The sequence below is a fragment of the uncultured Parasphingorhabdus sp. genome (assembly GCF_963677535.2).
Lineage (GTDB): Bacteria > Pseudomonadota > Alphaproteobacteria > Sphingomonadales > Sphingomonadaceae > Parasphingorhabdus.
On record NZ_CAXXUT010000001.1, the window covers coordinates 341,427 to 399,097 of the forward strand.

General features: G+C 58.5%; 47 protein-coding genes and 1 tRNA gene (2 of these 48 cut by a window edge). 26 read left to right on the top strand and 22 right to left on the bottom strand.

Going from position 1 to position 57,671, the window contains the following annotated elements:
• A protein-coding gene (locus ACHZCJ_RS01660) for a DUF3297 family protein (protein WP_321323343.1) crosses the window boundary here: on the bottom strand, position 1 shows a 1-nt sliver of it. Its footprint begins 317 nt before the window's first position; only 1 of the gene's 318 nt is visible here; its start codon straddles the left edge of the window (only 1 of its three bases is visible, at position 1); its stop codon lies beyond the left edge, outside the window.
• 158 nt (positions 2 to 159) lie between these two features.
• Positions 160 to 1,980, bottom strand: coding sequence for a translational GTPase TypA (gene typA / locus ACHZCJ_RS01665; RefSeq protein WP_159643337.1), 1,821 nt, complete (start codon positions 1,978 to 1,980; stop codon positions 160 to 162).
• Between the two features lie 140 nt (positions 1,981 to 2,120).
• Here typA and ACHZCJ_RS01670 point away from each other — a divergent pair, with 140 nt between their 5' ends.
• Positions 2,121 to 3,086: a bile acid:sodium symporter family protein gene (locus ACHZCJ_RS01670; protein WP_321323346.1), complete on the top strand. Its 966-nt coding sequence runs from the start codon at positions 2,121 to 2,123 to the stop codon at positions 3,084 to 3,086.
• A gap of 88 nt (positions 3,087 to 3,174) precedes the next feature.
• Here the strand turns inward: ACHZCJ_RS01670 and ACHZCJ_RS01675 are convergent, their stop codons facing one another.
• Both ACHZCJ_RS01675 and ACHZCJ_RS01680 read right to left on the bottom strand, forming a co-directional pair.
• Entirely contained in the window at positions 3,175 to 5,682 is a 2,508-nt protein-coding gene (locus tag ACHZCJ_RS01675) for an FtsX-like permease family protein (RefSeq protein WP_321323349.1), read from the bottom strand.
• On the bottom strand, positions 5,679 to 6,404 hold the full coding sequence (locus ACHZCJ_RS01680) for an ATP-binding cassette domain-containing protein (protein WP_321323351.1): 726 nt from the start codon (positions 6,402 to 6,404) through the stop codon (positions 5,679 to 5,681). Before ACHZCJ_RS01680 ends, ACHZCJ_RS01675 begins: the two co-directional genes overlap by 4 nt.
• Before the next feature lie 17 nt (positions 6,405 to 6,421).
• On the opposite strand from ACHZCJ_RS01680, the gene ACHZCJ_RS01685 reads away from it, so the two are divergent.
• The 6 genes from ACHZCJ_RS01685 (at position 6,422) to ACHZCJ_RS01710 (ending at position 13,521) form a co-directional block, all read left to right on the top strand.
• Positions 6,422 to 7,138: an arylesterase gene (locus tag ACHZCJ_RS01685; RefSeq protein ID WP_159643329.1), complete on the top strand. Its 717-nt coding sequence runs from the start codon at positions 6,422 to 6,424 to the stop codon at positions 7,136 to 7,138.
• A gap of 160 nt (positions 7,139 to 7,298) precedes the next feature.
• Complete coding sequence (locus ACHZCJ_RS01690) at positions 7,299 to 8,504, top strand: toxic anion resistance protein (RefSeq protein WP_159643327.1); 1,206 nt, start codon at positions 7,299 to 7,301, stop codon at positions 8,502 to 8,504.
• Between the two features lie 6 nt (positions 8,505 to 8,510).
• Positions 8,511 to 9,224 (top strand): hypothetical protein, encoded by a 714-nt coding sequence (locus ACHZCJ_RS01695; protein WP_159643325.1) that lies wholly within the window; start codon positions 8,511 to 8,513, stop codon positions 9,222 to 9,224.
• A gap of 258 nt (positions 9,225 to 9,482) precedes the next feature.
• Positions 9,483 to 10,070, top strand: a complete 588-nt coding sequence (locus ACHZCJ_RS01700; RefSeq protein WP_321323356.1) for a carboxymuconolactone decarboxylase family protein — start codon at positions 9,483 to 9,485, stop codon at positions 10,068 to 10,070.
• Positions 10,071 to 10,081: 11 nt separating this feature from the next.
• Positions 10,082 to 11,353 carry a cytochrome P450 gene (locus tag ACHZCJ_RS01705; RefSeq protein ID WP_321323357.1) on the top strand — a complete coding sequence of 424 codons (1,272 nt, stop codon included), beginning with the start codon at positions 10,082 to 10,084 and terminating at the stop codon, positions 11,351 to 11,353.
• Between the two features lie 119 nt (positions 11,354 to 11,472).
• The gene (locus tag ACHZCJ_RS01710; protein WP_321323359.1) at positions 11,473 to 13,521 is read left to right on the top strand and encodes a catalase; all 2,049 of its coding nucleotides are present in this window, start codon (positions 11,473 to 11,475) and stop codon (positions 13,519 to 13,521) included.
• Positions 13,522 to 13,678: 157 nt separating this feature from the next.
• On the opposite strand, the gene ACHZCJ_RS01715 is transcribed toward ACHZCJ_RS01710, so the two are convergent.
• Positions 13,679 to 13,752, bottom strand: a tRNA-Gln gene (locus tag ACHZCJ_RS01715).
• A 38-nt stretch (positions 13,753 to 13,790) separates the two neighbouring features.
• Complete coding sequence (locus ACHZCJ_RS01720) at positions 13,791 to 14,471, bottom strand: SOS response-associated peptidase (protein ID WP_321323360.1); 681 nt, start codon at positions 14,469 to 14,471, stop codon at positions 13,791 to 13,793.
• Positions 14,472 to 14,584: 113 nt separating this feature from the next.
• On the opposite strand from ACHZCJ_RS01720, the gene ACHZCJ_RS01725 reads away from it, so the two are divergent.
• Positions 14,585 to 15,697 carry a Ppx/GppA phosphatase family protein gene (locus ACHZCJ_RS01725; RefSeq protein WP_159643315.1) on the top strand — a complete coding sequence of 371 codons (1,113 nt, stop codon included), beginning with the start codon at positions 14,585 to 14,587 and terminating at the stop codon, positions 15,695 to 15,697.
• Entirely contained in the window at positions 15,694 to 16,368 is a 675-nt protein-coding gene (locus tag ACHZCJ_RS01730) for an RlmE family RNA methyltransferase (RefSeq protein WP_321323363.1), read from the top strand. Before ACHZCJ_RS01725 ends, ACHZCJ_RS01730 begins: the two co-directional genes overlap by 4 nt.
• Here the strand turns inward: ACHZCJ_RS01730 and ACHZCJ_RS01735 are convergent.
• The 3 genes from ACHZCJ_RS01735 to ACHZCJ_RS01745 form a co-directional block, all read right to left on the bottom strand.
• Positions 16,365 to 17,150, bottom strand: a complete 786-nt coding sequence (locus ACHZCJ_RS01735) for a DsbA family protein (RefSeq protein WP_394700005.1) — start codon at positions 17,148 to 17,150, stop codon at positions 16,365 to 16,367. The two genes, ACHZCJ_RS01730 and ACHZCJ_RS01735, sit on opposite strands and share 4 nt — an antisense overlap.
• Positions 17,151 to 17,235: 85 nt before the next feature.
• Complete coding sequence (locus ACHZCJ_RS01740) at positions 17,236 to 18,636, bottom strand: M48 family metalloprotease (RefSeq protein ID WP_394700006.1); 1,401 nt, start codon at positions 18,634 to 18,636, stop codon at positions 17,236 to 17,238.
• Positions 18,637 to 18,755: 119 nt separating this feature from the next.
• On the bottom strand, positions 18,756 to 21,515 hold the full coding sequence (locus ACHZCJ_RS01745) for an Rne/Rng family ribonuclease (RefSeq protein WP_321323365.1): 2,760 nt from the start codon (positions 21,513 to 21,515) through the stop codon (positions 18,756 to 18,758).
• Positions 21,516 to 22,036: 521 nt separating this feature from the next.
• On the opposite strand from ACHZCJ_RS01745, the gene ACHZCJ_RS01750 reads away from it, so the two are divergent.
• From ACHZCJ_RS01750 to phoU, 5 genes are all read left to right on the top strand, one after another.
• On the top strand, positions 22,037 to 23,281 hold the full coding sequence (locus tag ACHZCJ_RS01750) for an N-acetylmuramoyl-L-alanine amidase (RefSeq protein ID WP_321323367.1): 1,245 nt from the start codon (positions 22,037 to 22,039) through the stop codon (positions 23,279 to 23,281).
• A 109-nt stretch (positions 23,282 to 23,390) separates the two neighbouring features.
• A complete protein-coding gene (locus ACHZCJ_RS01755; RefSeq protein ID WP_321323368.1) occupies positions 23,391 to 25,919 on the top strand; it encodes a PBP1A family penicillin-binding protein in 2,529 nt (842 codons plus the stop codon).
• Between the two features lie 21 nt (positions 25,920 to 25,940).
• Positions 25,941 to 26,564 (top strand): GNAT family N-acetyltransferase, encoded by a 624-nt coding sequence (locus ACHZCJ_RS01760; protein WP_321323370.1) that lies wholly within the window; start codon positions 25,941 to 25,943, stop codon positions 26,562 to 26,564.
• Between the two features lie 143 nt (positions 26,565 to 26,707).
• Positions 26,708 to 27,754, top strand: a complete 1,047-nt coding sequence (locus ACHZCJ_RS01765) for a substrate-binding domain-containing protein (protein ID WP_201295637.1) — start codon at positions 26,708 to 26,710, stop codon at positions 27,752 to 27,754.
• A gap of 241 nt (positions 27,755 to 27,995) precedes the next feature.
• The gene (gene phoU / locus ACHZCJ_RS01770) at positions 27,996 to 28,724 is read left to right on the top strand and encodes a phosphate signaling complex protein PhoU (RefSeq protein WP_321323373.1); all 729 of its coding nucleotides are present in this window, start codon (positions 27,996 to 27,998) and stop codon (positions 28,722 to 28,724) included.
• 33 nt (positions 28,725 to 28,757) lie between these two features.
• Here phoU and ACHZCJ_RS01775 read toward each other — a convergent pair whose 3' ends face one another.
• Together ACHZCJ_RS01775 and ACHZCJ_RS01780 are read right to left on the bottom strand one after the other, a co-directional pair.
• The gene (locus ACHZCJ_RS01775) at positions 28,758 to 30,152 is read right to left on the bottom strand and encodes a porin (protein ID WP_321323375.1); all 1,395 of its coding nucleotides are present in this window, start codon (positions 30,150 to 30,152) and stop codon (positions 28,758 to 28,760) included.
• Between the two features lie 163 nt (positions 30,153 to 30,315).
• On the bottom strand, positions 30,316 to 30,492 hold the full coding sequence (locus ACHZCJ_RS01780; RefSeq protein WP_321323377.1) for a hypothetical protein: 177 nt from the start codon (positions 30,490 to 30,492) through the stop codon (positions 30,316 to 30,318).
• Between the two features lie 455 nt (positions 30,493 to 30,947).
• Here ACHZCJ_RS01780 and lepA point away from each other — a divergent pair, with 455 nt between their 5' ends.
• Positions 30,948 to 32,753: a translation elongation factor 4 gene (gene lepA, locus ACHZCJ_RS01785; protein ID WP_159643297.1), complete on the top strand. Its 1,806-nt coding sequence runs from the start codon at positions 30,948 to 30,950 to the stop codon at positions 32,751 to 32,753.
• Between the two features lie 143 nt (positions 32,754 to 32,896).
• Entirely contained in the window at positions 32,897 to 33,112 is a 216-nt protein-coding gene (locus ACHZCJ_RS01790; protein ID WP_159643295.1) for a hypothetical protein, read from the top strand.
• A 2-nt stretch (positions 33,113 to 33,114) separates the two neighbouring features.
• Here ACHZCJ_RS01790 and ACHZCJ_RS01795 read toward each other — a convergent pair whose 3' ends face one another.
• The 5 genes from ACHZCJ_RS01795 to prfB form a co-directional block, all read right to left on the bottom strand.
• A complete protein-coding gene (locus ACHZCJ_RS01795) occupies positions 33,115 to 33,906 on the bottom strand; it encodes a class I SAM-dependent methyltransferase (protein WP_394700008.1) in 792 nt (263 codons plus the stop codon).
• Between the two features lie 101 nt (positions 33,907 to 34,007).
• Positions 34,008 to 36,221, bottom strand: a complete 2,214-nt coding sequence (locus tag ACHZCJ_RS01800) for a xanthine dehydrogenase family protein molybdopterin-binding subunit (protein WP_321323380.1) — start codon at positions 36,219 to 36,221, stop codon at positions 34,008 to 34,010.
• On the bottom strand, positions 36,218 to 37,207 hold the full coding sequence (locus tag ACHZCJ_RS01805; RefSeq protein WP_321323382.1) for a xanthine dehydrogenase family protein subunit M: 990 nt from the start codon (positions 37,205 to 37,207) through the stop codon (positions 36,218 to 36,220). Before ACHZCJ_RS01805 ends, ACHZCJ_RS01800 begins: the two co-directional genes overlap by 4 nt.
• Positions 37,204 to 37,713, bottom strand: a complete 510-nt coding sequence (locus ACHZCJ_RS01810) for a 2Fe-2S iron-sulfur cluster-binding protein (protein ID WP_159643289.1) — start codon at positions 37,711 to 37,713, stop codon at positions 37,204 to 37,206. Before ACHZCJ_RS01810 ends, ACHZCJ_RS01805 begins: the two co-directional genes overlap by 4 nt.
• A gap of 262 nt (positions 37,714 to 37,975) precedes the next feature.
• Positions 37,976 to 39,103, bottom strand: a complete 1,128-nt coding sequence (gene prfB, locus ACHZCJ_RS01815; protein WP_159643287.1) for a peptide chain release factor 2 — start codon at positions 39,101 to 39,103, stop codon at positions 37,976 to 37,978.
• Between the two features lie 281 nt (positions 39,104 to 39,384).
• Here prfB and ACHZCJ_RS01820 point away from each other — a divergent pair, with 281 nt between their 5' ends.
• From ACHZCJ_RS01820 to ACHZCJ_RS01835, 4 genes are read left to right on the top strand one after another with little or no spacing between them, the layout of a single operon-like run.
• On the top strand, positions 39,385 to 40,782 hold the full coding sequence (locus tag ACHZCJ_RS01820; RefSeq protein ID WP_159647920.1) for a circularly permuted type 2 ATP-grasp protein: 1,398 nt from the start codon (positions 39,385 to 39,387) through the stop codon (positions 40,780 to 40,782).
• A gap of 13 nt (positions 40,783 to 40,795) precedes the next feature.
• Entirely contained in the window at positions 40,796 to 41,746 is a 951-nt protein-coding gene (locus ACHZCJ_RS01825; RefSeq protein WP_321323386.1) for an alpha-E domain-containing protein, read from the top strand.
• A gap of 2 nt (positions 41,747 to 41,748) precedes the next feature.
• Positions 41,749 to 42,549, top strand: a complete 801-nt coding sequence (locus ACHZCJ_RS01830; protein WP_321323388.1) for a transglutaminase family protein — start codon at positions 41,749 to 41,751, stop codon at positions 42,547 to 42,549.
• 32 nt (positions 42,550 to 42,581) lie between these two features.
• Entirely contained in the window at positions 42,582 to 43,319 is a 738-nt protein-coding gene (locus ACHZCJ_RS01835) for a peptidase (RefSeq protein WP_321323390.1), read from the top strand.
• Here ACHZCJ_RS01835 and ACHZCJ_RS01840 read toward each other — a convergent pair.
• Both ACHZCJ_RS01840 and ACHZCJ_RS01845 read right to left on the bottom strand, forming a co-directional pair.
• Positions 43,316 to 45,337 carry a GMC family oxidoreductase N-terminal domain-containing protein gene (locus tag ACHZCJ_RS01840; protein ID WP_321323391.1) on the bottom strand — a complete coding sequence of 674 codons (2,022 nt, stop codon included), beginning with the start codon at positions 45,335 to 45,337 and terminating at the stop codon, positions 43,316 to 43,318. The two genes, ACHZCJ_RS01835 and ACHZCJ_RS01840, sit on opposite strands and share 4 nt — an antisense overlap.
• A gap of 203 nt (positions 45,338 to 45,540) precedes the next feature.
• A complete protein-coding gene (locus tag ACHZCJ_RS01845; protein WP_321323393.1) occupies positions 45,541 to 46,308 on the bottom strand; it encodes a CsgG/HfaB family protein in 768 nt (255 codons plus the stop codon).
• A 239-nt stretch (positions 46,309 to 46,547) separates the two neighbouring features.
• On the opposite strand from ACHZCJ_RS01845, the gene ACHZCJ_RS01850 reads away from it, so the two are divergent.
• Both ACHZCJ_RS01850 and ACHZCJ_RS01855 read left to right on the top strand, forming a co-directional pair.
• On the top strand, positions 46,548 to 47,261 hold the full coding sequence (locus tag ACHZCJ_RS01850) for a hypothetical protein (RefSeq protein ID WP_321323395.1): 714 nt from the start codon (positions 46,548 to 46,550) through the stop codon (positions 47,259 to 47,261).
• 117 nt (positions 47,262 to 47,378) lie between these two features.
• Positions 47,379 to 48,683 (top strand): FAD-dependent oxidoreductase, encoded by a 1,305-nt coding sequence (locus ACHZCJ_RS01855; RefSeq protein ID WP_321323397.1) that lies wholly within the window; start codon positions 47,379 to 47,381, stop codon positions 48,681 to 48,683.
• On the opposite strand, the gene ACHZCJ_RS01860 is transcribed toward ACHZCJ_RS01855, so the two are convergent.
• Positions 48,680 to 49,573 carry an alpha/beta hydrolase gene (locus tag ACHZCJ_RS01860; RefSeq protein WP_321323399.1) on the bottom strand — a complete coding sequence of 298 codons (894 nt, stop codon included), beginning with the start codon at positions 49,571 to 49,573 and terminating at the stop codon, positions 48,680 to 48,682. The two genes, ACHZCJ_RS01855 and ACHZCJ_RS01860, sit on opposite strands and share 4 nt — an antisense overlap.
• 79 nt (positions 49,574 to 49,652) lie before the next feature.
• Here ACHZCJ_RS01860 and ACHZCJ_RS01865 point away from each other — a divergent pair, with 79 nt between their 5' ends.
• The gene (locus ACHZCJ_RS01865) at positions 49,653 to 51,395 is read left to right on the top strand and encodes a D-aminoacylase (protein ID WP_321323401.1); all 1,743 of its coding nucleotides are present in this window, start codon (positions 49,653 to 49,655) and stop codon (positions 51,393 to 51,395) included.
• A 45-nt stretch (positions 51,396 to 51,440) separates the two neighbouring features.
• Here ACHZCJ_RS01865 and ACHZCJ_RS01870 read toward each other — a convergent pair whose 3' ends face one another.
• The 3 genes from ACHZCJ_RS01870 to dnaN all read right to left on the bottom strand — a co-directional run bounded on the left by ACHZCJ_RS01870 (position 51,441) and on the right by dnaN (position 55,392).
• Positions 51,441 to 53,525: a TonB-dependent receptor domain-containing protein gene (locus ACHZCJ_RS01870; protein WP_321323403.1), complete on the bottom strand. Its 2,085-nt coding sequence runs from the start codon at positions 53,523 to 53,525 to the stop codon at positions 51,441 to 51,443.
• Between the two features lie 97 nt (positions 53,526 to 53,622).
• Positions 53,623 to 54,012, bottom strand: a complete 390-nt coding sequence (locus tag ACHZCJ_RS01875) for a hypothetical protein (RefSeq protein ID WP_159643269.1) — start codon at positions 54,010 to 54,012, stop codon at positions 53,623 to 53,625.
• 264 nt (positions 54,013 to 54,276) lie between these two features.
• A complete protein-coding gene (gene dnaN / locus ACHZCJ_RS01880) occupies positions 54,277 to 55,392 on the bottom strand; it encodes a DNA polymerase III subunit beta (protein ID WP_321323406.1) in 1,116 nt (371 codons plus the stop codon).
• Positions 55,393 to 55,629: 237 nt separating this feature from the next.
• On the opposite strand from dnaN, the gene ACHZCJ_RS01885 reads away from it, so the two are divergent.
• The 3 genes in view from ACHZCJ_RS01885 to rlmN are tightly spaced (at most 33 nt apart) and all read left to right on the top strand, a layout consistent with a single transcriptional unit that may run on beyond the window.
• Entirely contained in the window at positions 55,630 to 56,265 is a 636-nt protein-coding gene (locus ACHZCJ_RS01885; protein ID WP_321323410.1) for a histidine phosphatase family protein, read from the top strand.
• On the top strand, positions 56,262 to 56,756 hold the full coding sequence (locus tag ACHZCJ_RS01890; RefSeq protein WP_236553866.1) for a hypothetical protein: 495 nt from the start codon (positions 56,262 to 56,264) through the stop codon (positions 56,754 to 56,756). Before ACHZCJ_RS01885 ends, ACHZCJ_RS01890 begins: the two co-directional genes overlap by 4 nt.
• Before the next feature lie 33 nt (positions 56,757 to 56,789).
• Positions 56,790 to 57,671 carry the 5' portion of a 23S rRNA (adenine(2503)-C(2))-methyltransferase RlmN gene (gene rlmN / locus ACHZCJ_RS01895; RefSeq protein ID WP_321323414.1) on the top strand. It continues 366 nt past the right edge of the window, so only the first 882 of its 1,248 coding nucleotides appear in the window; it begins with the start codon at positions 56,790 to 56,792; its stop codon lies beyond the right edge, outside the window.

Below are 57,671 nucleotides of genomic sequence, written 5' to 3' on the forward strand. Positions count from 1 at the left end.
TGATTAAATCTCGTAATTTTAAGTCGGGAGCGCTTTGCCATAACTGTCGCGAAAATCAAACAGATGTTGTCTGATGCGTGAAGCGAAGAAAAATGCCGGCCGAAGACATGACCGGCAATTGCGGTCATTCCCGACTGGATTTCCGATTGATGGGGACGTTTACGCCGCAGCCGCTGCCTGACGAGATGCTTTCTTGCGCTCGTTAGGGTCCAGATAGCGCTTCCGCAGCCGGATATTCTTCGGCGTCACCTCAACCAATTCGTCATTGTCGATATAGGCGATCGCCTGTTCCAGCGTCATCACCGTTGGCGGGGTGAGGCGGACAGCATCATCCTTGCCGGTCGAACGGAAGTTGGTCAGCTGTTTCGATTTCATCGGATTGACGTCGAGATCGCCCGGCTTCGCATTTTCGCCAATCACCATGCCCTCATAGACGGCGGTCTGGCCACCGATGAACAATATGCCGCGTTCTTCCAGCGCATTGAGCGCATAAGGCACTGCGTTTCCGGTGCCGTTGGAAACGAGTACGCCGACCGGACGGCCTTCGATGACGCCCTTGTAGGGGCCGTATTTTTCGAACAGGCGGTTCATGATACCGGTGCCGCGCGTGTCGGACAGAAATTCTCCGTGATAGCCGATCAGACCGCGCGATGGCGCCGAAAAGGTAAGGCGCGTCTTGCCGCCGCCGGACGGACGCTGCTCGGTCAGTTCCGCCTTGCGACGCTGCATTTTCGAGACGACCGTGCTGCTGTGCTCGTCATCAACATCGATGACAACTGTTTCATAAGGTTCCTGGCGTTCGCCATTCTCTTCACGATACAGCACGCGGGGACGGGAAATGCCCAGTTCAAAACCTTCGCGGCGCATGGTTTCGATCAGGACGCCGAGCTGCAATTCACCGCGGCCCGCGACTTCGAAGCTATCCTTGTCGGCGCTTTCGGTCACCTTGATTGCGACATTGGATTCCGCTTCGCGCAGAAGGCGATCGCGAATCACGCGGCTGGTGACCTTGTCACCTTCGCGACCGGCCATCGGGCTGTCATTGACCGAGAAATTCATCGACAGGGTCGGTGGATCGATCGGCTGCGCGGCGATCGGATCGGTAACCGACGGATCACAAATTGTGTTGGACACGGTTGCATCGGTCAGGCCGGCAAGCGAAATGATATCACCCGCCTTGGCGCTCTCCACCGGAACCCGCTCCAGCCCGTTAAAGGCCATGATCTTCGTGGCACGGCCGGTTTCGACTACCTTGCCGTTCATGTCGATTGCATGGATCGGCATGTTCAGATCGATCTTGCCGCTCTCGACCTTGCCGGTCAGGATACGGCCAACAAAATTGTCACGGTCGAGCAAGGTGACAAGAAATTTGAACTTGGCGTCGGGATCGACATCCGGCTCGGGAACATGTTCGATGATCTTGTCGAGCAATGGCGTGAGATTGCCTTCACGCACATCGGGCGTGTCACCGGCATAGCCGTTGCGGCCGCTGGCAAAAAGCGACGGGAAATCGAGCTGATCGTCATTGGCGTCGAGATTGACGAACAGGTCGAACACTTCGTCAAGGACTTCTTCCGGGCGACCGTCGGGACGGTCGATCTTGTTGACGACGACGATCGGTTTGAGACCGAGGGCAAGTGCCTTGCCGGTGACGAATTTGGTTTGCGGCATGGCGCCTTCGGCACTGTCCACAAGCAGAATCACGCCGTCGACCATCGACAATATGCGCTCCACTTCGCCGCCAAAGTCGGCGTGACCCGGGGTGTCGACAATATTGATACGCGTGCCTTTCCATTCGACACTGGTACATTTCGCGAGAATCGTGATGCCGCGTTCTTTTTCCAGATCGTTCGAATCCATCGCGCGTTCTTCGACACGCTCGTTTTCACGGAATGTGCCGGATTGGCGGAAAAGCTGGTCCACCAGCGTGGTTTTGCCGTGATCAACGTGCGCAATGATTGCAATATTGCGAAGAGACATATCTGATTCTACCGTAAGAGAGGATAGGGCGGCCATAGGCAAAGCCCCAATATTGCCGCGCCCTTAGCCTGTTTGGTGCTGCGCCGCAACATCAGAAAGCTTGCCAAATGCTGTTGAGCCATTCATTTGGCCCAATCACGATGCAAACCCTCCGCCTGATCCTGACCGATAAATTCATCTGGCTGCTCAGCGGAGCGGTGCTGCTGGCCACATTGATGCCCGTTCAGGGGCCGGCAAAGGAAATCGCCGGGATCGTGTTCAACGCCGGTATCTTTACGGTATTTCTGTTGCACGGAATCCGACTCGAACGTCACGAAGTAAGATCGGGTCTGCGCAATATCCGGTTGCAGGGTACGATTTTCATCTGGGTTTTTGGCGTGATGCTGGCCATTGGCCTGGCGCTTTCGAAACTGGTGGATCAGGTCCTGCCCGCCGATGTCGCGCTGGGCTTTCTGTTTCTGGGTGTCTTGCCGTCCACGGTGCAATCAGCGACAAGCTATTGCGCGATTGCAAAAGGCAATGTCGCCGCTTCGGTTGTGGCCAGTGCTTTCATAAATCTCGTCGGTGTTTTTCTGTCGCCGCTCCTGTTTGCCCTGCTGGCCAGTGCGGCAGGGGTCGAGATTACGTCAGATACGGTGATCAAGCTCGCTGCAATATTGGTGCTGCCATTCGGTCTGGGCCAGGCTTTTCAGAAATGGCTGCGCCCCTGGGTCATGCAGCACAAGGACCTGACGAGCTGGATCGACCGGGGCGCGATCGCGCTGGCGGTCTATGTCTCCTTTTCCGCCGCGATCATCGCGGGCATGTGGAGCCGCGTTAGCGGTGTTGAATTCGTCTGGCTGGCGGCGGCGCTGTTGCTATGGCTGGGACTGGCCTTTGGTGGTACATGGCTGCTGGGCGGAGTGATGGGATTTGCGCGGGGAGACCGGAAAACATTGCTATTTTCCGGCGCCCAGAAGAGCGTCGCCATTGGCGCTCCGCTGGCGGCGATCATCTTTGTTCCCGAGCGGGCCGGCCTCGTGATCCTCCCGCTGATTTTCTATCATCTCGCGCAATTGTTCCTGTCCGCGCCGGTTGCGGTGCGGCTGGCCGGGGACGAAGATTAACGAATCCTCGTCCGTTCGTCCTGAGCCCGTCGAAGGACCGCGCGTGGCGGTAGAGGCAGTTCGACGAGCTCAGTGTGAACGGGAAATTCTAAAGTTCTCTTAGGGCTCTGGCCGGTTTGGCCGACAATACCGGGATAGAACCCAGCAACCCAATCCCGAGAGTAGCCACCGCGCCGATGCCGAGCGTCAGCAGGACAATTGCCCAATCCGGCTGCCAGGTGAACTCGAAAATCTGGGTGATGACGAACCAGCCGGCAAACAGGCCGAGGACAAGCGCCACTGCAGATAATAGAAATGCCAGCAGCGCATATTCAATGGCCTGAACCGACAATATCTGCGCGCGGGTGGCACCGAGCAGTTTCAGGATCACGCTGTCATAGACCCGGGCCTGACGCGATGCGGCAATGGCACCGATCAGAACCGCTATACCGGAGAAGATCGCGATCGAGGCGGCAGCGGCAATCGCAGTCGCCATCTGGTCGAGTATATCGCCGATCTGGGAGGCGATTTCCTTGACCTTGACCATCGAAATAGAGGGAAATTCCTTGGGCAGGATGTTGAGCAGTCTATCTTCTTTGGCCGCGTCCATCTGAATGGTCGCCGCGACATTATGCGGGACATCGGCGAGCACGCTGGGCGGGAAGACCAGCACATAGTTGAAGCCGAAATTGCGCCAGTTGACCTTGCGGAACGAAGCAACCGTGGCCGGGATTTCCACGCCCAGAAGGCTGACCGTCAGGCTGTCGCCGATCTGCAGCCCCATTGCCGCACCTTGCTCTTCATCAACCGAGACCAGCGGCGGACCGTCATAGTCGGCAGGCCACCATTTTCCGTCGGCGATTTCGCTACCTTCGGGAATGGTGGCGCTATAGGTCAGGCCGCGATCACCACGAAGCACCCACGCACCTTCCGGCAAAGTTTTGAGTTCCGACACGCGCTGGCCACGAAATTCGGTAATCGATCCGCGCAAAGTCGGTACGATATTCACGTCGGCCGCTGTGGACGTCTCGGCGACCTTGGAACGGAACTCGTCCGCCCGTTCAACCGGGATGTCGAGCACGAAGAAGCTCGGCGCATCGCGCGGTACCGTCGACTGGATTTCGTTGGTCAGGCTGGTCTGGATAGCGGCCAATGTGGCGAACAGTGTCAGGCCCAGTCCCAAGGCCACAACCAGCTGGCCCGTCTGTGCCCCGGGACGATGAAGGCTGGTGAGCGCGAGCCGCATGAGCGGATGTTTCGGCCGCGGCGCCTTGCTCGCCAGCCAGCGGATCAGCGCCCCCAGTCCCGTCAACAGCAGCAAGATAGCGGCCGCCGCGCCGATGAAGGAGGCCGAGAACAGAGGCTCGTTGGCCGTGCCCAGGGCGAGCGCTATGATCGCTGCTATCGCAAGGCCAACACCGATCCAGCTTTGCCGGTCGATCTGGCGCCAGGATTTGCCTTCTCCCCGGATGATGCCCGCTGCGGGGATGGTCTTGGCCCGCGAAAGGGGCGGCAGGGCAAAGATGATCGCGATCAGCAGTCCGTAGAGCGCGCTGACCAGCAAGGGCAGCGGATAGACCGCAAATTCCGGCTTAATCGGCAGGACATCGCCGGCGATCTGGATGATGGCCAGCGGCGCCACGGCCCCGACCACGAGCCCCAGAGCAATGGCGCCCAGCGCCACCGCCATGATCTGGAACAGATAGATGCGGAAAATCATCGCGCTGTCGGCACCGAGTATCTTGAGAGTCGCAATCGCGCCCTGTTTGCCGCGCAGGTAGGAGGCGACACCATTGCCAACGCCTATTCCGGCTATGACCAGCGAAGCGAGACCAACCAGCGTCAGAAACTGACCCATGCGCTCGATAAAGCGCCGCGTGCTGGGTGCGCCATCGTCGCGCGTCTTGATCTCCCACGAAGCGTTGGGGAATTGGTCGGAAAGCCGGTCGCCGACTTCGCGCGGAACCGCTGTTTCAGGTAGCTTGAGCCGATATTTGCTTTCAAACAGGCTGCCGGGCTGGATCAATTGGGTGGCGCGCAGACCGTCCAGTGAAGTGATTGCAACCGGACCGAGGGAAAGACCCTCGCTGAGCCGGTCTGGCTCTTCGGCGATAATGCCCGAGACCGTGAATCGGGCCTCGCCAAAGTCTATCTGGTCTCCGCTTTTCAGTGCTAGCCGCTGCATCAGTGCAGGGGTGACATAGACGTCCTGAGGGCCGGGTGCTGAGACTCTCTGGCCAATCTCGAGCGTGAAATTGCCATAGAGCGGATAGGCGTCATCGACGCCCTTCAGTTCGACCAGTTGCGTGTCGCTGCCATCGGGCAGGCGGGCCATGGCCTGCATGCGCAGCGTTTCGGAGAGGGTTCCGGCCTGCTTGAGAGCAGCCAGTTCCTCGCTGGTCGCTTCGCGCTGGGCTACCGCAATCTCAAGATCGCCGCCCAAAATCGCCTGGCCGCGATTGGCCAGTTCTTCGGTGATCGCGTTGGTCAGGCTGCCGATGGCGGCCAGTGTGGCGACACCGAGGAACAGGCAGATGATCAGCAGCCGCAGCCCGACGAACCGCCCCCGCAGATCGCGGCGGGCAATGGTCCAGGCTTTGCCGAGTTCAGCGCTCACGCGGCGCTGTCCCGTTCGATCAGGCCGTCGCGCAATTCGATAATCCGGTCGCAGCGTTTGGCCAGTTCCGGATCGTGGGTGATGATCAGCAGCGTCGCCGCAGTGGCTTTCTGGCGATCAAAGAGCAAGGTGATGATTTTCTCGCCGGTCGCGCCGTCGAGATTGCCGGTGGGTTCGTCGGCGAAAATGATCGTCGGCCGCGACGCCATGGCGCGGGCGATCGCGACGCGCTGCTGTTCGCCGCCGGAAAGCTGGGTCGGATAATGGCCAAGCCGGTCACCGAGACCGACCGCCGTCAGTTCCTTGGCCGCAATGTCGAAAGGATCGGGTTGGCCGTCCAGTTCGAGTGGTACCGCGACATTTTCCAGTGCGGTCATCGTGGGAAGCAGGTGAAAGGCCTGCAATACGATGCCGACCCGGCCCCGCCGGGCAACCGCCAGTTGATCCTCGTTCATCGCGCCAAAATCAGCGCCCGCGATATTGACCTCGCCGCCGCTAGCCCGCTCTAGACCGGACAGGATAGCCATCAATGATGACTTTCCCGAACCGGAGGGGCCCAGCAAGGCCACCGTCTTTCCCTCTGTGATCGACAGATCGATGCCGCGCAAAATATCGACGCGGGCGTCGCCTTCCCCCAAAGACAGGGTGACATTCCGGGCGGCAATCGCGATATGGGGTTCAACGGTGGCGGCGTCGCTTGGTGCGGCGGTTTTCTGGATCATGGGGGTAAGGATATCCGATGTTGAAGAATTTTATTACATATGGGTTCACACTGGCGTTTCTGCAACTTCTGATCGCTTGTGGCCCTGCCGCGGACGAGCAGCAAGCTGTTCGAGAGGACGTAGCAGCGGTTCCGGCGGACATGGGCGGCGATCAATCCGCAGCGACAGAAGAGGCCGAATTTCTGGTCGTCGCCTTTGGCGACAGCCTCTACGCCGGCTATGGCCTGGACCCGAAAGAAGGCTTCGCTCCCGAGTTGCAGGCCGCTCTGAAGGCGGCGGGCAAGGACGTTCGGGTGCACAATGCCGGTGTTTCGGGTGACACCACGGCCGCCGGGTTGCGGCGGATGGATTTTGTCCTCGACAGCCTGGAGCGGAAGCCGGACCTGGTCATATTGGGACTGGGTGGCAACGACATGCTGCGCAGCCTGAAACCGTCGGAAACCCGCGCGAATATGGAGGCGATGGTTAGGAAGCTGCAGGATCGCGATATAGCCGTCATGTTAACCGGTATGTTGGCTCCGCCCAATCTGGGCGCAGAATTTACCGATGAATTCAATGTCATCTATCCGGCACTCGCCAAGAAATATGATGTCGCGCTCTACCCGTTTTTCATGGACGGGGTCTTCGGAAATCCAGAACTCTTCCTGCCTGATGGCCTGCATCCTACCGCCGAGGGCATCGATGTCATCGTCGGCAAGATCACACCGCAGGTGGCGGAATTGCTGGAAGGCTGAGCCTTGTAGGATAATGGAAGAATTGGAAGCATGTTGCGCGGGTCCGCAAAAACTGTATTATATTAATAATACAGCAGTTGAAACGCTTGAAACGCGGGGCATTTGCATCCATTTATAGAGAAAGCCCCGCACTGGTGCCGGGGCAGGGAGGCTGAACAGAATGGCGACCGAAACAATCACCGCGACCGACGAACTGAAATTGACTCCGCCTGATCCGGTGGTTCCCGTCGCACCCGAAAAGGCCGCTGGCCTGGTGCCGGTCGGTGACGAAATAAAATCGAAACTGGAAGAAAAAGTCGACAGTTTTATCGCAGATTTGATCGCTCAGGACGAAAATAGTCCCGAATTCGGCAAGAAAGTGGACCAGATTACCAATATGGGCCGCAAGGAAATCGCCGAAGCGGCGGGCCAGTCCAACCGCTTTCTCGATCGTCCGATCCGGTCGATGGACGAGGAAAGCGGTATTGGCTCCGATCTCGCCGAATTGCGCCGCACGGTCGAGGATCTCGATCCGGGCAAGCGGGGCAATCTGACAACCAAGAAGAAGCTGTTCGGCATCATTCCGTTCGGCAACAAGATGCGCAATTATTTCGATGGCTATAAAAGCGCGCAAGGCCATATCGGCTCGATCCTCGACCGGCTTCGTTCGGGGAAAGACGAATTGCTGATGGACAATGCGGCGATTGACGTCGAGCGCAAAAATCTCTGGGCGGCGATGGGCCGGCTGGAGCAGATGATCCACGTTTCCAAGGTCATGGACCAGAGGCTGGAAGACAAGGCTGCGGAACTGGACGCGATCGATCCGGCCAAGGCCAAGGCGATCCGCGAAAGCGCGCTTTTCTATGTCCGCCAGCGGACCCAGGACCTGCTCACCCAGATGGCGGTGACCGTGCAAGGCTATCTCGCTCTCGATCTCGTCAAGCGCAACAATGTCGAACTGGTCAAGGGCGTTGACCGGGCGAGCACCACCACCGTTGGCGCGCTGCGCACCGGCGTGACCGTGGCCCAGGCGCTGACCAACCAGAAGCTGGTTCTCGACCAGATCAGCGCGCTCAACACCACCACCGCTGGCGTGATCGACAGCACCAGCGAAATGCTGAAGAACCAGACCGGCCAGATCCACGAGCAGGCCGCGTCGTCGACAATCCCGCTCGAAACGCTGCAACGCGCCTTCCAGAATGTCTATGACACGATGGACAATATCGACACGTTCAAGCTGAAAGCATTGGAAAATATGAAAACGACAGTCAACTCCCTGTCCGGCGAGATCGAGAAGTCGAAAGGCTATATCGCGCGGTCGGAAGGGCAGGCGAAGGCGCAGCTTGAAGCGCCATCCGAAAACCCCCTGACAGCGCTGGAGGAATAGAGGCTGGTGCCAGAGACTAATCAGCAGATATTGGACAGCGCCAAACGGGCGTTGCAGGATTCGCAATTCCGGCGGTCGATCGGCAATCGCTCCCATCAACTGAAACGCGGCCATTTTTTCAAGAAACTGGGCCGCGCGGCGATATGGACCGCCGCTGTGCTGGTTGGAGCCAGCGTGATTGGCGGGATATTGAGCGGCATTGGTTTCTGGGGTGTGATGATTTCTGCCGGTTTGATCGCCGGCGGCATCTGGGCGTCGATGAAATTCCCGAAAATGAAAATCCCGACGCCGGAAACGATCGTAAAGTCCGACCTCAAGTCCTTGGCAGGCAAGACAGAAATCTGGCTGGAAAGCCAACGTCCGGCTCTGCCTGCGCCCGCGGTGCAGATCGTCAACGGTATTGGCGTGCAGCTGGATATGTTGTCGCCGCAACTCAACAAGCTGAACGAGGGCGACGCAGCCGCTTATGAGGTGCGCAAGCTGGTTGGTGAACATCTGCCCGAACTGATTAACGGTTATAAGGCGATACCGCCTTCCATGCGCGGAAAGGCCAATGACAGCGGCAAATCGCCCGACGAACAGCTGATCGGCGGTCTGTCGCTGATCGAAAAGGAGATTTCGGGTGTTACCCAGCAGATTGCCAAGGGTGACATCGACAATCTCTCGATCCGCGGCCGCTATCTAGAACTCAAATATGATAAGAGCGCCGAAGCGGAATAGCGCCAGTCCAGAGGCTCACAGCTGATCGCGGATCGTGCGGCATAGCGTGAGAGTCTAACCGTTTTGTCCTGCCTGAGACGCTTGGGCAGAGGCTAGCGGGCGGCAACCTGCAAATGGCCGGTTTAGCCCGCAGATATGATCCGAACGTTCCAGGCAATGCGTGCGCTCGCCCGATCCTTCTCCAAATCGACAGTATCGGGCCGCGCGAAAAGACCTAGCATAGGCAAAAAATATCATTGTCGGATTGGAGAGGATCGGATGAGCCGGATATCGAAACTGCCGCCGGAGGAATGGGATCCGCGGATCAGGGATGCTGTCAATCCCGATGCCGCCACCGATCTGGAGCAGGGGCTGGTCCGCTATTTCGCCCATTGCCCGGAACAGGCGATCGGTCTGATGCAATTTGGCGGCGCGCTCAAGGCAGGCCGCAGCCTGCCGGAGCGGCTGGTCGAACTGGTCCGGCTCCGTATCGCGTTCTTCAACCAGTGCCGCAGCTGCATGGCGATTCGCTACACCGATGCCGTCAATGACGGCGTCGACGAAGGCGCGGTCTGTTCGCTGGAAAAACCGCAGGAAGCCGACGATCTCAGCGATGCAGAGAAAGCGGCCATTCACTATGGCGAGCTGATGGCCACCGATCATCTGGTCATTGACGACGCGGTCCATGCGGGCTTGCGAGAGTATTTCAGCGAAGCGCAGATCGTCGAACTGGGCATGACCTGTGCCTTTTTCGTTGGCTTTGGCCGGCTGGCAGCGACCTGGCACATGGTCGATGAACTGCCCGAAGCGTTCCGGAAAGCCGAGCGTATTGCGCCGTGGGGCGAAGAGAAAATTCAGGTGCGTTAGGGAGAAACAACATGGCAACCAAGGCTGATCTTGATATCAATCTGTTCGATGCAGAAACGCAGAAATGCCCCTATGATGCCTACAAGACGCTGCGCGATGAAGCGCCGGTCTACAAACAGCCGGGCACGGATATTTACGTGATTACCCGCTATGAGGATGTCCGCCGCGTCCTGCTCGATCCGACAACCTTTCCGAGCAGCCCGAAAAAATTTGCCGCCTTCAACAAGACCGGTGCGACCGAGCGGCAACAGGTGGTGCAGCAGCGTTTCAAGGACAAGGGCTGGCTGCCGGAACCGACCCTCTCGAGCCGGGATGATCCCAATCACAAGCAGATGCGGGCGATGTTCAACGAGGCTTTCAAGCCGAGCAAGATCAAGACCATGGATCCGCTGGTCGAAAATCTTGCCTACGAACTGATCGACGGCTTTATTGACGATGGCCAGTGCAACTGGGTGAGCCAGTTCGCCGTGCCGTTGCCGCTCTATATCATCGGCGAGCAGATGGGTGCGCCGCGCGAGGATATGTGGAAGATCAAGAGCTGGACCGATGCCTTCTTCCACCGCATTTCGATGATGCTGGACGAGGAAGCCGAGCTGGAAATGGTCGACCGCGAGATCGAGGGGCAGCATTATTTCCATCCCATTTTTGAGCGGCTGCGCCAGCAGCCCGATGACAGCCTGCTCAGCGAGCTGGTCAACCGGGTGATCGAGGAATGGGGCCGGCCGCTCAACGATAATGAACTGCACGCCGAGATGATGGCGGACACATTTGTCGGCGGTAGCGAGACGACGACCAATGCGCTGGCTTCGGGCCTTCGCTTGCTGATCGAGAACAGGGACGTCTGGGAGCAGCTGAAAAGCGATCCCGACAAATATATGAAGACCTTTGTCGAGGAAGTGGTGCGGCTGGAGTCGCCGGTACAGAGCCTGATGCGATTTGCCGGCGAAGAGGTGGAGATGCACGGCGTTACCATCCCCAAGGGTGCGTTGCTTAATATCCGCTATGCCGCTGCCAATCGCGACGAGAGCGTGTTCGAATGTCCCGAGAAAATCGATCTCGAACGCAAGCGCGCCGGGGCTCATATGGGCTTTGGCTCCGGTGTGCACCACTGCCTCGGCGCGCCGCTCGCCCGGCGCGAGCTGATCTGGGGCTTCACCGCTGTGGTCGACCGGTTCGAGGATATGTGGTTCATCGAGGGCAAGAATGATTTTGCCATTCACCCGCACTTCCTGCTCCGCTCGCTCAAGGAACTGCATATCGGTTTCACACCGAAGGCGCGCTGAGCCCGACTGAATATCGGCACATAGGAGACGATCTTTTTATCGGCTGTTCCGGTGAACCATCTCGCTCAACCTGCGTAGGTCTGGGAGAAGAGATATGTTCCCCAACGAAGGAAAAGCCCATGAAAGACCTGAAACTTGGCGAAAACGGCGAGCCACGCCAGACCGCAACCGGTGACGATGATATCATGACCACGCAGCAGGGTGTGCCGGTGTCGGACGACCAGAACAGCCTGAAAGCCCATGCCCGCGGCGGCACGATGCTGGAAGACCAGGTCATGCGGGAAAAGATTTTCCACTTCGACCATGAACGCATCCCCGAGCGCGTCGTCCATGCGCGCGGCTATGGCGTGCACGGCCATTTCGTGCTGACCGAGGCGATCCCCGAATTGTCCAGCGCCGATATTTTTCAGCGGGTCGGAGAGAAGACGCCTTTATTCTGCCGCTTCTCGACGGTTGCCGGCAGTAAGGGCTCTCCCGATGTGGCGCGCGATGTGCGCGGCTTTGCCGTAAAATTCTACACCAAGGAAGGCAATTGGGATCTGGTCGGCAATAATATACCGGTCTTCTTCATCCAGGACGCGATCAAATTCCCGGATCTTATCCATTCGGTCAAGCCGGCGCCCGATCGCGGCTTTCCGCAGGCGCAGAGCGCGCATGACAATTTCTGGGACTTCATCTCGCTAAGCCCGGAATCCATGCATATGGTGATGTGGGTGATGTCCGACCGGGCCATCCCGCGCTCGCTGCGTTTCATGGAAGGTTTCGGCGTCCATACCTTCCGCCTGGTCAACGCAGACGGCAAATCCCATTTCGTCAAATTCCACTGGAAGCCGAAGCAGGGCATGCAGTCGGTGGTCTGGAACGAGGCGCTGAAAATCAATGGCATGGATCCCGATTTCCACCGCCGCGATATGTGGGATGCGGTCGATTCCGGCGATTATCCGGAATGGGAACTGGGCGTGCAGGTGTTCGACGACAAATTCGCCGACGAGTTTGAATTTGACGTGCTCGACCCGACCAAGCTGATCCCGGAAGAGCAAGTGCCTGTGAAGATCATCGGCAAGATGGTGCTCGACAATAATGTCGACAATTTTTTCGCCGAGACCGAGCAGGTGGCGTTCTGCACCCAGAATATCGTGCCGGGTATCGACTTTACCAACGATCCGCTGCTGCAGGGACGGAATTTCTCCTATCTCGACACGCAGCTGAAGCGGCTCGGCAGCCCCAATTTTACCCATATTCCGGTCAATGCGCCGAAATGTCCGGTGCGCCATTACCAGCAGGACGGCCATATGGCGATGACCAACCCCAAGGGGCGGGTCAATTACGAGCCGAACAGCTGGGACGAAGGCGAGGGGCCCCGCGAGGATCCGGCCAAGGGCTTCAAAAGCTATCCGGAAGAAATGGACGGCACCAAGCAGCGCGTCCGCTCCGAGACTTTTGCCGACCATTATAGCCAGGCCCGGCAATTTTATATCAGCCAGACGCCGATCGAGCAGGACCATATTGCCGCCGCGATCACCTTCGAACTTTCCAAGGTGGGCAAGGCGGCGATCCGCGAGCGGATGGTGGGTCATTTGCGCAATATCGACGATGATCTGGCGAAAAATGTCGCCGACGGCATCGGCATGGATAAGCTGCCCGAGAAGATCAAACCCGCGCGCAAGCCCGTGGATGATCTCCCGGCATCGGATGCGCTCAGCATGCTCAAAAATCCGCCGGAAAGCTTTTCGGGTCGCAAGCTCGGCATCTATATCGCCGAGGGCGGCGATGCCGACCTGGTCGAGGCGCTGAAAAAGGCGGTCGAGGATGAAGGCGGCACCACCGCGATCATCGCACCGCGTATCGCTGGCGCGAAGCTGTCGGACGGCAAGATGATGCCGGCGGACGAAAAGATAGACGGTGGCCCGTCTGTTGTGTTTGATGCCGTGGCGCTGGTCATGTCCGAGGATGCAGCCGAGAAACTGGCGAGCAACAAGCCGAGCCAGGATTTCGTCAGCGACGCCTTCGCCCATGTGAAGTTCATCGCTTATTCCGTAGGGGCCATGCCGCTGCTGAAAGCGGCAGGGATGGACGACGGTGTCGTGGAAATCGGCGCGACGAAGGACGCTGCGGATTTCCTCGCCCAGTGCCGGCAATTGCGCCACTGGGACCGGGTCTCGGGCTAATAGCGCGCTTTATCGGCGGCGCTGTGGCGCGACAAGAGAACCATCGAAGCGACAAGCGATCAAACGTTTGTCGCTTCGTTGCGTTTCGGCCCAACGGCATAGCCTGAAAGAGACCATTAAAGCGCTGCCAAGGCGAAACGCATGATGTGGGAAAAACTGGATCCCCCGTGAGGATTCGAACCTCAATTGACGGAGTCAGAGTCCGTAGTCTTACCATTAGACGACAGGGGAGTGCCGGTGCGCGGCAATAGGCAGGGATAAGTCTGCGGTCAAGCTTTTTGCTGGTCTTCTTCTGCGATTGGTTGCAGCAGTTCGGGGCCATTGTTGCGGATGCTGTTGACCAGACTGGAAATCCGCGTCGTTGCGAGTTCGCCCTGAAAGCTTTTTGCCAGCGTTTCCGCCTCTTTCCAGCCACCGTCCATCCAAGTGTCGATGTCGGCCTGCTCGAGAATGGCGGGCGCGCGGTCATGGATCGGCGCGAAGGCGGGCGGCGCGGCGGTGGTGATGACCGCATAGCTGTTGATGTCGAGCCGGTCATTGTGCGTCCACAGGCCGGCAAGCAGCATCGGCTGCTGATCGCTGCGCTCGACCTTATAGGGTATCTTCTCTGCTCCGGCGCGCTGCCATTCGTAAAATCCGGACACCATGATGATACAGCGACGTTCCGCCAGCAGCGGCTTGAAGGAAGGCTTCTCCGCCAGGGTCTCGGCGCGGGCGTTGATCATCTTGGCGGCAAATTTTCTGTCGCGCGCCCAGTGCGGAACAAGGCCCCAATGCATCAGTTCGAGCCTCCGGCTGCCGTCACCGGCGACGCACACCGGCACCCGCTGGGTCGGGCAGATATTATAATTGGGCTGGAAATTGCTTTCCGGAGGCGGCTGGACGATCGCCAATATGTCGCGATATTCCGCCCAGGTCAGTTCTTCGTGGCTGAATTTGCGGCCGCACATGCAATTTTCCGTTCGACTTGGTTACCGCCCCTTGCGTCTCAGCCGCTGCGGCGTTATCTTCCCCGGCAAGTACCGGCGGTATTATCCGATCCGGAGAACATAAGAGTACGGTTATGGCGGATCAAGCATCCCCATCGCCGCTAGATACAAAAGGCGGATCATCCGCAAGGAAATCCCGCCCGAATCATGCGGCGACACATAATGGACAGAGTCGAGTTGCGCCTCCTGTTCACGCAGGCAACGGCCGCTGGCCCAAGTTGCGGTCCTATGCAGCAATCGATCTGGGCACCAACAACTGCCGCTTGCTGGTGGCAAAACCGTCGTCGGACGGTTTCATTGTCACCGATGCCTTCTCGCGCGTTGTGCGTCTGGGCGAAGGACTGGTCGAAACCGGAAAAATCAGCAATCGCGCCATGGACCGTGCGGTCGCCGCTTTGTCGATCTGCGCCGACAAGCTGCGGCGTCGCAATGTGACTTTGGCCCGCTCGGTGGCGACCGAAGCCTGCCGGCGTGCCAGCAACGGCGACAAGTTTATCGAACGGGTGCGCCGGGAAACCGGCATTGCGCTCGATGTAATCACGGCGGAAGAAGAAGCACGGCTGGCAGTGCTCGGCTGTCATATCCTGCTCGAACCGGGCAAGGGACCGGCGCTTATCTTTGACATTGGCGGTGGTTCAACGGAACTGGTGCTGGTTGATACCAGCGGCTCGGCGCCGGAAATTCTCGACTGGCAGAGCGCCCCCTGGGGTGTGGTTTCGCTGACCGAGAGCGAGAAATTCGATGGCGACGATCCGGTTGCGCGCCGCCAGGCCTTCGCCGCGATGCGGGCCCGGGTCACTGACAGTTTTGCGGAATTTGCCGCGCGCTTGCCGCGGCTCGACCAGTGCGACTATCGTCTGCTCGGCACCAGCGGGACGGTGACCACCTTGGCCAGCCTGCATCTGAAACTGCCGCAATATGACCGCAAGGTGATCGACGGTCTTATCGTTCCGACGGAATCGATGCGGGAGATCAGCACCATGCTGGCCCATGCGTCGCCGCAGGAGCGGGCGGACATCCCGTGTATCGGCCGCGAGCGTGCCGATCTGGTCGTCGGCGGCTGCGCCATATTGGAATCCATCCTGGATATCTGGCCGGCTAGCCGTGTCGGCGTCGCGGACCGGGGCATTCGCGAAGGCATATTGCGCTCGCTGATGTCGGCAAATGAACGGAGTCCGGCACGATGAGCAGGGGCAGGTCGGGAACCAGACAAAAAGTCAAAACCGCCAAGGGCCGGAAAATCGGTTCGACGCGCTGGCTCGAGCGACAGCTCAACGACCCTTATGTCAAACAGGCGAAAGCCGAGGGCTATCGGTCACGCGCCGCTTACAAGCTGCTGGAACTGGACGAGCGCTTCAAGCTGGTGCGCAAAGCCAAAGCAGTGGTCGATCTCGGCATAGCGCCGGGGGGATGGGCCCAGGTGATACGAAAATTCGCGCCCAAGGCAGCGGTGGTCGGTATTGACCTGCTCGATGTCGATCCGATCGACGGGGTGACCATTTTCAAGATGGACTTCATGGATGATGCCGCACCGGACCTGCTGATCGAAGCGCTCGGCAGCGCGCCGGATCTGGTATTGTCCGACATGGCTGCCAATACGGTGGGCCACCAGCAGACGGACCATTTGCGAACCATGGGGCTGGTCGAGGCCGGTGCCTATTTTGCGGTTGAAAATCTGCAAAAGGGCGGTGCCTTTGTCGCCAAGGTGCTGGCAGGCGGGACCGATAACGAGTTGCTGACTTTGCTCAAACAGCATTTCGAAGTCGTCAAACATGCCAAGCCGCCGGCCAGCCGCAAGGGATCGTCCGAATGGTATGTGATTGCCCAGGGTTTCAAGGGCAGGGCGGAAGACGCCTAGTTTGCAGCGCGCGCTTTCGCGACCATGGCTTTCAGCCCGTCATAACCAACCGCGCCGACTTCCGACTGGTTGCCGACCACCCAGGCCGGCGTGCCGGTGAAACGCAACTGTTGCGCGGCAGCAATATTGTCCTCGATCTCCTTCTTGGCTTCCGCAGAGGCGATGAAGGTGCGCGCGGCTGCCATATCGAGACCGACTTCATTGGCGGCAGCCTCGATGGTTGAGGGTGTCGGGCGTCCGGTGGCGAACATGGTCTTGTGAAAGGCATAATATTTGCCCTGCTTGGCCGCGGCCAGCGCCATCAGCGCGGCGTCGTTGCTGGCCTCGCTGAGAATGGGCAGTTCGCGGAACACCACTTTGACATTCTTGTCTTCGGCAATCAACCGGGCGATATCGCGTTCCGTCTGCTTGCAATAGGGGCAGTTGAAATCGGAATATTCGACCACCACCACGTCGCCATCGGGATTTCCGGCAAAGGCATTGCCGGCGAAGGGCTTTTCGATTTCTTCCCGAATCGTATCGATCGCGCCTGCCTTCTGGCGGTTCTGCAATATTTCAACCGCCTCGGGAATGATCTCCGGATTGTTGAGAATATAGTCGCGGACAATGGCCTCGATCGCTTTCTGCTCCTGGGCATTGATCCCCGCCGCCAGCGCGGCTTCGCTGGCCGCTTCGGTCGAGGCGCTGCTGCCGGTCTGCCAGAACCAGACACTCACTGCTGCCGCTATGGCCAATCCGCCACCCGCCATAATCATCCACTTTCTGTTTGAAATATTGTCCACAATCGGGTTCTTTCCTTGAAGCATGGCATTGGCCATGGCCGCCCGCCTTGTCCAGCCCAAACGGTGCGGACCGGCGCATCACGACTTAACGGCGGCGGTTGTTCTTTTCAAATTCGGCCTTGGCGATGAAGGATATATCCTGCGCCCGGATCCAGTCGGGGGTGTTTTCAGGGATGCCGGACATGGCAACCTGGGAGCTGCGGATGGCGCCGGCATAATTGCGCTCCAGCAAAGCGCTTTCCGCCGTCGCCAGTTGTGCCCGCGCCAGATCGCCTTTCTGGGAGTAGACCACGCCCAGCTGATACCAGGCGAAGGGATTGCGGTTATCCTTGTTCACCGCCGCTTTCAGGACCTGCGCGGCCTCGTCCAGATATTGCGGATCTTCGGTGGCGATCAGGGCGTGGCCAAACAGGCTGGCAATCAGTGGCTGGTTGTTGGTTAGCCGAACCGATTTGCGCAGCGATTTCAGAGCGCCGTCGGGATTGCCGGATTCGAGCAGGATCTGGCCGTGCAGCTCCAGAAAATAGGGGTCGTCCGGCGCCGTCTTGAGCAAATTATTGGCTTCATAGAGCGCCCGGTCCGGATAGGCGCTTTTGTGCCAGGCATAGGCGCGCGCATAGCGGGCAGGAACCGACTGGTCGCTTTCAGGATATTTACGCAAGGTCACGGCAGGGTCCGAGGTGAAGCCGAGCAGCTTGGCCTTGACCCGCTGGAACCGGGCTTCGATCTCCGGATCGGACGGTTTGTCCCAGGCCGGATCCTGTTGATAGACGTCGCGGAGCAGAGTGACCCGCTCGCCGGACAGCGGATGGGTCCGCCCGTAGCTGTCCTCTTGCGGTATGCCGAGCCGGAATTCGTAATTTTGCAGCTTCTTGAAAAAGTTGATCGAACCTCTGCCGGATATGCCCGCGGCACCGAGATAGCGGGCGCCGGCGGAATCGGCGGACCGCTCCTGTACCCGGCTGAAGGCGAGGAATTTGCCCATGGCGGCTTGCTGGCCAGCGGCCAATATGCCCATACCGGCGTCACCGGCTCCTGCGGCGATGGCCGCCGCGCCGAGAACGAGGCTGAGAATGGTAATACCGGTCGCGGTTTTCGCGCCCTCGTCAAAGCGGATGATATGGCCGCCGGTGATATGGCCGAGCTCGTGCGCCATAACGCCTTGCACTTCATTGGCGCTGTCGGCTGTCTCGATCAGACCGGAATAGAAATAGATGCGCTGGCCACCGGCGACGAAAGCATTGATCTGGCTGTCGTTGATCAGGACAACCTCCACTTCGTCCGCATCCAGTTCGGAAACAGCCACCAGCGGCGCAACCATGTCGGTGAACAGGGCTTCGGTTTCGGCATCGCGCAAGATCGACTGGGCTGCGACGGGTTGGACGGCGATTGATAGGATCGCCAGAAAGGCAACCATCAGGCGGGACAGCCGGCCTGTGGCGGGCAGACCGATGCGGGAAAATGAAACAGCAAAAAAATTGCGCATGAAATTCCTTAGCATGAAAGTCTGGCTGGAGCCCTTTCTTCTGCCATTAACTGGCTGAACGGTGGATGAAAATCATGATGTTCCCGCCAGAAACATCTGGCGGGAACATCAAATTCCAGTCATCCAAAGGTGCGCTGCCACCAGCCCTGGCGCGGAGTTTCCCCGTCATCGGATTCCTTCGCGTTACTTTCGGGCGCCTTGACGTCCTCTTTTGGCTTCGCTGCGGTTTCCTTCGCGGGTTTGGCTGCAGCTTCTTCCTTCGGTTTGGCCGCCGCTCTTGGCTTCCGCGGCTTGGCAGGTGCCTTTGCCCCGGGTTCTTTCTCCCTGGTCGCTTTCGGCGCTTCGGTTGCAGCCTTGTCAGCATTCTCGGCACTGTCCGTTTTTTTCGCCCGCGATCGCGTCGCACGTTTCGCCGGCGCCTTCTTCTCGGCTGTGGCGTCCGCTGTCTCGCCTGCGGCTTCTGCAACAGGTGCATCGGCTGCCGGCTTGGCCTTGCGCGGTGCGCGGCGCCGTTTCGGCTTCTCTTCGGCTTCCGGCTCGGCGCTCGCTGCCGGCTGCTCGGCCGGGGCTTCGCTCTTGGCAGAGCGGCGTCTGGCGCGCGGCTTGGCTTCGGCCTTCTCGCCGTCTGCAGCCTCGCTATCCGCTACCGGCTCGGCATCGGCCTTGCGGGCGCTGGTACGGCGCGAGCGTGGCTTGGGCTTTTCGGTCTGCTCGCCGGCATCGCTATTTTCCGGTGCCGCTGCTGTCTCGCCCTTGTCATCGGCGCCCTTGTCGCCGCCATTGTCATCGCCGGAGGTTTCAGCGGTTTTTTCGCCGTTATTCTCGGATGTATTGGCTTCGCCGCGATCACCGCCCCGATTGCGTCTGCCGCGCCGACGCCGTTTGCGCTTCGGTCGTTCCTCGCCATCATTGCGGTCGCCGCGGGCATCGCTTCCGCTATTGTCCGTGTCGTCGCTCCGATCATCCTCGTCATCATCGATAATCGGCTCGAACTTCGGCATATTCTTCGGCGGGCTGCCGGAGGTCTGGATTTCCATCCGCGCGCCCTCGGTTTCGCCGTCCGGTACGATCTCGATCGAGACGCCGTAACGTTTCTCGATATCCTCGATTTCGTGACGCTTGCTGTTCAGCACATAGATGCAGGCTTCCTGGCTGGTGCGCAGGCTGATCTGGCTGGCCTTGCCCTTGGCGGCCTCTTCCTCGAGCAGACGCAAAACCGACAGCGCGGCAGAGGATGCCGTCCGCACCAGTCCGGTGCCTTCGCAATGCGGGCAGACCTTTGTGGAAGCTTCGAGCACGCCGGTGCGCAGGCGCTGGCGACTCATTTCCATCAGGCCGAAGCTGGAAATCCGTCCGACCTGAATCCGCGCGCGGTCATTTTTCAACGCATCACGCATCGCCCGCTCGACCTTGCGGACATTGCCGTTGCGGTCCATGTCGATGAAATCGATAACCACCAGTCCGGCCATGTCACGAAGGCGCAGCTGGCGCGCGATTTCGGCTGCGGCTTCCATATTGGTCTTGACCGCGGTTGCCTCGATGCCGTGTTCGCGGGTCGAGCGGCCCGAGTTGATGTCGATCGAGACCAGCGCCTCGGTCGGGTTGATTACCAGATAGCCGCCGGATTTCAATTGCACTTCCGGCGAGTACATGGCCGAAAGCTGGTCCTCGACGCCATAGCGCTGGAACAGCGAGACCGGATCGGCATAGCTTTTCACCCGCTTGCTGTGGCTCGGCATCAGCAGTTTCATGAAATTCTTTGCCGCCGTATAACCGTTGGCGCCCTCGACGAGCACTTCCTCGATCTCGCGATTGTAAATATCACGGATCGCGCGCTTGATCAGATCGCTGTCGCTGTGGATCAGGCTGGGGGCAGTCGCGCTCAGCGTCTTTTCGCGGATTTCGTCCCAGAGACGGGCGAGATAGTCAAAGTCACGCTTGATTTCCGGTTTGGTGCGGGACAGTCCGGCGGTGCGGACGATGCACCCCATGCTGGTCGGCAACTTCAGGTCTGCGATGATCGATTTCAACCGCTTGCGATCGCCAGCGTTATTGATTTTGCGGCTGATCCCGCCACCGTGCGAGGTGTTCGGCATAAGCACGCAATAGCGTCCGGCGAGGCTGAGATAGGTGGTGAGCGCTGCGCCCTTGTTGCCGCGTTCTTCCTTGACGACCTGAACGAGGACGACCTGCCGCCGCTGGATAACGTCCTGGATCTTGTAGCGCTTGCGCAGGGCCATGCGCTTCTGGCGGGCCTGGTCGCTGGCCTTGGGCATGCTGCCCTTGCCGCGGCCCTTCTGGCGACCACCGCGACCGCGGCGACCGCCGCTCTTGGCCTTGGTTTCGCCTCCGGCTTCTTCACCGTCGTCCGAAGATTCGTCCTCGGACTCATCATCCTCGTCCTCGTCTTCGTCGTCGCCATTTTCTACCGGGATTTCGCCTTCGGTAACGTCGATCGTATCGACGCTTTCGTCCTGGTCGACTTCAACCAGCGCAGTGTCGAGTTCTTCGGTGGCTTCGCTGCGCACCATATCGGCGGGCGCGTCATCCTCTTCCTCTTCCTGCGCGCGCAGCGCGGCCTCTTCAGCCGCATGCTCGGCTTCTTCGGCCAGCAGCGCTTCGCGGTCTTCTCTCGGAATCTGGTAATAGTCGGGGTGGATCTCGGAAAAGGCGAGGAAACCGTGACGGTTGCCGCCATAATCAACAAACGCTGCCTGCAGCGAGGGTTCGACCCGGGTAACTTTTGCTAGATAGATATTGCCTTTAAGTTGTTTGTGCTCGGAAGATTCAAAATCGAATTCCTCAATCTTGTTTCCTTTTACGACCGCTACCCGGGTTTCTTCCTGGTGGCGCGCGTCGATTAGCATGCGCGTAGTCATTCAATAGTCTCCTGGCAGGGAGCGCCGGATCAGAGCCCGGCGGGTCCATGCAATATAATGGGGATGACGTTTTCGTGCGCGCGATCCTTTGATGAGGGGCGGGCGTCGTCATCCGGTTGATTTGAAATATTTCAGATAAAAATGCGTCTGCAACAACCGCATGGCTCTGGCCGTTAGCCAAAGTCTTTCCGCGCATGGAAGCGCCTCCTGAACGGAGAGCCTCTAAGCCGGAGATTTCATGCCTCATGTTGCGTCAACCTGGTAGATGCCGAATGATTTCCGGCATTTAGTCGAACCAATTCCGGATTCTTTCCGAACAGTTCAACAGCTGTGCTAGCACTGCTCGCGCGGATCGGCAACACAAACTGTGACAGGCTGGAAACATCGCCGAGAATAGCTGACTTCGGCGAAACATGCCTAATGGCCCGTTAACCGCGTCATTTTACGGCGCCTTACGAAAGCATCCTTAATGCCGTCTTCACTCCGATTTGCGGGGTGAAATCAGCAGGACGCCGTGATCTATGAAAATTGACTGGACCAAAAAGGCACACCGGATGCATAAGCGGACCATGGCTCTGGTAACAATATTGGCGTCGGCACTGGCCACCGTTTCTCCAGCTCATGCAGGCTCTGTCAGCCGGATCGAGGCCAATGGCTCGCAAATTACGATCTCCTTTGATGATCTGGTAGAAGGGGCCTCTGCCTTTTCGCTGATCGGGCCGGACCGTATTGCCATTGACGTGCGTGGCGGCAAGGCCGGGCGCGGCGGCTACGCAACCGGCATGATCAAATCGGTCCGCCAGGGGCAATATGATCCCGATACCGCACGGATCGTGTTTGATCTGGATCGCCCGGCCGTGGTCACGAGCGGCAGTTTTTCGAAAGACGGAAAAAGCCTGAACCTGAGTCTGAAGCCGGTAGGCCATGCCCAGTTGGCGAGTGGACGGCTGTCCTTTCTGCCGCCGGCACAGTTTCGTGCCGAACCGCCGAAGACCAAATATAGTGTGAAAGTGCCGCTGGGAAAGCCCGAGGATTCGGTCAAGTTGCCGAAAATCTATGGCCCCAGCGATCCGAACCGTCCGCTGGTGGTTATCGATGCCGGCCATGGCGGTCATGACCCGGGGGCAATTTCTCCGCACGGAAGTGCGCGGGAGAAAAATGTCACGCTGGCCATTGCCAAAGCCATTCGCGACCGGCTGGTAGCCGGGGGCAGGGTCCGGGTGGCGCTGACCCGGGAAAAAGACGAATTTCTGGTGCTCGAAGAACGCTATGGCATTGCCCGCCGGCTCGACGCGGACCTTTTCATGTCGATCCATGCCGATGCCGCTGGCAGCGAGACCGCATCCGGTGCCACCGTTTATACATTGTCTGAAGTTGCTTCCGACCGCGAAGCGGCCAAACTGGCCGCGCGCGAGAACAAGTCCAATATCATAAACGGCGTCAATCTGGGTGGTGCGACGAAAGATGTGTCCTCGATCCTGATCGACCTGACCCAGCGCGAAACCATGAATGTCTCCGCGGATTTCGCTAAGTTGCTCCACCGCGAAGGCAGTCGGCAGATGCCGTTCCGCAAGATTCCGCACCGCTACGCATCCTTTGTTGTGCTCAAGGCTCCCGACACGCCGTCGGTTTTGTTTGAAACCGGCTATCTGACCAACAAGAATGACGTGGCCTTCCTGAATTCGCGCGAAGGCCGGAGCAAGGTTGCGTCCGGTGTCGCCAGCGCAATCGAGTCACATTTTGCCCGCAAACTGGCGATGCGCTAGAGCAAAAAAGCCGGACCGGTCTGCCCGCTTGTCCCACGCCAAGCGCAGGCGCGTTTTTCATCGATAATCGCTGGAAAATGGTTGCGAGCCGGTTTAGATAGCGCAGCCTATGGTAAATGATGCGTCAGATACGGCTGGAGAAAGTCTCGCCTACAAGCTCGAACGAAGCACGGGCAGTTTTTTCGAGCGGATCGAAAGATTCTGGCAGAAGAAATGGTTTCGGCTGCTTGTCGCTTTTCTCGTGCTATGTGTGCTGGGCTGGCTGCTGATCTGGCTGATTTTTGCGCGCGATCTGCCCGATGCCACGGCCTTGCAATCCTATGAGCCGCCGCTGCCGACAATGGTCCGCGCCTATGACGGTGAACCGGTGCACAGCTATGCGCGCGAGCGGCGGGTCCAGCTGGAATATTCGGAATATCCGGCGTTGCTGGTCCGCGCCTATCTGGCGGCGGAAGACCGTACGTTTTTTGAACATGGTGGGCTGGACTATCCCGGCATCGCGACCGCGATCGTCACCAATATCACCAGAAGTGGCCGGCCCGTCGGAGCGTCCACCATCACGCAGCAGGTGGCCAAGAACCTGTTGCTGAGCAGCGAAGTTTCCTATCGCCGCAAGGTCCGCGAAGCGATTCTGGCGTACCGGATCGAGGATGTGTTGACGAAAGAGGAAATTCTCGAACTCTATCTCAACCAGATTTTTCTCGGTCGCAATGCCTATGGGGTGCAGGCCGCGGCACAGGCCTATTTCGGCAAGGACGTCGACGCGCTGGCTCTGCATGAAATCGCCTATCTGGCGATTCTGCCCAAGGGACCGTCCAACTATCGTCCGGAAGTGCACGAACAGCGGGCGATCAACCGCCGCAACTGGGTGCTTGGCGAGATGCACGAGAATGGCTGGATCACCGATGCGCAGCATCAGGAAGCCATAGCCCAGCCGCTGGGCGCGATCTCGCGTTCCGGCCCCCGTTTCGAGCGGGTTGGAGGATATTTCATCGAGGAAGTCCGCCGCCAGCTGATCGAGAAATTCGGCGAGAACGAGAAAGCAGGTCCTTATAGTGTTTACTCCGGCGGTCTCTGGGTGCGCACGTCGCTGAACCCCGAACTGCAGGAATATGCCAAGGACGCGCTGCGCGGCGGATTGCTGCGCTATAGCAGCGGCAAGGGTTGGAGCGGTCCGATCAACAAGATCGAGATGGACGAGCAATGGGCGCAGCGTCTCGCGTCGACCTTCATCAATACCGATTATGCCAACTGGCGGATCGCGGTAGCCATCCGGCGGACCGGTGGCGGCGCAGAAATCGGTTTTACCGACGGGACCACGGGCCGGATAAATTCCGTTCCGGGCGCCTTGAAGGCTGGAGATATTATCGCTGTCAGCCCGCAGGGTGGTAGCCGCTACCGGCTGGAAAATGTGCCGGAGGTCTCCGGCGGGATAGTGGTGCAAAACCCGCGCAACGGCCGGATATGGGCCATGCAGGGCGGTTTCGACGACCGGATGAGTTCATTCAACCGGGCCACCCAGGCCGAGCGGCAGCCCGGCTCGACGATCAAGCCCTTTGTTTATGCGACGGCGCTCGATCAGGGCATGACGCCTGCCACATTGATTGCCGACAGCCCGTTCTGTGTCTACCAGTCGGCTTCGCTCGGACGCAAATGTTTCCGGAACTTCGGCAATTCGCGTGGCGCCGGCGAGCAGACCCTGCGCTGGGGTGTCGAGCAATCGCGTAACCTGATGACGGTGCGTGCCGCCAATGATGCCGGCATGGAGAATGTCGTAAAAACGATCAAGACCATGGGTATCGGCGACTATCAGCCCTATCTCGCTTTTGCCCTGGGCGCTGGCGACACTACGGTGATGAAACTGACCAATGCCTATTCGATGCTCGCCAATCACGGGCGCGAACTGCAACCGACGGTGATCGATTTTGTCCAGAACCGGCAGGGCGAAGTCATTTTCCGCGCTGACAAGCGGATCTGCGAGGATTGCAATATGAGCGACTGGGATGGCGAGCCGATGCCGCGTCCGCGCCCCGCGGGCAAGCAGTTGATGGATCCGATGACCGCCTATCAGATGATCGACATTCTCCAGGGCGTCATCACGCGCGGTACCGCGCAAAATCTGAAAAGTCTCGACCGGCCGCTGTTCGGCAAGACCGGAACGTCCAGCGGCCCGACCAATGTCTGGTTTGTCGGCGGTTCGCCCGACATGGTCGCCGGTGTCTATCTCGGCTATGACCAGCCGCGCAACATGGGCGGCTATGCCCAGGGCGGTACGCTTGCCGCGCCGGTGTTCCGGCGTTTTGCCGAACGGGCGATGGTGGGCATGCCGAAAACGCCGTTTGTCGCTCCCAAGGGCGTACGGATGGTGCGGGTAGATCGCAGGACCGGCAAGCGTGTGTTCGGCGGCTGGCCGACCGATGATCCCAAGTCTGCGGTCATTTGGGATGTCTTCAAGCCTGAAACCGAACCGCGCCGTTCGATCCGCAAGGATGAACTGCTGGCGAGGCTGGAAGCGCGCAAGGCGCAGCTGCTAGCCGAGCGGGCCGCTGCCCGGGCGCGCGCTCAGGAGGCCAATCGCAATCGTGGTCCGGCACAGAATGATGACGAATTCCTGCAGGCCGAAGGCGGTATCTATTAACAGCTACCGGCTCCAGTTCAGGTGCTGACCGCATCGGACATTGCGCCTGTCGAGGGGATCGACAGGGTCGGTCCGGAACATGCCGGACCGCTTGCGGCGATCACCGCCGACGCTTTTCGCGATGATCCGTTCAACAAATGGCTGTTTGGCGGTTTCGATCCGATGCAGCGGACGTTTCGCGCGCTTGCGCGACATCTCTACGCGCCGAACGGATTCTGCCAGATATTGCAGGAGCATGGCCAAGGCCTTGCGGCTGCGATGTGGCTATTGCCCGGTGACAAGCCCGATATGGCGATGAGCGGAATGGTGCAGACCTATTGGGGGCTGTTGGCCAGCGGCGGCTGGGGCGCGCTGATGCGGGGCAAGGCGGCCGGCGAAGCGATGGAAGGCCATCATCCCGGCGAGCCGCATGCCTATCTGTTTACCATCGGCGTCGCCGGCGCGGGACGGGGCAGGGGGCTGGGGCGACGTTTGATCCAGCCGGTCCTCGATGCCTGTGACCGCGCCGGCACGATGGCTTATCTGGAAAATAGCAATCCGGCCAATCGCCGTTTCTACAACAGCCTCGGTTTCGAGCGGGTGGAATTGTTTCACGCTCGGCCGGACAGTCCGCCATTGGAGGCGATGAAGCGGCTGCCCCAATAGGGTTGCGGTTTCGCCAAGCGAAGCTGCAATATTTGTGAAATATTTCTGTAATTCAAAAGTCATTGTGCGGCAGTAGAGGCCTTGTTCGAGCGATCGTACGGATATTTTTCCTGCGCAATCCACCTTGAACAAGGGAATTATTGATGAAAACGAAATTTGCACTAATCGCGATGTCCGCACTGGCACTGGCCGGTTGTGAAAACCAGGCCGGCAACAGCGGCGGCGGCGGTAGCCGGGACCAGATCCGCATCGTCGGCTCCTCGACGGTCTTTCCGTTTGCCAAGGCTGTGTCGGAAAATTTCGTCGCCATGGGCAGCTTCAAGGCCCCGGTATTGGAATCGACCGGAACCGGCGCGGGCATGAGCCTTTTCTGCTCGGGTGTTGGCGCCGATACGCCCGATATCGAAAATGCTTCGCGCCGAATGAAGGCTTCCGAATTTGAACTGTGCGAGACAAATGGGGTGACCGACATTGTCGAGATCAATATCGGCATCGACGGCATCGCTGTGGCGCAATCCAAAGAAGGGCCGAGCTTTGCCCTGACCCCCGAACAGATTTACAAGGCGATCGCCGCCAAGCCGTTCGGCAAGGAAAATACCACCAAGAACTGGTCGGATATTGATGCGTCGCTGCCCTCTCTGCCGATCAGCGTCTACGGCCCGCCATCGACATCGGGAACCCGCGACGCACTGACCGAACTGATCATGGAAGTAGGCTGCAAGACCGACGCCGGGACCAAGGCGCTCAAGGAAAGCAACAAGGAGGAATATGAAGCCATCTGTCACGAGATTCGCACCGATGGCCCCTATCTGGACACGGGCGAGAATGACAATCTCATCGTCCAGAAGCTGAAGTCCAACCCCAATGCGGTCGGAATTTTCGGCTACAGCTTCCTCGAGGAAAATCTCGATACCGTGCGCGGGATTGATATTTCCGGCGTCACGCCAAGCTATGACGCGATCGCTTCGGGTGAATATCCCGGTGCACGGCCGCTTTATATCTATGTGAAGAAACAGCATGTCGGCGTCATTCCCGGTATCCAGGAATATGTCACCGAATTCGTCAACGCGGGGACCCGCGAAGGCTATCTGGTCAAGGCCGGGCTGATCGCTTCGCCCGACGCGACCCGGGAGTCGATGAAAAAAGCAGCCGAAACCCTGCCGCTGCTGAGCAAGGATGTTTTGAAATAGGCGACCCCTTATCGCCTGATCCAAACATGGGTCATCTCCCGAACTAGACATATGCGGATTTGATCCGAGGGGCCGTTGGTAACAACGGCCCCTTTTTCATGGGCGTTAGCGGGACCGAACCGGCCGCTCGGGATTGTTGCAATACTGCCGGATATCGCCGCTCGAAGGGCGAGAAGGCAAATATATTGCTTTTTATATGACATTTTTGTTACAATAGCGGAAGCCGCAACAAGGATGTCTTATGAATCTCAGCACCGCCCAGCATACCGTGACCGCTTTTGATGCGGAAATTCACGATCTCCGGGCGATGGTTCTGGAGATGGGAGACAAGAGCACCGCTGCGATTGTCCGCTCGATCGAGGCGCTCGCGCACAATGATCTGGCGCTGGCCGAAGCCGTTGTCGCCGACGATCGCGATATTGACGAACTGGAGCGGCGTATTGATGCCCTGTCAATCCAGACAATCGCCTTGCGCGCACCGATGGCGGATGACCTGCGCCATCTGATCGCAACCTTCAAGATTTCCAGCATTGCCGAGCGGATTGGCGACTATGCCAAAAATATTGCCAAGCGCGTGCCGCTGGTCTCCGAATCCAGCCGCAAGGTCGAGCCAGCTTCGCTGCTCCCCTCAATGGCAAACATCGCCGCCGAGCTGGTCCGGGATTCGTTCAAGGCCTATGCCGATGGCGACGCCGATCTGGCGGTTTCGGTCTGGGCGAGAGACCAGACGCTGGACCATTTTTACACCAGCATTTTCCGCGCGATTATCACCTATATGGTAGAGAATCAGGCCTATATCAGCGAATCCGCCCATTTGCTGTTCATCGCGAAAAATCTCGAACGCATCGGTGACCATGCCACCAATATCGCTGAACTGACCTATTTCGCGGAAACCGGACGGCAAATGCCCGATCGCCACAAGGGTGACGATGTTGGCGCGATATGGCCCGAGCAGCAGGCTGCCGAATAGCGGTAAGCGGCTGGCCCGCAGCAGGGATGACTATCAGAAGCTGATCTGGAATCGTCCGGCGAGACTGTCGACAGAATAGTCGTTATCGCCGGCCGCCAGGATCGCCGCATTGTCATAGTCCAGTCGGGAATAACTCAGCAGGAAGCGAACATAGTCGACCGGCGTCCAGATAAGCGACGCCTGATAGGCATCCTGCGTGCCGCCGACAAAGCCGGCATTGATCAGGTCGAGCCGGTCATAGCGGACATTGACCTGCCACGCGCCAAGACCGCCCTGGCCGACGGGATTGGACACTTTCACGCCCTTGAATACGCCTTCCTTGTAGCCGCGAGTGTCGTCGGTGAGGAACAGGCCGGCCTCGACCGCACCACCGAAGAAGGTCGGATCGGCAAGCGCGCCGCTACGGTTCAGGTTGAGCCAGTGGCCCTCTGCAGCGGCGTGGAACCGTCCGGATATGACCGCAGCCTCCAGCCCGTAGCTGGTCTCTGATTCAGCGTCCGCGATATTGCCGGTGTCGATGAAGCGCGTGTCGGTAAAATGGACTGCCGGGCGCTGGCGATAGCGGCGCGAGCTGACCGCGTCGCCCAGATCGCGATAATGGTAGGACGCCCCGAAATGCGCCTGTGCGTCGCCAAATTTAGGCATCGCCACCGCGCGCAGGTCAAAGCCGATGCTATTGTCCTCGTCATTGTTCAAATCGTCGATATCGGTGGTGAAGACGCCCGCCTGGAAAAGCAGGTCCGAAACACTATATTGCGCGGAAAGTCCGACCCGCCGTTCGAAACCGAAAGCATCTGTATAGGCAGCGCGTTCGATAAAGCTCGTGTCATTGCTGCTCGAAAGCTCTTCCAGCCCCTGGAACGTGTTGTGCTGGCCCGCCGTCACCGTCAGCCCGCCGTCCTGATAGGTAAAAAAGGCATCCGTCAGGTTGATCTCGTTGCCGGCAAAATCCGCTTCCAGCTTGTAGCCGAAACCGCCCGGGATCGATCCCGAAGCGCCGAGCCGGATGCGCCGGGCTTCATTGGCAAAACCGAGACCGGCGTCGTTGATCGAATCCGGCGCATTGACGGTACCAAAGTCATAGAGCATCCGTCCGCGCGGTTTGAAGCTCCAACCGTCTTCGCCCTTGATCTCCGGCGCGCCCTTGAAGGCGATCTTGACCGGCTTCTGCTGCTCCAGCTTTTCTTCGGTCGCAGACAGCTTGGCCTCGGTCGTAGCGATCGCGCTGGTCGAGGCCTGCTGCGTCTTCTGCACATTGTCGAGCTGCGCCTTCAGATCCGCGACTTCGCGCTCGAGCTGGTTCAGTTTGCTCAGCAGGGCCGCAGCCTGCTCGGCGGAAATCGGTTCCGCCATCGCCGATGCCGGATGAAGCGCGATCGCCGCGGTCCCGGCCAGCAGGCCTATGGTCTTAAGCACAGTTTTAGTCATAATCACTGGTCCACTGCATTTGCATTGCATGTTGGTGAGCGAAATATGACCACTGCATTTCCCTTTCATGGCATATTTATTGCACCTTTGTGACAGAAGGCAAAGATGCCCCGCGAGGGCCAATTGCAGCCAGGACCTCATCCACCGCTGGCAAGGCCGCAGGTCAATCTATATCAGGTAGCCGTCGCTTGCCCTTGGTCCGGCTGGTCAGATGATATTGGAAGCAGCGGTCACAAGCATAGGGGCGCAGATCGATGGTCGCAACTTGCGCCACCGCGATAGCGTCCGCCTCGCTGGCAAAGCGCTTTTTCTTGCGGCAGATGGCGAGGCGGGTGCGCATGGGGTGGATTTAGCGGCTTGCGGAGAAGCGGGCAAGCGACCCTTTCCTCCGTGCCGCGCAGCGGTGGGGAGGGGGACCATCCGCAGGATGGTGGAGGGGTTCCAAAAGGCTTTCCTACAGGTTCTGGCTTGTGGCATATCCTCAGGCGGCTCTTTGACAATAAAATCCTCTTTGCCCGTTCCTGGAAAAGCGGAGCGGGACGGTCTGTCACTGCCTGCGGTTTTCCCGTTTCCGCCTCGTTCAGTCTCACTGCTCCGAAACTGAACAAGCGGCATTTGCGGGCATGAACTGCTGCGCGAATCCCGCCCGAAAAACCCCGGAAGTTTTGCGATTCATAACAGTGTAAAGTTTGTAAAGTTCGATTGGCGGCGCGGGATGAAATCGTGGCGAAAATGTCGGGTGCGGCGCGGACGTTTCCTGCTGACAAGGGCTTGCGCCCCTGCTAACGGCTGGCCATGACCGAACGTTCCCATATCCGCAATTTCTCCATCATCGCCCATATCGATCATGGCAAATCGACGCTCGCCGACCGGCTGATCCAGCATACCGGCGGGCTGACCGAGCGCGAGATGAGCGCGCAGGTGCTCGACAATATGGATATCGAGCGCGAACGCGGGATCACGATCAAGGCGCAGACGGTGCGGCTGAACTATACGGCGAAGGACGGTGAGACCTATGAGCTCAGCCTGATGGACACGCCTGGCCATGTCGACTTTGCCTATGAGGTTTCGCGGTCGTTGGCGGCCTGCGAAGGGGCGCTGCTGGTGGTCGATGCGGCGCAGGGCGTGGAAGCGCAGACTCTGGCCAATGTCTACCAGTCGATCGAGCATGATCACGAGATCATTCCGGTGCTCAACAAGATCGATTTGCCAGCCGCCGAGCCGGAGCGGGTGCGCAACGAGATCGAGGAAATCATCGGGCTCGACGCCTCGGACGCGGTGATGGCAAGCGCCAAGTCGGGGATCGGCATCGAGGATATTCTCGAGCAGATCGTCACCAAAATCCCCCCGCCTGGGGGCGACCGCGACAAGCCGCTGAAGGCGATGCTGGTCGACAGCTGGTATGATCCCTATCTCGGCGTGGTCATTCTGGTGCGGGTGATCGACGGGGTTCTCACCAAGGGGCTGAAGATCAAGTTCATGGCGCAGGGCACCGAGCATCTGGTCGACCGCGTCGGCTGCATGCGGCCGAAGATCGAGCAGCTGCCGGAACTGGCGGCGGGCGAGATCGGCTTTATCACGGCGCAGATCAAGGAAGTCAGCCAGACCGCGGTCGGTGACACGATCACCACGGTGAAAAATCCCGCGACCGAGCCGCTGCCGGGCTTCAAGGAAGTGCAGTCGGTGGTCTTCTGCGGTCTGTTCCCGGTCGATGCTGCGGATTTCGAGAAATTGCGCGAGAGCATCGGCAAGCTGCGGCTGAACGACGCGAGCTTCACTTTCGAGATGGAGACCAGTGCGGCATTGGGACAGGGATTCCGCTGCGGTTTTCTGGGGTTGCTGCATCTGGAGATCGTTCAGGAACGGCTGACCCGCGAATATGATCTCGACCTGATCACCACCGCGCCGTCGGTGGTCTACCGGATCGAGATGAACGACGGCAGCGAGATGTTCCTGCACAACCCGGCGGATATGCCGGACGTGGTCAAGATCCGCGAAATCGAGGAGCCGTGGATCGAGGCAACCATCTATTGCCCCGACGAATATCTCGGCGGGATATTAAAGCTTTGCCAGGACCGGCGCGGGGTGCAGAAGAATCTGACCTATGTCGGCGACCGGGCGCAGGTTGTCTACGAACTGCCGCTCAACGAGGTGGTGTTCGACTTTTACGACCGGCTGAAGAGCATCTCGCGGGGCTATGCCAGCTTCGACTATCACCAGATCGGCCTGCGCACCGGCCAGCTGGTCAAGATGAACATCATGGTCAACGGCGATCCGGTCGACGCGCTGAGCATGATCGTCCACCGCGACGCTGCCGAGGCGCGCGGCCGGCACATGTGCGAGCGGCTGAAAGACCTGATCCCGCGGCATCTGTTCAAGATCCCGGTGCAGGCGGCAATCGGCGGCAAGGTGATCGCCCGCGAGACCATCTCGGCTATGCGCAAGGACGTCACCGCCAAATGCTATGGTGGCGATATCAGCCGGAAGAAAAAGCTGCTCGAGAAGCAGAAGAAGGGCAAGGCGAAGATGCGCGAATATGGCAATGTCAGCATCCCGCAGGAGGCCTTTATCGCCGCGCTGAAAATGGGTGACGAGGGCTAGGCCAGCGATCCGGCAAGGATATTGTATCGTCATATATCTTCGTGCATCATATCGTAAAGAGGCTTGAAACCATATGTAACATTCTGTATGCTGCACCTGCGAGATACGCATCAGGGTCGCATCTGACTTGCGGGAAGCATTGAATGTTCGATTTTTTCGAATCCGATTATCGCCGGGCCAAGGATGCTCGGGAAATCAAGTCCTATTTTGCGAGATATGGCGAGCAAGCCATTGATATTCTGGCAGAACGGGCGAGCGATAGAGACCTGTGCAGCCGGGACCGGCGTCACTGGCGGCGCTTGGCGCGAAAGGCACGACGCAGACAGGGCAAATCGGGCACCCGGCTAAGTGCCGGCTGATATCAGCCCTTGTCCGGTTGATAGGGGCAGGGCGTGATGTCGCCCGGCGCCAGAGCCGGCCCCTTCGCCCGAAATCGCGCGAAATAGCCGCCGAGTTCTGGCCGTTCCATGAAGCCGACGAGTTCGTAACCGACGGCCTCGAACTCGCAGAACAGCTGTTTGGGCGGGATACCGTGCTGCGAGAAATCGCGATTGACGTCGACCACGATTACCTCGCCCGGATCCTGATTGTCCGTCTTGCCAAGCAGGGCCGGTCGCAGGCGGGACAGGAAGGCATAAGGTTCGCGGACCTCATGATACATGTGGACCAGGAATATCCGGTCGAAACTATTCTCGGGCAGCCGTGGATCATCCGGCGCGCCCAGCTTGATCGAGACATTGTCCAGGCTTTCCCGGTTGACCCGCTCGGCCAGACGGTCGATCGCTTCCTCGTCGATATCCTGCGCCAGGACCCGTCCTGAAGCACCCACTTTTTCGGCCAGACGCACCGTATAATATCCTTCACCCGCGCCGATATCGGCGACCGTCATCCCGGTCTCCAGTCCTGCAGCCTTCATAATCTCTTCCGCCTCGCCGCGCTTGTCGCGGGCGGTCTCGGTCGACCACTGGTTGCCGGCCAGTTCCGATACCGGTCGCGAGGCAGGAGGATAGGCGCGGGCGGTTTCTGCGCGCAGATCATCCTCGTCCGGCAGGCGCTTGCAGGCTCCGAGTGGTGCGGTCATCAGCATCAGGACGATCAGGGCCGCAATCGGCCGGGCAGGCGACCATGCTATTCGGTTCGGATAATTTCTCATCACGAGAAGACTAGGCGAGCAGAAGGTCCGGTTCAATCCCTGTTTGCCACCATGCTGGCATAGCATTCTCCCCAGCTTCGACTAACGATGGACAGCTAATATCATTGCTGCTGATCGGGCAATCCCTCCAGCAGCTTGTCGAGCGTCGCAGGATAGTCGCGGACCCGGATCCCGGTGGCGTTATAGATCGCATTGGTGACCGCGGCGGCGGCTCCGCAGATGCCCAGTTCGCCGATTCCCTTGGCCTGAATCGGGCTGGCAAATTCGTCGCGCTCCTTGAGCAGGACAACCTCGATCTGCGGCACGTCCAGATTGACCGGGATATGATATTCGGCGAGATCATGGTTGACGATATGGCCGTCGCGGTTGTCGAAGGCCAGCTCTTCGGTCAGCGCGCTGCCGATGCCCCAGATCATGCCGCCATAGCATTGCGATGTCGCGGTCTTCTCGTTCAATATCCGCCCTGCGCCAAATACGCCGAGCATCCGCTTTACCCGTGTTTCCCCGGTGATCGTGTTGACTGCAACTTCGGCAAAATAGGAACCGTAGGTCGCCTGTTGCCAGTCCTCCAGCGTCTTGCCGGGTTCGATATGGCCAATCGCGGAAATCTCTTCTCTATCCAATATGACGGCCAGCGATTGCGCCGATTCTCCCGTTCCCGCCTTGCCGTCTGCAAGTTCGAGGTCACGTTCGTCGCTGCCAAGCTTGTCCGAAAGCTTTCTGCGGATTTCTTCACAGGCCAGAAAGACCGCCGAGCCTGAAGAGGAGGCGCCCCAAGACCCGCCCGAGCCGGGTCCCGCCGGAAAATCGGTGTCGCCAAGCTTCGTTTCAACCTTGTCGGCCGGCAGACCCAGCATGTCGCAGGCAATCTGCGTCAGTATCGCGTAGGTTCCGGTACCGATGTCGGTCATGTCGGTTTCGACCACGGCGCTTCCGTCTGCCTGCAGAGTCACTTTGGCCTTGGCCTCCGAAAGGACGTTGATCCGGGCTGCGCCCGCCATGCCGTGTCCAATCAGCCAGTCGCCTTCACGCAGGGTTCCGGGTTTTGCGTTACGCTTGTCCCATCCGAACCGTTTCGCGCCCTCGTCGAGCGCCTCGGTGAACCGGCGGGACGAATAGGGTATATCCTTCTCCGGATGCTGTTCCGGGATATTGCGCTTTCTGAGCTCGATCGGATCGATACCGGCGGCTTCCGCCAGTTCGTCCATCGCATTTTCCAGAACCTGCATGCCGACCGCTTCGCCCGGCGCGCGGACCGAGCCGCCGCAGGTTCGGTTGAGACGAGCGACTTCGATGCCGAGCTTGCGATTTTTACCGCCGTACAGGAAATGGGTGGCCTGGGTGACCGGTTCGTAAAATTCCTCGCCCGGCAGATTGGATACCAGACATTCATGTCCAAGGCCGGTAAGATCGCCGTCCTCGCCGCAGGACAGCCGCACATGCTGACGGGTTTCGGAGCGGCGCATGGTGGTTTCGAAAACCTGCTGGCGCGACAGGGTCACACAGACAGGCCGACCGATTTCCTTCGCCGCTATGGCTGCCGCGACGGCTTCCGGTGAAAGACCCAGTTTCGAGCCAAAGCCGCCACCGACAAAGGGCGAGAGCATGCGGATATTATCCGCGCTGATATGCAGCGCGTCTGCCAGTTCGTTGATGTTGAAATTCAGCATCTGATAACTGCCGCGCAGGGTGAGCTTGTCGCCCTCCCAGCTGGCAATCGCGCAATGCGGCTCCATCGCGGCGCTGTTATGGCCGGGTGTGCGATAGACCTGATCGACGGTGAAAGCGGCGTCGCGCATCGCCTGATCAAGGTTGCCCTGTTCCAGCTCGTCATCTTCGGGCTTGTCTGTTTCGGTGCCTGCTGCCTCGGGGTCAAAGGCTGCATTGCCTTCTGTTTCGTAGCCGATTTTCAGATTGTTCGCGGCATGGCGCGCCTGTTCGAAAGTGTCGGCTACCACCAGTGCGATCGGCTGGCCGAAATAGTCGACCTGTTTCGATCCCTGCGGTGGCGCTTCATTGGCACCGCCTTGCGCCGGTCGCCGCAGCAGGCGATCGTCGGTGATCACGGCGTGTATCGCATCGTCCGCCAGAATCTCGTCGCTGGCGACATCGGTGACGCGTCCCTTGGAGATTGTCGCGCGCGCCAGCACGCCGTGGACCATGTCCGGGACGTCCCATTCGTGCGCATAGGTTGCCTGGCCGGAGACCTTGAGCGGGCCGTCGGGGCGGTCCATCGCTGTCCCGACCAGTCCCTGACGCATATCATCCAGACGGTTGCGAGAGTCCGGTTTGTCCATTTTCCGATGCGCGTTCATGATGCGGCTCCTGTCTGTGTCGCTTCTTTCAGAACGGAAATCAGAACGCGTCTGGTCAGCGGTATCTTGAAATCATTGCTGCCATAGCCCTGCGCTTCGGCGAGCAATTGGTCGGCAGCCTGGCCGAACAGTTCGGCGGACGGCTGCTGGCCGACCAGCAATTTTTCCACCGCTTCGTCACGCCATGGCTTGTGGGCCAGTCCGCCAAAGGCCAGCGCGGCGCTGGCTATTGTGTCGCCATCCATTTTTACGATGGCAGCCACCGAGCAGAGCGCGAAAGCATAAGAGGCGCGATCGCGGACTTTCTGGTAAATCTGTTTGCCCTCGACCGGAGTTGGCAGGATCACCGCGGTGATCAGATCGCCGGGCTCGAGGATATTGTCCTTCTCCGGATGGTCTCCGGGCAGCAGGTGAAATTCCCGCACCGGAACGTGTCGGATATCGCCGGATTTGTCCTCGATTTCGACCTGGGCATCCAGCGCCGCCATCGCGACCGCCATGTCGCCGGGATAGGTGGCTATGCAGGCGTCGCTCGCGCCCAGGATGGCGTGGATTCGGTTGAAGCCTTCCATCGCCTGACAGCCGGAGCCCGGCTCGCGTTTGTTGCAGGGCATCGCAGTATCGTAGAAATAATAGCAGCGGGTGCGTTGGCACAGATTGCCGCCGGTCGTCGCCTTGTTGCGCAGCTGTCCGCTGGCTCCGGCAAGAATGGCACGCGACAGGACAGGGTAATCGTCACGGATGCGCTTGTCGGCGGCGCAATCGCTGTTGGTCACCAAGGCACCGATCCGCAATTCGCCATCATCGGTCTCGCTGATCTCGGAGAGATCGAGCCGGTTGATATCGACAAGCTTGTCGGGCGCCATCACCTCGAGCTTCATCAGGTCGAGCAAATTGGTCCCGCCGGCGATGAAGGTCGCATTATTCGCTGCTTGGGCGGTTGCATCGGCGCGCTCGGTGGCTTTCGCATATTCAAAGGGCTTCATGACTGTTCTCCGGCGGCCTGACGGATCGCATTGACGATATTGGGATAGGCGGCGCAGCGGCAGAGATTGCCGCTCATCCGTTCCGATATCTCTTCGTCGCTCAATTCTGCGGGACCGTCGAGGTCGTCGGAAACAAAGCTTGGCCATCCGGCCCTGGCTTCCTCGATCATAGCCGTGGCCGAGCAGATCTGGCCTGGTGTGCAATAGCCGCACTGGAAACCGTCATGCGCGACAAAAGCGGATTGCAAAGCAGACAGATTGTACGGCTGGCCGATGCCCTCGATCGTCGTGATTTCGTCACCGTCATGCATGCAGGCCAGAGTCAGGCAGGAATTGACCCGCCGTCCCTCGACGATGACGGTGCAGGCTCCGCATTGACCATGGTCGCAACCCTTCTTGGTGCCCGTCAGGCCGAGATGGTTGCGCAGCGCATCGAGCAAGGTGACGCGGCTGTCGGCCTCCAGCTTGTGCGCTTTTCCGTTTACGACAAGTTCGGTGCTTTCCATTTAACGGCGTCCTTCCCAAGAGTGGCGACGTAACATGCGCGAACTGGCCGGAGACAAGGTCTCGTATCGATGATCATGGTCAGCTGCGGGTCGATATCGCGTAGTGTCTGCCTGTCCTACGTTTTGGACGGGCCATGGGTTCCATTCGGGATGGCTTTAGGCGCGGCTTGCGGATGTGATGTAGCGCAGCTTTATCTATAACCTGTGTTTTCAGGTTGTATTTCTGGAGATGGGCCCCTGCCTGAGCAGGGGCAAACGCTCCCTAATCCACATCCTCGACATCGACCGCTTCGCCCGTCACCTTCTGTGCGAGCGTCGCGGCGATGAAATCGTCCAGCGCGCCGTCGAGCACATCACCGGGGGCGCTGCTGGTGTGGCCGGTGCGCAGGTCCTTGACCATCTGATAGGGTTGCAGGACATAACTGCGAATCTGGTGGCCCCAGCCGATTTCAGTCTTGGCTTCATATTCGCCCGAGGCTTCGGCTTCGCGGCGCTGCAGTTCGGCCTCGAACAGGCGCGCTTTCAACATGCCCATCGCGGTGGCGCGGTTCTTGTGCTGGCTGCGGTCATTCTGGCTGGCGACGACGATCCCGGTCGGCTGGTGGGTGATGCGCACGGCGCTGTCGGTGGTGTTCACGTGCTGGCCGCCGGAACCGGAGGCGCGATAGGTGTCAATCTTGAGGTCGCTCTCGTTGATCTCGACCTCGAAACTGTCGTCGATCACCGGATAGACCCAGACGGAGGAAAAGCTGGTGTGGCGCTTGGCGGCGCTGTCATAGGGCGAGATGCGGACCAGCCGGTGCACGCCGCTTTCGGTCTTGGCATAGCCATAGGCATTTTCGCCCTTGACCTCGATCGTGGCGGATTTGATGCCGGCCTGGTCGCCGGCCTGATAATCCACCATGGTGACCTTGTAGCCGCGTGCCTCGGCCCAGCGCTGGTACATGCGCAACAGCATTTCGGCCCAGTCCTGGCTTTCCGTGCCGCCGGCGCCGGCGTGGATTTCGATATAGGTGTCGAGACCGTCGGCCTCGCCGGAGAGCAGAGCCTTAACCTTGTCGCGGTCGGCGCGGGTCGCGAGTTTCTCGAGCGTGGCTACGCCTTCGTCAGCGAGGGCGGCATCGCCTTCTTCCTCGGCCATTTCAATGAATTCAATTGCGTCGTCGCGTTCCTGCTGGATTTCCTGCGCAGCGCTGATCGATTCATCGAGGCGGCGGCGTTCGGTCATCACCGCCTGGGCAGCGCTCTGGTCGTCCCACAGCGTCGGATCCTCGACCCTAGCATTGAGCTCGTCGAGACGGCGCAGGGCAACGTCCCAGTTGAGGGCGGTCTTGATCAGGGAAAGGGCGGCGTCGATCCGGTCGACAAAGGCTTGCGCGTCGGCACGCATGATATTCTCCAAAAATAGTCGCAGCAGCGATTAGACGATATCGGCGGGAAGTAAAGTATTGTGGAGCCTAGCCGGATGACGAAAGCGCCATAGAGCGAACCGAGATCGTCCGGGATCGCAGGCAGGGCGGCGCGCTTTTCAACTTCTCCCCGCAAATGCGTGCCGATCCTGCTGCCGGATTTCTCTATTTCCTTTGCTTCCCATGATCGGTTGCGTTAGCTTCGATGCGGGAGGACAGGTTTTCACGCTTCGATTGAGGGGGAATTTGCTTGTTCGATGAAATGCTGGGTAGCGGGGACGACGTCCGACCACCGTACCGAGACTATAAAAGCTGGCTTGACCGGGAGAATGTCAAGCGTCTGCACCGCAAATCTGCTGACGCGGAAGCTTTTTTCCGGAAAACCGGGATCACCTTCAATGTTTACGGAGAGGACGAGGCCGACGAACGGTTGATTCCCTTCGACGTTGTACCGCGGGTGCTGTCCGCGCGCGAATGGCGCAAGTTGTCAAAGGGCATCGAACAGCGAGTCCGGGCGATCAATGCATTCCTCTACGACATCTATCATCGGCAGGAGATATTGCGGGCGGGCAGGGTGCCGGTTGAACTGATCGCGAACAACGAAGCCTTTCTCCCGCAAATGATCGGCGTAAATCCGCCGGGAGGCATTTACACCCATATCATCGGCACGGATATTGTCCGGACCGGTGACGAGGAATTCTATGTTCTCGAGGATAATGCGCGGACCCCGTCAGGGGTCAGCTATATGCTCGAAAACCGCGAGACCATGTTGCAGATGTTCCCCGAGCTATTCGCCAGGATCAAGGTTCAGGAAGTCAGCAATTATCCCGGACAGTTGCGGCGGTCGCTCGCCGCTTGTGCACCACCGAAATGCGAAGGCAAACCGGTCGTTGCGGTGCTGACTCCGGGTATTTACAATAGCGCCTATTTCGAACACAGTTTTCTTGCCGACCAGATGGGCGTTGAACTGGTCGAGGGCCATGATCTCAAGATTGTCGACGGTCGCGTCGCCATGCGAACGACCGAGGGATATACCGCGATTGACGTGCTTTACCGCCGGATTGACGATGAATATATCGACCCGCTCAATTTCAATCCGCAATCGATGCTCGGCGTACCGGGAATATTCGATGTCTATCGATCCGGTGGCATCACCATCGCCAATGCGCCCGGTACCGGAATATCTGACGACAAGGCGCTCTATAGCTACATGCCGGATATCGTCGAATTCTACACCGGCGAAAAACCGTTGCTAGAAAATGTGCCGACCTGGCGCTGTTCGGAAAAGGATCAGCTCGCTTACGTGCTGGAACATCTGGAAGAACTGGTCGTCAAGGAGGTGCACGGATCGGGCGGCTATGGCATGCTGGTTGGACCGGCGGCTTCAAAAAAGGAAGTCGCCGCCTTCCGGGCCAAGCTGATCGATAATGCCAGCAACTATATCGCCCAGCCAACCCTCGCGCTCTCCACCGTACCGATCTTCACCAAGAAAGGGCTGTCGCCGCGTCATGTCGACCTCAGGCCGTTTGTGCTCGTCTCTCCCAGCGGTATCAGTATCACCCCTGGCGGTCTGACCCGAGTGGCGATGACCAAAGGTTCGCTGGTCGTGAACAGCAGTCAGGGCGGAGGCACCAAGGATACTTGGGTGCTGGAAGAATGAGGGAGCGTATCTGATGCTGGGAAAAACAGCCGCCAGCCTGTTCTGGATGTCGCGCTATCTCGAGCGGGTTGAGAATAGCGCACGCTTTATCGAAGCAGGATTCCGGATCGCACTGACCCGCTCCGCTTCTGCGAGTGACGAATGGTCTTCGGTGCTCAAGTCTTCCGGCGTATTGCAAGCCTATCGCCGCAAGCATGACGATTTTGATTCGGTCAATGTCATCGATTTTCTGCTCCGCGACAGGGACAATACCAACAGTGTCATGGCATTAACGAAAAAGGCCCGGGACAGCGCGCGTACGGCGAGAACCGCGCTGACACGAGAAGTTTGGGAAGCAACCAACGAGAGCTGGATTACATTGAATGCGGCTATGGCCAAACCGGTCAGGGAACAGGATCTTCCGGAAACGCTGGGGTTGATCCGGAATCAGAGCGCCCTGGTTCGGGGTGCGACGCTCGGCACGATGCTGCGCAATGACGGTTTCAATTTCCTCAGGCTCGGCAGCTTCCTGGAACGGGCAGACAGTACCGCCCGCATTCTCGACGTGAAATATTATCTATTATTGCCATCGGTCGCCCTAATCGGATCATCGGTCGATAATGTACAATGGGAGACGATCCTGCGATCGGTTTCGGCGCATCGCTCGTTTCGCTGGCTCAATGGTCCGGATATCAGCGCGCAAGCGGTTGCCGACTATCTGATCCTGCACCGTCAAATGCCCCGATCGCTGACATTCTGCTACGCCAAGATCAGCGACAACCTGAACTATATCGATCATAATTACGGGATAAAAAGCCGCTCCGGTGAATTGGCGCACGAAATTTGCACTGACATTCTGAGACGGCCAATCGAGGCGATTTTCGATTATGGTCTGCACGAGTATATCGCGGATTTTATCCGGGCCAATAATGGTCTTGCCGCGCAAATCGAAACAGACTTTAATTTTCACGACAGGGTCGGATAATCATGCTGCTGAAGATCAATCACGAAACCCGTTATGTTTATGACACGCCAGTGCAATATGCATTGCAACAGGTCCGTTTGCGGCCAAAGCAACGGCCGGGGAATGATATCAAGAACTGGGATATCGAAATCGAGGGTGGCAAGGTGGAGCTGTCTTTTGAAGACCACCATTGCAATCATGTCGACCTGATCAGCATCGAGCGGGGCCGCAAGCAAATTGCGATCCGGTGCACCGGCGAGGTTGAGAATAGCAATGGCAGCGGCATCATGGGATCGCATGCAGGCTTTGCGCCCCTCTGGTATTTCAAAGGGGCGACCGAGCTCACCAGGCCCGGTTCGCGAACCAGAAAGCTGGTGAGATCAATCGGCGATGATTTCGAGAGCGATGTTGCCAAGTTGCATGCCCTGTCGGCAGCTGTGCTGGACAAAGTTGCCTATCGCACGGGTAAGACGGATGCCGGTACGGACGCCGAAACCGCGCTCAAGGCAGGAGAAGGGGTCTGTCAGGATCACTGTCAAATATTTTGCGCCGCAGCGCGTTTGCTCGGATTTCCCGCACGCTATGTTTCCGGATATCTTATGATGAGTGACCGAATAGATCAGGATGCGACCCACGCATGGGCAGAGGTTCATGTGGATGGACTGGGCTGGGTCGGTTTTGATGTTTCCAATGGCTATTCTCCCGATGAACGCTATGTACGCATCGCTACCGGGCTTGATTACCGGGAAGCATCGCCGATTTCCGGACTGCGATACGGGGCCGGAAATGAAGATATGATTGTCACGCTGCAGGTTCAGCAGTAATCCTGTTTTCAAGCTAGTTCGGGAATTCAAAAATGACTTATTGCGTAGGTTTGCGGATGAAGCGCGGCCTTGTCTTCATGTCGGACACGCGCACCAATGCCGGCGTCGACGATATTGCCCAGGTCAAGAAAATGACCAGTTGGGAAGTGCCCGGCGAGCGGGTCATCACGCTGCTTTCTGCGGGCAATCTGGCGACTACTCAGGCCGTGGTCAGCCTGCTCGACGAGCGCGGAAAGCATCCCGATGAACGAAATCCCTCTATTCTGCAGGCGCCGTCGATGTTCCAGGTCGCCACGATCATCGGCGAGACCCTGCGGGAGGTGGTTAAAACCTATTCCCGTGAAGGACAGGAATCCAAGTCTCCCTTTGGCGCTACGCTCATTCTTGGCGGCCAGATCAAAGGCAGCGATCCGAGGCTGTTCCTGATCTATCCTGCCGGCAACTTCATCGAGGCCAGCGATGACAGCCCCTTTTTCCAGAGTGGAGAAACCAAATATGGTCGTCCAATTCTGGTTCGCGGCTTTGATCCGGACATGTCCTTTGAAAATGCCGTGAAATTACTTCTGGTTTCTTTCGATTCGACTATTAGGGCTAATCTTGCGGTGGATCTGCCGCTTGACATGCAGGTTTATGAAACCGACAGTTTCGCGACCAGTCACCAGCAACGGATCGAAAAAGAGGATGCCTATTTCCAGGCAATCTCGACCGGTTGGGGGGATGCGTTGAAAAACGCGTTTCAGTCGTTGCCCGATTTCACTTTTCAGGACTAGCCGAAACGTCTTTTGCCGGCCATCGCCCTGTGCGCCATAGCCATCGTGGTCAGTTGCGCGTTGACCCGGATGCAACTGGGCATCACGCTGGCATCGGTGACATAGCAATTGGTCGTATTATGCACGCGCTGGTTGAGATCGACGACGCCCCGGTGCGGGTCTTCGTTGATTGCATTGCCACCATGGGGATGGGAACTTGACAAGACGACATCGTCGGGCTCGACGATCGCTTTTTTGTAAAAGGCATCGATCGCCTCATGGCTCATATCGGCAGTCAGCGTCTGGCCGCGGAGCAGGGCAGGGTAGACTTCGATCGCGCCATTGAGGAAGTGGACCTTGGTCATGGTCGCCAGCGCGCGGCGCAGCAATGCCAGTTCCGGCTCGCCGATCTTGAGCTTGAGCTTCCCGTTTTTCATGTGGCCGAGCCGGTCAGCAGGGAACAGGACTCCGGCCGAGACCAGCCGGCTATAATTTTTCATTCGTTCATAATGATCCTCGAACCAGCCCGGTACCAGCATGGCCATGCTCATTGGCGGCTGGAAATGGCTTTCGATCAGGAAGTCACCGCGATCGATATAGGTCGCCATCTGGTCTTCGTCCCATGCGTTGACTCTCGTGCCTTCGGGCATCAGCGCAACGACGGGGCAGGCGATGTTGAGCGAAATATTGCTGCCCGATTGGAGGATGCCGCTGTTGTACAGCAAATTGCTGGAGGCCAGCGCACCTGCCGCAACGACCACACCCTTTCGGGCCCGAATGACCCGCTTGCCACCCCCTTTCAGAGTGATTTTGACAGCATCGGCAATGCGTTTTCCGTTGGCACCTTCGGTCCATAAAATTTCGGTTGCTTCTGCCCGGTCCAGTATACGAGCCGGTTTCTCGCGCGCATTGCTGGTCGCGTGCGCCAAGTAGCTTTCCGGCATGGCTTTCTTCCGGCCATAGGGGCAGCCGGTGTTGCAATAGCCGCAATAGACACACTGGCTGTCTGGTGTCGGCGGACCATAATTTTTTCGAAACCAGGCGGTGATGGCGGTCTTGTCCATCGGGTCGCCCGATTGGGCAGCATATTTTGTCCAGCCGTTGATCAGGTGCGGGCCATTGTTGCGGCCGGTGATTATGTCGATCTCGGAAACATTGAGCATCTGTTCGACCGCATCATAGCTGGCAGCCAAACTGACTTCGCTTATCGGCGCGCCCAGCCGAGCCCAAGTTTCATAAACATCTTCCGCATCCGGGTGGACCAGGCCATCCTGTTTCATGCGCAGACAGATGCCGTTGTTTATGACGGTAGAACCGCCCACCACGCGGCCTTGAAACACGATGATGTCACGGTCGGCCGTGGTCTGCAGTCCGCCATCCTTGAATAGCCGCGCGGTCATTCTGGCTTCTTCGTGGGTCAGCCGCGATGATGGATAGTGGCTGCCGGCCTCGATGATCAATGCCCCATGTCCTTCGTCGGCCACCGCAGCTGCCGCGACGGCACCACCGGCACCCGAACCGATGACTATGACATCTGCCTCTTCCGGGATCGCGCCATGCCCGACAAACACGTCTGCAGTCAGATCGCGGTGCGTTTCGCGGCGGACCGGTCGCTCGCCCGGGGCCGATCGGTCACGCTGTGCCGGCAGTTGGAAATCGAGGTCGACCAGGACCGGATTGTCGAAATTCTCCTCTTCATCACCATGCTGCCAATGGCCGTAATATCCAGCCAGTATGACGCCCTTGGTGCGGGCAATGTCCTGAAGAAAATCGATCCGAGATTTCTGCAGGCGTCTGCCGATCAGCTTCTTCCGTATTCTGGGCGACGCCGCGAGAAAGAACGGGCCGCCGAGGACCAGGAACAACCCGTAAAGGGCCAACCGGATTTCGTCCGGCTTCTGGCCGTCGATATTGGTAAAATGTTCCTGCAGATTCTCCACGACCTGATCGGCTGAAACTGCCATCTTCCGGTTATAGAATAGCGCCTCCGCCATCGCCTTTATCATCAGCGCCTGTAGTCGATTGAACGGCTTCCGCACTTTTCCTCTCCCTCAATGCGACCGGGTCAGCAGCCTAGCCAAGTTTTCCCCTTGCGGGCTTGCCACTGCCAAATGGACCCGATCATTGTCCGTCGCTATCCACGGATCGTCCTCTGGCCGCTATTGGAGAGCACGGGATTCTGATAGAAACCCGGCGCCAGAATTGAAGGCGCCGGGTCTGTCTTTTCGTGTATTGACTGGGCCTATTCCGCTTGGGGTGCTGCTGCGCTCGGATCCACCGGGAGCCCGCCTAGCTGGGTAACAAGCAAGGTATATGCGTCGAGATAGGCGAGCGCCATGACCCGGCCTATTTGGGTGTCGGTATATCCGCCGCCTGCTGCACCGACGAGAGCACCGCCAAGAAAGGCACCGCCGCCACCGCCAAAGCTGACGTCGGATGTACGCTTATAGCCTTCCACCGTTCGTTCGATCTCGGTCGTGCGGACATTGACCAGGGAAAGCGTGACATTCGCTTCCTTTTTGTTGACTTTGAGTCCGCCAACCAGACCGCCAAAAGTGCGTCCGCCGAGCGCACCGGCCAGTCCGCCAAGGGCTCCGCCACCGCCGGAGTTGCTGTTGGCCGAAATGATATCGGGTATGAGGACATAGTCTGCGGCCTTGACCTGACGTTTGCCGAGGTTTGATCCTCTCTGCAACTCTCCATCATCGCCGAGCGCCCGTTCGACCGCGCGTGCGGCCAGGCCTGAACCACGGTCGACCAGGCCGAAGCATCCCGATCGTTGCACAAAAGTCTTGATCAGTGCTTCCGGCGAACCGATCTTATAGCTTCTCCACCACTTTACCTCTGGTTCCACGACCGCGATCGTTCCCAGCTTGACTGTGCAAACGGGGATTTGTGCGGTAGCGCGATCTTGCGCCTTTTGGCCTTTGGATTTTCCGGCTGCCATTGCCGTTCCGCCCGTTAATGCAAGCGACGAGACCGCAGCAAGGGTCAAAATTCTCTTCAACATGTGTATTCCTCCGGTTTGATCCCGACTTCAAAACTTTCCCATGCGGAAGCTTGTCTCTAAATCAGGATGAATGGTTTGCGACCCCGTGGCTTACAATTTGAAATATACTGAATAATCCTCCCAGACTATGACTTGGATCATAGTATCGTCATATTTTTAAGGTCAAGGCCGGTTTTCAATATCATTCATCCATGGTATCGCATTTTCTCACGGGAACGATTGAAACGGTAGTTCACGCCATGATTAGAATTGTACGAAATATTATTGCCGGCTGCGTGCTTGTCGCAAGCGCCGGACATGCGCAAGAGCCGATTGATCCCGATAATCCCACCTGTCCGATCGCGCCGAACTGGTCGAATAACGAGACAATGGTGCTGACTCCCAAAATGGTCGGAGACACCAAGATTTTGCTGGCTGAAGGAGCCGTGGATGCAGACCTGCCGGACCGGATGCGAAAGATGCTGTCTGATAATCCGGACATAACCGAAATCTGGTTGCGGTCTTCCGGCGGTAATGCGCGGGCCGGAAATGAAACCGGCAGAGTGATCCGCGAAGCCGATGCGCTCATCATCACCCGTATTCCTCAGGGCTGGACCTGTTTTAGCGCCTGCAATTTTGTGTTCATGGGCGGCAGGGCCCGGATCGTCGAGCCCGGTGCCCACTTCATGGTGCATATGTTCACCATGACCAACGACCGCAACGCAATCAACTACAGCATCGAAATGGGCACGGATTCGACCGTCGGGCTGATTGGCGAAGTCGAGCAGCAGAGCGCGCTGCTGGCGACCGAAGATAATGACTTCCTGATCCGGATGGGTGTATCGCGAAAATTGCTGTCGGAGATCATGTACCAGACCAATGCGGTGAAAACCGAGGATGGTGACGGATCGACCCGGCGCTGCCTGACCAATGAGGAAGCGTTGCGCTATAATGTCGCCAATGTCAGCGGCTAGGCGGCCTTCTGCAACATTCCGGCCTCATGAAATTGACAGCACCCTTTTGCTTTTCTTTTGTAATTAAGACGTTAGCATGACCGCATAATCGGGCAACCTAATGGGGGAGGCAGAACGATGCGGCATATTGCGATCATAGGATCTGGGCCAGCAGGCTATTATTCGGCGGAAGCGGCGCAAAAGAAATTCGGCGAGGAAGTCGCTGTCGACATCATCGATCGCTTGCCCGTTCCCTTCGGCCTGATCCGCACCGGCGTCGCGCCCGACCATCAGTCGATCAAGGCCGTGTCGCGGCGTTATGAAAAAACCAATCTCGGCGACAATGTCCGATTTGTCGGTAATGTCACCGTTGGCGAGGATGTCAGTGTTGCGGAACTGCAGGACCTCTACGATGCCGTGGTCCTGGCAACCGGTGCACCAAATGACCGAGCCCTGGATATTCCTGGCAGCGACCTGAAGGGTGTCATCGGCAGTGCCGCCTTTGTCGGATGGTATAACGGTCATCCGGATTTCAAGGATCTTGATCCGCCACTGGATGCCAAATCGGTGGCGATCATCGGCAATGGCAACGTCGCACTTGATGTCGCGCGGATATTGGCAAAGACGGAAGATGAGTTTGCGGGCAGCGATATTGTCGGTCACGCGCTCGACGGGCTGAAGCAGAGCAAGGTCGAGAAGATCACCTTTCTCGGACGGCGCGGTCCGCATCAGATTGCAATGACGCCGAAGGAACTGGGCGAACTGGGGCAACTGGAACGAGCGAGACCGGTAGTTGACGGGGCGGATTTTCCGGAGCCCGGTGATGATGCCATGCTTGAGCCGGGAATGCGGAAATCGGTGACGCATTTGCGCAATTTCCAGAGCAAGGCGGCCGATGCGCAGCATAAGCCAATTGAGATTGTCTTCGACTTTTTTGCAATGCCGGTCGAAATTCGCGGCGATGATACAGTCGAAAAACTGATCGTTGAGAGAACCGAGCTCGACAAGGACCTGCGATCCATCGGTACCGGAGAACTCTACCAACTTGATTGTCAGATGGTGATCAGCTGCATCGGCTATCGGACGCCGCCGATTGAGGGCGTGCCCTATGAACATGGCCGCGGTCGCTTCGCCAATACTGATGGACGGATATTGCCGGGCCTCTATTGCGTCGGCTGGGCGCGCCGCGGGCCGTCGGGTACGATCGGTACCAACAAGCCGGACGGTTTTGCAATTGTTGATGCCATCGCGGAAGATATCGGTGCTGGTGGACGAAAAGCAGGTCGCGCAGCGCTGGATCGTCTCTTTGCAGAACGCGGCGTCGAAACCGTAACCTTCCGCGACTGGAAGAAAATCGAGGAAGCCGAAATCGCCCGCGCCAGAGAAGGCTCGCCGCGCGAGAAATTCACCGATATCGCCGATATGATCGCGGCGCGGGGTTAGCCGGGTAACCACTCTCGCAAAATCGCGTTGACCTTCTCTGGCGCTTCCTGTTGCACCCAGTGGGAAACAGCGGGCAGGCGTTGCAGTTTCAGATCGGGTACCCATTCTTCCGTGCCGTCGGTGCAGCGGATGTCGATCGCGGCGTCTTCCTCACCCCAGACCATCAGCGTTGGTATGTCGATCATACCATCGCCAATCTCCCGTGCATCGGGGGTACGAAGCAGGGCGCGATAATAGTTTATCATTGATCGCAGCGCGCCGGGGCGGTTGGCGGCGTCGGCATAGACTTGCAACTCGCTATCTGGGAAACGGCTCCTGTCGACGGCCATTTTGGAAAAGGCCTGTTTGACCGGCTGCGCTTCGTTTCGGCCGAGCATCTTCTCCGGCAGCCAAGGCAACTGGAAAAAGAAAATATACCAGCTTTTCTTTAACTGATACCAATGTTTCATTTCCCGCTGCGCGCATTTGGGATGGGGAACATTCATGATCACCAGTCGGGTCAGCGGACGGATTTTCAGAATGGCGAAATGCCAGGCGACGATTGCGCCCCAGTCATGGGCGATCAGGGTGACATCCTCTGCGCCGCTGGCGTCGATCAGCGCGGCGACATCCTGAACCAGAATGTTCAGCCGATAGGAATTCACTCCCTCCGGCTTGCTGGAACCGCCATAGCCGCGCAGATTGGGTGCACAGACCAAATAGCCCATTTCCACCAACAGCGGGATCTGGTGCCGCCACGAATAATTGAGTTCGGGAAAGCCGTGCAGACAGAGCGCCAGTTTCCCGCCGCTGCCGGCTTTTGCGACTTCAAAAGTCTGTCCATTGGCTTCGACCCGGTCGATCAAAATGCCGCTCGCCGGATCGGGCTGCCATGATAATTTTTCTACCATGCAGCAGAGGGTAACAGCAGATTGCTTTAATCATCTAGTTAAATCTGCTACGCTTGGCGAAATATACAGGAGAGACTCGATGCATGATTTGGTAATTCGTGGTGGTACGGTTGTGGATGGCACAGGCGGAGCGCCGTTTGTCGCCGATGTGGCGATCGACGGCGATCGCGTATCTCTGGTCGGGACGGTCGCGGCAAAGGGCCGTGAAGAGATCGATGCATCAGGAAAATTTGTTACGCCGGGCTTTGTCGACGTGCACACCCATTATGACGGGCAGGCGACCTGGGACGATGAAATGGCGCCTTCGAGCTGGCACGGCATCACCACAGTCGTGATGGGCAATTGCGGCGTCGGTTTCGCGCCGGCGCGTCCTGATCGGCATGAGTGGCTGATCAATCTGATGGAAGGCGTCGAGGATATCCCCGGCACCGCTTTGGCCGAAGGGATGAGCTGGAACTGGGAAACCTTCCCCGAATATCTCGACGAGCTGGAAAGAATGCCGCGCACGGTCGATGTCGCAACCCATGTGCCGCATGGAGCGGTCCGTGCCTATGTACTCGGTGACAGAGAGAAGCCCGGCGCGGTTCCTACCGAAGACGAAATCGAGCAAATGTCGAAGATCGTCGAGGACGGCCTGAAAGCCGGCGCTCTCGGATTCTCGACTTCGCGGACCATCCTGCATCGCAGCATTGACGGCGAGCTGGTTCCCGGCACGACCGCGACCAAGGAAGAATTGATCGGTATCGGCCGCGCGATGGGGCGGGTCGGTTATGGCGTGTTCGAAATGGCGAGCGATCTCAACAAGGAATGGGACGAATTTGGCTGGATGGGCGACCTCAGCCGCGAAACCGGCATGCCGGTGACCTTTGCGGCGCTGCAGTCGATCGCCAAGGAGCAGTCGCTCGACGAGCAGATCGCCAATATGCGGGCGGAAAATGACAATGGCGCCAATATCGTTGCGCAGATCGCGCTGCGCGGGAACGGCATTGTCATGGCCTGGCAGGGCACGGTGCATCCCTTTGTCCGTCACCCGAGTTGGATGGCGATGGAAGAGCTGAGCTGGGACGAGAAATATGCCAAGCTCAAGGATCCGGCGTTCAAGGCGCAATTGCTGAGCGAGACTGCCGAGATGCCGGAGCAGGTCGATATGGTGCCGGTCTTTATGGTGATCACACAAGGCTGGGCGGCGCAGTTCGAGATGGACGAGGATTTCGACTATGAACCGCAGGCCGATGAAAGCATCGCCGCGCGCGCCGAAGCCGCCGGAAAATCCGGCGCGGAATATGCCTATGATCTGATGATGGGAGATGACGGCAAGGGATTTATCTATCTGCCTCTTCTCAACTATATGGATGGCAATCTCGATTTTCTGGAGACCTTGCAGCAGGCGGATGACACGGTGAACAGCCTGTCCGACGGCGGCGCGCATTGCGGCACCATTTGCGACGCGGCCAGCCCGACCTTCATGCTCGAACATTGGGTGAAGAACCGCAAGCGCGGTACGATCAGCATCGAAAACGCGATCAAGCGGCAATGTCTGGATACGTCGCGGCTTTACGGTTTGAACGACCGCGGGGTTTTGAAGCCCGGCTATCTGGCAGACATCAATGTGATCGATATGGAACGGATCAAGCTTGGCAAGCCTTGGCTGGCCTTTGACTTGCCAGCGGGTGGCAAGCGCCTGCTGCAAAAGGCGAACGGCTATGATTACACGATCAAGTCGGGGCAGGTGACCTTTGAGGGCGGTGTCGTGACCGACAAGCGTCCTGGTGGGCTGATCCGTGGTCCGCAGGCTGTCGAAATGCGGGAAGCGGCGGAGTAGCGCGCAGCCGGAAAACCGGCTGCGCTCGATATTGGATGGAAGCTATTACATGTCCGTCCAGCGTAGCCGGATAAAGGCGCTTCTTCCTGATCCAGGCAAGCGAGCACCCAGGGCCACATCTGATCCGCTGACGCGGTTATAGCCAGCGAGATGATCGGTATAATGTTTGTTGAATAGATTTTCCACGCTGGCGTCGATCGACAAAGTACTGGTCAGTGCCACATGACCGAATAGCCCGGCGAGAAAATAGCCATCGCTGGGCTGTTCGCTGTTGGTAGCAGACACCTTGTTTTGCTCTGCATATGCCTGCAGTTCCGCGCCCAGATGCCAGGCTTTTTCCTGCCAGCTAACAGCCAAGCGCGCATTTGGAGGGGCGATCCGATAGAGATTGTCGTCAATATCGCGCCGTTTCGCCCGGACGTAACTGGCCGTTCCGTCGAGATGCAAGGGGCCGCCTATATGCCAGCCGAAATCGAGGTCGGCACCATAGAATTCCGCATCGACATTGGCAAAGCGTAGCGGCGTCGAATCGCCGTTCATATTCGCAACCATGTCCACCGGATTGTCGATAATGCCCGGCGTGTCATCAAAAGGGACGCCCTGAATAAAATCATCGATACGCCGGTAAAAGAGCGTCGGCCGAGCGTAGAACCTGCTGTCCTGATAGTCGAAGCCGATCTCGGCAATCCAGGCCTTTTCGTTGTCGAGATTCAGATCTCCGACGTAGATATTCCCATCTGCAAGACCGCCGCTGGCACCAGTCGGCAGCCATGAGAATCGCTCGAGGGCATTGGCAACGCGGGTCTTGTAGGCAAAGGATAGGCGGGGCTTGATATTTCCAATCTCGCTCCAGAATCGTGCTGTGACATCGACTGTATTGTCGGACCAGCTGCGATCCGATGCGGTAAACGCATCGGCGAGAATGCGAGGCCCCATTGGAACTGCACTGCCCAATTGCGGCGAACTCGCTCCCATCTGGTGATGATCAAAACGTGCGCCAACTTCGGCTTCCACCGGTCCGAATCCGAGACGGCTTTCGACGAAGGCTCCAACCCGGCTGCCGGAAATATTGCTGAGTGAAGTCAGGAAAAAGGCGTCATTGGACGGATTGGTGATACGCGCGTCCTTGTCCGTGGTCTCGACATCGGCGCCGATCCGGACATGGCGGTCCGCGGTGCCGATGCGCAGCGATACGGCAGCCGTGCTGGTGTCCGCATCCGCATAAGTGGCGCGCTGATCCATCGTGCTGACCGGACCTTGGCGCCATGAAAAATTGTCCATCAGATGCCTGACCGCAACATGCCCCGCGTCCAGCTCCAGATATAAACCATCCCGGATTTGCCCCTCGTAAGAAAGGTTCAAAAAGTCTGTGTTGACAAATTGAATGTCCATCGGGAAGGGCGGATTGCCGGTCGGGTCGGTTTCCTGTCGCCGATATGAGAGCGTCAAGCTGCCGTCCCCTACTTTCAGGCCTGCATGGGCGCCCACACTCAGACGCTCGAAGCTCGAAGACGCTATGGTACCGCCCGGAAATTGCAGGTCTTCACCTTTTTCGTAGGATGCGATGATGCCCAGTTTGACCCGTTCGCTGGACAGGCTGGCCAGTCCTCCCAGCAGATAGCTGTTGTCGCCGCTGCGATAGCCTGCGGTGAGATCGGCTTGCGGCTGCAGTGTCGCGCCGTCCGAGAATTGTGCTTGCTTCAAGACGGCATTCACACCGCCACCGATCCCCGGCCCCTTGCGTACCGGGCTGATACCGCGATCCACTTCGATCCGGTCGACCAGAGCCATCGGTGCGTAGTGAAGCGGCGGGTCCATCAAATTGGGACCGCCCGACGAAAAGCGCTGACCATCGACGCGGACCAGAATATGATCGCCAAACAGGCCGCGATACTGGACTTGACCGGATAGCCCTCCATTGTCGATCAGGGCAGCGCCTGGTGCCCGCGCGACCAGAGCCGCTGCGTCGGGTGTGGAAACGATTTCCTTGTCACTTTCAACCTGGTCGGTGGTAGCGGTGTCGCGCTGTCCGATGACGATGATGTCGGTAAGCGGGTCGGCTTGGGCGAAAAGGGGGGTAGCGCCAAGGGCTACGTTGGCGGTGAATGCGGTAAATAATATTTTTTTCATGATATATCCCAAACGGCCACTGCCCAATGGTTGGGAGGCCGCGAAAAATGCAACGGATGCGATCAGTCACCGTTCAAGATGACGATAGCGCGCTTTGTCAGATGTATTGGGACGCTATTGGTGGCCCGGTTGCAGGCGGAATGTTGATCCGGTTGCGCAGCACGAAGCGGCGCGGTTCGGAGGGTTCGTGCGTGGCCGAAGCCAATTTTGAAAACTGGAATTCCGGCGTGGAAGAGGCCAGGCCGAAGCCAGCGCTTCCGGCAAAGGCACAGGCAGGCGACGATTGTTCCGGTTCGGGTTCCGGAGTGTTCTTCTCCTGTTCGCCGTAGACCAGCGTTAACAGGTCGAAGTCGGGATGGTCAGGGGCTATCGCGAGTTTGCTATCGGCATGGCCCGAACAGAGTTTGATCACGAACCCCTGGTCAGCCTGATCCGGCATGAAGCCTTGCGGAGTGAGTAAACTCAGCAAAATTGCGAGCAGCGCCATAGCGTGAATCGCCAGGCTGGTCTTCAGGAACCGGGAGAGAGAAATTTGCCGAGTCATTATCAATGAGCGCGCTATATTGCGCGCTGTAAGGAAATACCAGCCCCTCTCGTGAACCAAAGGGCTGGCAAATATTCTCTCTGTGATTTTGCGCTATAGGGAGAAGTGACGATGCCACGCAAGTTGCCACAAAATTTGCCGGGCATCAGAGATATACGCAATCGGAGTCTTCAAGCGAGACGGTTTCCGATCAATTGCAGACGGTCCTCAAACCCGCATCGGCATCAGCACATAGAGCGCCGTTGACTTGTCGTTTTCGCGAATGAGCGTCGGCGCGCTGGCGTCGGCCAGATGCAACTCAACGGTGTCGCCTTCGATCTCTCCGAGAATATCCATCAGATATTTCGAATTGAAACCGATTTCGAACGTGTCGTCACTATAGGAGCCCGGGACTTCTTCCTCTGCCTTGCCATTTTCGGGCGAGGTGACGGAAAGCGTGATCTTGTCGGTACCCAGCGCCATTTTGACGGCCCGGGTTTTCTCGGTAGCGATGGTCGAGACGCGGTCTACGCCCTGGGCGAAGCTCTTTGCATCGATCTTGAGCAGCTTGTCATTGCCGGTCGGAATAACCCGGGTGTAATCGGGGAATGTCCCGTCGATCAATTTACTGGTCAGGATCGCCGTGCCGAGCGTGAAACGTATCTTGCTAGCGGACAAATCGACCTGCACCGAAGATTCAGCATTTTCGTCGAGAAGCTTGCGCAGTTCGTTGACGCATTTGCGGGGAACGATCACGTCGGGCATGCCTTCCGCGCCGGCAGGGCGGGGCAGGGTAACGCGGGCGAGGCGGTGGCCATCGGTCGCGGCGGCTTTCAGCACCGGTGTTTCCTCATCCTGCACGTGGAGGAAGATGCCGTTGAGATAATAGCGGGTTTCTTCGGTCGAGATCGCGAAACGAGTTTTGTCGATGATCTGGATCAACGAAGAGGCAGGCAGTTCGAAACTGGTCGGTAAGTCGCCTTCGGCGATGATCGGAAAGTCGTCGCGGGGAAGCGTCTGCAAATTGAAGCGGGCGCGACCGGCGTTAACCTTCATTTTGCCATCGGCTGCGTCCAGCTGGACTTGCGAACCATCAGGCAACTTGCGGGCAATGTCGAACAATGTATGGGCGGACACGGTGGTGGATCCAGCGGTCTCGATCTGAGCTTCGACCGTTTCAACGACCTGAAGATCGAGATCGGTTGCCATCAGCTTGATGCTGCCGTCGGCGCTGGCTTCGATTAGCACGTTGGAAAGAATGGGGATAGTGTTGCGCCGTTCAACCACAGACTGGACATGCCCCAGGCTCTTTAGCAATGCCGCGCGTTCAATGGTCGCTTTCATAAACCGTCCTTCTTGTTCCCGATCGTCCGTGAAAATTGTCGAGGCAAAGACTCTCCACAGGTTCACGGATAGTTCATGGCTTCATTAACAATAAAGTGCCGCAGGGCAAGCCTGATCGCCTTTGCCGCCGGATAATGCCGTGAAAAACTGTGGAAAAAAGCAACAAGGTGGTTAAAGCCGCAGAAGCAGCGGATGGATTTCGCCATTTCGGGAAAGAACAGGGTTAATAGGAGCGGCATGGACACCAAGGGAAAACGACTGTTTATCGCGCGGCACGGCGAGACCATATTCAATCTGGCAGGCCGGTTGCAGGGTGATCACGTCCATACGCCACTGACCCGAACCGGATTTGCCCAAGCCGACGAAATGGGCAAGGCGTTGGCCCGCCATCTGGCGGACGAGCAGCCAGAGCTAGATCTTATAGCGTCAAATACAGACCGCGCTCTGCAGACGCTTTCGGTGATCGCCGAGCATGTCGGTGCGGACTGGCACCAGGCGCGCAGCGATGAGCGTCTGCGCGAAATCGACATGGGTGAATGGGGCGGTGCCTGGTATCGTGATCTGGCCGGCCAGCTGGAAATCGACGAAACCGAAAGGCTGTTTGTCACCGTCGCGCCCGGTGGCGAAGATTATCGTGCCATCGCGAGGCGGCTCGAACATTGGCTGGCAGAACAGGAATTTGCCCGCGATGCGGTGCTGATCAGCCATGGCATGACCAGCCGGGTGTTGCGTGGCCTGCTGGTCGGTGCCGATCCGCACCCGCGCTTTGGCGCGCCGATAGCCGAAGGCTTGCCGCAGGGCTCTATCGTCCAGATCAGGGATGGTGTCGAGGATGTGATCCATATCGGCGGAGGGGAAGGGGAGAAAGCTTGAAAAAGCAGTATATTCTCCTGGGACTGGCGGTGTCGTTTCTCTCGATTCCGGCGATGGCCAAGGATTCTCTCGGCATATTCAACAGCTGGGGCGCGTTCCGCGATCCCGAAATCCCGCGCTGCTATGCAATTGCAGAGTCAGAAGAAATTACCGGCAAGGCGGAACGAAAATCCTTTGCCACCGTCGGTTTCTGGCCCAGCCGCAAGATCCGGCGACAATTTCATGTCCGGTTGAGCCGGGACCGGTCGACCAACAGCCGTCTGATGGTCAGTATCGCCGGTCGGCGTTTTCAGTTGACCGCTACCCGTTCGGATGGCTGGTCGCAGGACAAGCGTATGGATGCCGCAATCATCGCCGCGATCCGTTCGGCCACCAGCATGACGGTGGAAAGCGTTGGTCGGGACGGAAAACCGATCGTCGATGCCTACCGGTTGCGCGGCGCGGCAACAGCGATTGACGCGGCATCTTTGGGATGTTCGCGGTTGCGGTAGATTTTCCCCGGGACTCGCACTATATGCGCTCCCATGCAGATTCCCGGCCATATTGATCCCGTTCCCTTGCCCGCCAAGGTCACCCCGCGCGCTGACGGTCGCGTCGACCTGATAGGTCTCAGCGTTGCGGAGATCCGCGATGTGCTTGTCGAGGCCGGGTTGGAGGAGAAGCAGGGAAAACTGCGATCCAAGCAACTTTTCCACTGGATGTATCATCGCGGCATCAGCGACTTTGCGGTGATGACCGACATGAGCAAGACGCTGCGGCCGTGGCTGGCGGAACGCTTCGTTATCGGTCGTCCGGAAGTGGTCGAGGCGCATCTGTCGGAAGACGGTACGCGCAAATGGTTGCTGCGGTCTGCCGATGCGCAAGATTATGAAATGGTCTTCATTCCCGACGAGGATCGCGGAACGCTGTGCATTTCGAGCCAGGTTGGTTGCACGCTCAACTGCCGCTTCTGCCATACCGGCACGATGCGGCTGGTACGCAATCTGACGCCCGGCGAGATTGTCGGACAGGTGATGCTGGCCCGCGACGCGCTGGGCGAATGGCCCAAGGGCGTGATGGACTTTGCCGACGAAGAAGACATGGAGAATACCAAGGTCTATAATCAGGCCTATAAATCCGACGGCCGGTTGCTCACCAATATCGTGCTGATGGGTATGGGCGAGCCCCTGTATAATTTTGACAATGTGCGCGACGCGATGAAAATCGTGATGGATGGCGACGGGCTCGCGCTTTCCCGTCGGCGGATCACCTTGTCGACCAGCGGCGTCGTGCCGATGATTGCTCGGGCGGGAGCGGAAATTAACGTCAATCTGGCGATTTCACTGCACGCGGTGAACAAGGAGACCCGGGACGAGATCGTCCCGCTCAACCGCAAATATTCGATCGAGGAACTGCTGCAGGCCTGC

Coding starts and splice junctions, on each gene's coding strand:
- typA (WP_159643337.1), bottom strand. CDS start 1,980: ATGTCTCTTCGCAATATTGCAATCATTGCGCACGTTGATCACGGCAAA.
- ACHZCJ_RS01670 (WP_321323346.1), top strand. CDS start 2,121: ATGCAAACCCTCCGCCTGATCCTGACCGATAAATTCATCTGGCTGCTC.
- ACHZCJ_RS01680 (WP_321323351.1), bottom strand. CDS start 6,404: ATGATCCAGAAAACCGCCGCACCAAGCGACGCCGCCACCGTTGAACCC.
- ACHZCJ_RS01685 (WP_159643329.1), top strand. CDS start 6,422: ATGTTGAAGAATTTTATTACATATGGGTTCACACTGGCGTTTCTGCAA.
- ACHZCJ_RS01690 (WP_159643327.1), top strand. CDS start 7,299: ATGGCGACCGAAACAATCACCGCGACCGACGAACTGAAATTGACTCCG.
- ACHZCJ_RS01700 (WP_321323356.1), top strand. CDS start 9,483: ATGAGCCGGATATCGAAACTGCCGCCGGAGGAATGGGATCCGCGGATC.
- ACHZCJ_RS01705 (WP_321323357.1), top strand. CDS start 10,082: ATGGCAACCAAGGCTGATCTTGATATCAATCTGTTCGATGCAGAAACG.
- ACHZCJ_RS01710 (WP_321323359.1), top strand. CDS start 11,473: ATGAAAGACCTGAAACTTGGCGAAAACGGCGAGCCACGCCAGACCGCA.
- ACHZCJ_RS01720 (WP_321323360.1), bottom strand. CDS start 14,471: ATGTGCGGCCGCAAATTCAGCCACGAAGAACTGACCTGGGCGGAATAT.
- ACHZCJ_RS01725 (WP_159643315.1), top strand. CDS start 14,585: ATGGCGGATCAAGCATCCCCATCGCCGCTAGATACAAAAGGCGGATCA.
- ACHZCJ_RS01730 (WP_321323363.1), top strand. CDS start 15,694: ATGAGCAGGGGCAGGTCGGGAACCAGACAAAAAGTCAAAACCGCCAAG.
- ACHZCJ_RS01740 (WP_394700006.1), bottom strand. CDS start 18,636: ATGCGCAATTTTTTTGCTGTTTCATTTTCCCGCATCGGTCTGCCCGCC.
- ACHZCJ_RS01745 (WP_321323365.1), bottom strand. CDS start 21,515: ATGACTACGCGCATGCTAATCGACGCGCGCCACCAGGAAGAAACCCGG.
- ACHZCJ_RS01750 (WP_321323367.1), top strand. CDS start 22,037: ATGAAAATTGACTGGACCAAAAAGGCACACCGGATGCATAAGCGGACC.
- ACHZCJ_RS01755 (WP_321323368.1), top strand. CDS start 23,391: ATGGTAAATGATGCGTCAGATACGGCTGGAGAAAGTCTCGCCTACAAG.
- ACHZCJ_RS01765 (WP_201295637.1), top strand. CDS start 26,708: ATGAAAACGAAATTTGCACTAATCGCGATGTCCGCACTGGCACTGGCC.
- phoU (WP_321323373.1), top strand. CDS start 27,996: ATGAATCTCAGCACCGCCCAGCATACCGTGACCGCTTTTGATGCGGAA.
- ACHZCJ_RS01775 (WP_321323375.1), bottom strand. CDS start 30,152: ATGACTAAAACTGTGCTTAAGACCATAGGCCTGCTGGCCGGGACCGCG.
- ACHZCJ_RS01780 (WP_321323377.1), bottom strand. CDS start 30,492: ATGCGCACCCGCCTCGCCATCTGCCGCAAGAAAAAGCGCTTTGCCAGC.
- lepA (WP_159643297.1), top strand. CDS start 30,948: ATGACCGAACGTTCCCATATCCGCAATTTCTCCATCATCGCCCATATC.
- ACHZCJ_RS01790 (WP_159643295.1), top strand. CDS start 32,897: ATGTTCGATTTTTTCGAATCCGATTATCGCCGGGCCAAGGATGCTCGG.
- ACHZCJ_RS01795 (WP_394700008.1), bottom strand. CDS start 33,906: ATGAGAAATTATCCGAACCGAATAGCATGGTCGCCTGCCCGGCCGATT.
- ACHZCJ_RS01800 (WP_321323380.1), bottom strand. CDS start 36,221: ATGAACGCGCATCGGAAAATGGACAAACCGGACTCTCGCAACCGTCTG.
- ACHZCJ_RS01805 (WP_321323382.1), bottom strand. CDS start 37,207: ATGAAGCCCTTTGAATATGCGAAAGCCACCGAGCGCGCCGATGCAACC.
- ACHZCJ_RS01810 (WP_159643289.1), bottom strand. CDS start 37,713: ATGGAAAGCACCGAACTTGTCGTAAACGGAAAAGCGCACAAGCTGGAG.
- prfB (WP_159643287.1), bottom strand. CDS start 39,103: ATGCGTGCCGACGCGCAAGCCTTTGTCGACCGGATCGACGCCGCCCTT.
- ACHZCJ_RS01820 (WP_159647920.1), top strand. CDS start 39,385: ATGCTGGGTAGCGGGGACGACGTCCGACCACCGTACCGAGACTATAAA.
- ACHZCJ_RS01825 (WP_321323386.1), top strand. CDS start 40,796: ATGCTGGGAAAAACAGCCGCCAGCCTGTTCTGGATGTCGCGCTATCTC.
- ACHZCJ_RS01830 (WP_321323388.1), top strand. CDS start 41,749: ATGCTGCTGAAGATCAATCACGAAACCCGTTATGTTTATGACACGCCA.
- ACHZCJ_RS01835 (WP_321323390.1), top strand. CDS start 42,582: ATGACTTATTGCGTAGGTTTGCGGATGAAGCGCGGCCTTGTCTTCATG.
- ACHZCJ_RS01845 (WP_321323393.1), bottom strand. CDS start 46,308: ATGTTGAAGAGAATTTTGACCCTTGCTGCGGTCTCGTCGCTTGCATTA.
- ACHZCJ_RS01850 (WP_321323395.1), top strand. CDS start 46,548: ATGATTAGAATTGTACGAAATATTATTGCCGGCTGCGTGCTTGTCGCA.
- ACHZCJ_RS01855 (WP_321323397.1), top strand. CDS start 47,379: ATGCGGCATATTGCGATCATAGGATCTGGGCCAGCAGGCTATTATTCG.
- ACHZCJ_RS01860 (WP_321323399.1), bottom strand. CDS start 49,573: ATGGTAGAAAAATTATCATGGCAGCCCGATCCGGCGAGCGGCATTTTG.
- ACHZCJ_RS01865 (WP_321323401.1), top strand. CDS start 49,653: ATGCATGATTTGGTAATTCGTGGTGGTACGGTTGTGGATGGCACAGGC.
- ACHZCJ_RS01870 (WP_321323403.1), bottom strand. CDS start 53,525: ATGAAAAAAATATTATTTACCGCATTCACCGCCAACGTAGCCCTTGGC.
- ACHZCJ_RS01875 (WP_159643269.1), bottom strand. CDS start 54,012: ATGGCGCTGCTCGCAATTTTGCTGAGTTTACTCACTCCGCAAGGCTTC.
- dnaN (WP_321323406.1), bottom strand. CDS start 55,392: ATGAAAGCGACCATTGAACGCGCGGCATTGCTAAAGAGCCTGGGGCAT.
- ACHZCJ_RS01885 (WP_321323410.1), top strand. CDS start 55,630: ATGGACACCAAGGGAAAACGACTGTTTATCGCGCGGCACGGCGAGACC.